General features: G+C 59.4%; 47 protein-coding genes (2 of these 47 running past the window's edge). 19 read left to right on the forward strand and 28 right to left on the reverse strand.

Annotated features, from left to right (window positions below; translation table 11 throughout):
• From JAO29_RS11565 to hpnI, 6 genes are all read right to left on the reverse strand, one after another.
• A protein-coding gene (locus JAO29_RS11565; protein WP_334268376.1) for a choice-of-anchor D domain-containing protein crosses the window boundary here: on the reverse strand, nt 1-3,438 show its 5' portion. Its footprint begins 942 nt before the window's first position; 3,438 of the gene's 4,380 nt are visible here — the first part of the coding sequence; it begins with the start codon at nt 3,436-3,438; its stop codon lies beyond the left edge, outside the window.
• Between the two features lie 211 nt (nt 3,439-3,649).
• Nucleotides 3,650-5,044, reverse strand: coding sequence for a nucleotide sugar dehydrogenase (locus tag JAO29_RS11570; protein WP_442886372.1), 1,395 nt, complete (start codon nt 5,042-5,044; stop codon nt 3,650-3,652).
• Nucleotides 5,041-5,997 (reverse strand): SDR family oxidoreductase, encoded by a 957-nt coding sequence (locus JAO29_RS11575; protein WP_334268378.1) that lies wholly within the window; start codon nt 5,995-5,997, stop codon nt 5,041-5,043. The genes JAO29_RS11570 and JAO29_RS11575 overlap by 4 nt, the downstream gene beginning before the upstream one ends.
• Before the next feature lie 12 nt (nt 5,998-6,009).
• Nucleotides 6,010-7,479 (reverse strand): deoxyribodipyrimidine photo-lyase, encoded by a 1,470-nt coding sequence (locus JAO29_RS11580; RefSeq protein WP_334268379.1) that lies wholly within the window; start codon nt 7,477-7,479, stop codon nt 6,010-6,012.
• Nucleotides 7,480-7,562: 83 nt separating this feature from the next.
• Complete coding sequence (locus JAO29_RS11585; RefSeq protein WP_334268380.1) at nt 7,563-8,546, reverse strand: tetratricopeptide repeat protein; 984 nt, start codon at nt 8,544-8,546, stop codon at nt 7,563-7,565.
• A gap of 130 nt (nt 8,547-8,676) precedes the next feature.
• Entirely contained in the window at nt 8,677-9,867 is a 1,191-nt protein-coding gene (gene hpnI, locus JAO29_RS11590; RefSeq protein ID WP_334268381.1) for a bacteriohopanetetrol glucosamine biosynthesis glycosyltransferase HpnI, read from the reverse strand.
• A 113-nt stretch (nt 9,868-9,980) separates the two neighbouring features.
• Here hpnI and JAO29_RS11595 point away from each other — a divergent pair, with 113 nt between their 5' ends.
• Entirely contained in the window at nt 9,981-10,448 is a 468-nt protein-coding gene (locus JAO29_RS11595; RefSeq protein ID WP_334268382.1) for a cupin domain-containing protein, read from the forward strand.
• Nucleotides 10,449-10,469: 21 nt separating this feature from the next.
• Here the strand turns inward: JAO29_RS11595 and JAO29_RS11600 are convergent, their stop codons facing one another.
• Together JAO29_RS11600 and JAO29_RS11605 are read right to left on the reverse strand one after the other, a co-directional pair.
• A complete protein-coding gene (locus tag JAO29_RS11600; RefSeq protein ID WP_334268383.1) occupies nt 10,470-11,717 on the reverse strand; it encodes an ABC transporter permease in 1,248 nt (415 codons plus the stop codon).
• Between the two features lie 16 nt (nt 11,718-11,733).
• Nucleotides 11,734-12,960, reverse strand: a complete 1,227-nt coding sequence (locus tag JAO29_RS11605; protein WP_334268384.1) for an ABC transporter permease — start codon at nt 12,958-12,960, stop codon at nt 11,734-11,736.
• 228 nt (nt 12,961-13,188) lie between these two features.
• Here JAO29_RS11605 and JAO29_RS11610 point away from each other — a divergent pair, with 228 nt between their 5' ends.
• Nucleotides 13,189-14,004 carry an ABC transporter ATP-binding protein gene (locus JAO29_RS11610; protein ID WP_334268385.1) on the forward strand — a complete coding sequence of 272 codons (816 nt, stop codon included), beginning with the start codon at nt 13,189-13,191 and terminating at the stop codon, nt 14,002-14,004.
• A gap of 52 nt (nt 14,005-14,056) precedes the next feature.
• Nucleotides 14,057-14,812, forward strand: coding sequence for a metallophosphoesterase family protein (locus tag JAO29_RS11615; protein WP_334268386.1), 756 nt, complete (start codon nt 14,057-14,059; stop codon nt 14,810-14,812).
• Nucleotides 14,813-14,893: 81 nt separating this feature from the next.
• Here JAO29_RS11615 and JAO29_RS11620 read toward each other — a convergent pair whose 3' ends face one another.
• On the reverse strand, nt 14,894-18,151 hold the full coding sequence (locus JAO29_RS11620; protein ID WP_334268387.1) for an EAL domain-containing protein: 3,258 nt from the start codon (nt 18,149-18,151) through the stop codon (nt 14,894-14,896).
• Between the two features lie 232 nt (nt 18,152-18,383).
• Complete coding sequence (abc-f, locus tag JAO29_RS11625) at nt 18,384-20,348, reverse strand: ribosomal protection-like ABC-F family protein (RefSeq protein ID WP_334268388.1); 1,965 nt, start codon at nt 20,346-20,348, stop codon at nt 18,384-18,386.
• Between the two features lie 206 nt (nt 20,349-20,554).
• Here abc-f and JAO29_RS11630 point away from each other — a divergent pair, with 206 nt between their 5' ends.
• The 3 genes from JAO29_RS11630 to JAO29_RS11640 all read left to right on the forward strand — a co-directional run bounded on the left by JAO29_RS11630 (nt 20,555) and on the right by JAO29_RS11640 (nt 23,352).
• Nucleotides 20,555-21,793 (forward strand): TIGR03118 family protein, encoded by a 1,239-nt coding sequence (locus JAO29_RS11630; protein ID WP_334268389.1) that lies wholly within the window; start codon nt 20,555-20,557, stop codon nt 21,791-21,793.
• Between the two features lie 153 nt (nt 21,794-21,946).
• Nucleotides 21,947-22,285: a hypothetical protein gene (locus tag JAO29_RS11635; protein ID WP_334268390.1), complete on the forward strand. Its 339-nt coding sequence runs from the start codon at nt 21,947-21,949 to the stop codon at nt 22,283-22,285.
• 29 nt (nt 22,286-22,314) lie between these two features.
• A complete protein-coding gene (locus JAO29_RS11640; RefSeq protein ID WP_334268391.1) occupies nt 22,315-23,352 on the forward strand; it encodes a TIGR00730 family Rossman fold protein in 1,038 nt (345 codons plus the stop codon).
• A 62-nt stretch (nt 23,353-23,414) separates the two neighbouring features.
• On the opposite strand, the gene JAO29_RS11645 is transcribed toward JAO29_RS11640, so the two are convergent.
• Nucleotides 23,415-25,103, reverse strand: coding sequence for a hypothetical protein (locus JAO29_RS11645; protein WP_334268392.1), 1,689 nt, complete (start codon nt 25,101-25,103; stop codon nt 23,415-23,417).
• Entirely contained in the window at nt 25,100-26,254 is a 1,155-nt protein-coding gene (locus JAO29_RS11650; RefSeq protein WP_334268393.1) for a c-type cytochrome, read from the reverse strand. Before JAO29_RS11650 ends, JAO29_RS11645 begins: the two co-directional genes overlap by 4 nt.
• Before the next feature lie 329 nt (nt 26,255-26,583).
• Here JAO29_RS11650 and JAO29_RS11655 point away from each other — a divergent pair, with 329 nt between their 5' ends.
• Complete coding sequence (locus JAO29_RS11655; RefSeq protein ID WP_334268394.1) at nt 26,584-27,762, forward strand: hypothetical protein; 1,179 nt, start codon at nt 26,584-26,586, stop codon at nt 27,760-27,762.
• Nucleotides 27,763-28,075: 313 nt separating this feature from the next.
• Here the strand turns inward: JAO29_RS11655 and JAO29_RS11660 are convergent, their stop codons facing one another.
• Nucleotides 28,076-29,680 carry a B12-binding domain-containing radical SAM protein gene (locus JAO29_RS11660; protein ID WP_334268395.1) on the reverse strand — a complete coding sequence of 535 codons (1,605 nt, stop codon included), beginning with the start codon at nt 29,678-29,680 and terminating at the stop codon, nt 28,076-28,078.
• 346 nt (nt 29,681-30,026) lie between these two features.
• Here JAO29_RS11660 and JAO29_RS11665 point away from each other — a divergent pair, with 346 nt between their 5' ends.
• From JAO29_RS11665 to rpmA, 4 genes are all read left to right on the forward strand, one after another.
• A complete protein-coding gene (locus JAO29_RS11665; RefSeq protein ID WP_334268396.1) occupies nt 30,027-31,277 on the forward strand; it encodes a glycoside hydrolase family 18 protein in 1,251 nt (416 codons plus the stop codon).
• A gap of 77 nt (nt 31,278-31,354) precedes the next feature.
• Nucleotides 31,355-32,278 (forward strand): formate/nitrite transporter family protein, encoded by a 924-nt coding sequence (locus JAO29_RS11670; RefSeq protein WP_334268398.1) that lies wholly within the window; start codon nt 31,355-31,357, stop codon nt 32,276-32,278.
• Nucleotides 32,279-32,596: 318 nt separating this feature from the next.
• A complete protein-coding gene (gene rplU, locus JAO29_RS11675) occupies nt 32,597-32,917 on the forward strand; it encodes a 50S ribosomal protein L21 (RefSeq protein ID WP_334268399.1) in 321 nt (106 codons plus the stop codon).
• 105 nt (nt 32,918-33,022) lie between these two features.
• Nucleotides 33,023-33,286, forward strand: a complete 264-nt coding sequence (rpmA, locus tag JAO29_RS11680; RefSeq protein ID WP_022842585.1) for a 50S ribosomal protein L27 — start codon at nt 33,023-33,025, stop codon at nt 33,284-33,286.
• Between the two features lie 62 nt (nt 33,287-33,348).
• On the opposite strand, the gene JAO29_RS11685 is transcribed toward rpmA, so the two are convergent.
• The 4 genes from JAO29_RS11685 to rpsU form a co-directional block, all read right to left on the reverse strand.
• Complete coding sequence (locus tag JAO29_RS11685) at nt 33,349-34,638, reverse strand: Gfo/Idh/MocA family oxidoreductase (RefSeq protein ID WP_334268400.1); 1,290 nt, start codon at nt 34,636-34,638, stop codon at nt 33,349-33,351.
• A gap of 35 nt (nt 34,639-34,673) precedes the next feature.
• Nucleotides 34,674-35,594 (reverse strand): MBL fold metallo-hydrolase, encoded by a 921-nt coding sequence (locus tag JAO29_RS11690; RefSeq protein WP_334268401.1) that lies wholly within the window; start codon nt 35,592-35,594, stop codon nt 34,674-34,676.
• 50 nt (nt 35,595-35,644) lie between these two features.
• Nucleotides 35,645-36,055 carry a zinc-ribbon domain containing protein gene (locus JAO29_RS11695; protein ID WP_334268402.1) on the reverse strand — a complete coding sequence of 137 codons (411 nt, stop codon included), beginning with the start codon at nt 36,053-36,055 and terminating at the stop codon, nt 35,645-35,647.
• A 245-nt stretch (nt 36,056-36,300) separates the two neighbouring features.
• Nucleotides 36,301-36,498: a 30S ribosomal protein S21 gene (rpsU, locus tag JAO29_RS11700; protein ID WP_014267628.1), complete on the reverse strand. Its 198-nt coding sequence runs from the start codon at nt 36,496-36,498 to the stop codon at nt 36,301-36,303.
• 274 nt (nt 36,499-36,772) lie between these two features.
• Between rpsU and JAO29_RS11705 the strand changes: the two genes are divergently transcribed.
• Both JAO29_RS11705 and JAO29_RS11710 read left to right on the forward strand, forming a co-directional pair.
• Nucleotides 36,773-37,291, forward strand: a complete 519-nt coding sequence (locus JAO29_RS11705) for a gamma carbonic anhydrase family protein (RefSeq protein WP_334268403.1) — start codon at nt 36,773-36,775, stop codon at nt 37,289-37,291.
• A 210-nt stretch (nt 37,292-37,501) separates the two neighbouring features.
• Nucleotides 37,502-38,614 carry a pyridoxal phosphate-dependent aminotransferase gene (locus tag JAO29_RS11710; protein ID WP_334268424.1) on the forward strand — a complete coding sequence of 371 codons (1,113 nt, stop codon included), beginning with the start codon at nt 37,502-37,504 and terminating at the stop codon, nt 38,612-38,614.
• On the opposite strand, the gene JAO29_RS11715 is transcribed toward JAO29_RS11710, so the two are convergent.
• The 3 genes from JAO29_RS11715 to JAO29_RS11725 all read right to left on the reverse strand — a co-directional run bounded on the left by JAO29_RS11715 (nt 38,597) and on the right by JAO29_RS11725 (nt 42,928).
• A complete protein-coding gene (locus tag JAO29_RS11715) occupies nt 38,597-39,796 on the reverse strand; it encodes a glycosyltransferase (protein ID WP_334268404.1) in 1,200 nt (399 codons plus the stop codon). The genes JAO29_RS11710 and JAO29_RS11715 overlap by 18 nt on opposite strands.
• 66 nt (nt 39,797-39,862) lie before the next feature.
• The gene (locus JAO29_RS11720; protein ID WP_334268405.1) at nt 39,863-42,589 is read right to left on the reverse strand and encodes an ABC transporter permease; all 2,727 of its coding nucleotides are present in this window, start codon (nt 42,587-42,589) and stop codon (nt 39,863-39,865) included.
• 9 nt (nt 42,590-42,598) lie between these two features.
• On the reverse strand, nt 42,599-42,928 hold the full coding sequence (locus JAO29_RS11725; RefSeq protein ID WP_334268406.1) for a PadR family transcriptional regulator: 330 nt from the start codon (nt 42,926-42,928) through the stop codon (nt 42,599-42,601).
• A gap of 229 nt (nt 42,929-43,157) precedes the next feature.
• On the opposite strand from JAO29_RS11725, the gene gatB reads away from it, so the two are divergent.
• Nucleotides 43,158-44,663 (forward strand): Asp-tRNA(Asn)/Glu-tRNA(Gln) amidotransferase subunit GatB, encoded by a 1,506-nt coding sequence (gatB, locus tag JAO29_RS11730; protein WP_334268407.1) that lies wholly within the window; start codon nt 43,158-43,160, stop codon nt 44,661-44,663.
• Nucleotides 44,664-44,677: 14 nt separating this feature from the next.
• On the opposite strand, the gene JAO29_RS11735 is transcribed toward gatB, so the two are convergent.
• Nucleotides 44,678-45,103: a VOC family protein gene (locus JAO29_RS11735; protein ID WP_334268408.1), complete on the reverse strand. Its 426-nt coding sequence runs from the start codon at nt 45,101-45,103 to the stop codon at nt 44,678-44,680.
• A 220-nt stretch (nt 45,104-45,323) separates the two neighbouring features.
• On the opposite strand from JAO29_RS11735, the gene JAO29_RS11740 reads away from it, so the two are divergent.
• The gene (locus JAO29_RS11740; protein ID WP_334268409.1) at nt 45,324-46,775 is read left to right on the forward strand and encodes a hypothetical protein; all 1,452 of its coding nucleotides are present in this window, start codon (nt 45,324-45,326) and stop codon (nt 46,773-46,775) included.
• Between the two features lie 66 nt (nt 46,776-46,841).
• Nucleotides 46,842-47,222 (forward strand): DUF6496 domain-containing protein, encoded by a 381-nt coding sequence (locus tag JAO29_RS11745; RefSeq protein ID WP_334268410.1) that lies wholly within the window; start codon nt 46,842-46,844, stop codon nt 47,220-47,222.
• Between the two features lie 196 nt (nt 47,223-47,418).
• Here JAO29_RS11745 and JAO29_RS11750 read toward each other — a convergent pair whose 3' ends face one another.
• The 6 genes from JAO29_RS11750 to JAO29_RS11775 form a co-directional block, all read right to left on the reverse strand.
• Nucleotides 47,419-47,757: an FmdB family zinc ribbon protein gene (locus JAO29_RS11750; protein ID WP_334268411.1), complete on the reverse strand. Its 339-nt coding sequence runs from the start codon at nt 47,755-47,757 to the stop codon at nt 47,419-47,421.
• A 139-nt stretch (nt 47,758-47,896) separates the two neighbouring features.
• Nucleotides 47,897-49,525, reverse strand: coding sequence for a phosphoglycerate dehydrogenase (gene serA / locus JAO29_RS11755; protein ID WP_334268412.1), 1,629 nt, complete (start codon nt 49,523-49,525; stop codon nt 47,897-47,899).
• A 134-nt stretch (nt 49,526-49,659) separates the two neighbouring features.
• Entirely contained in the window at nt 49,660-50,655 is a 996-nt protein-coding gene (locus tag JAO29_RS11760; RefSeq protein ID WP_334268413.1) for a phospholipase D-like domain-containing protein, read from the reverse strand.
• A gap of 58 nt (nt 50,656-50,713) precedes the next feature.
• Complete coding sequence (locus JAO29_RS11765) at nt 50,714-52,504, reverse strand: ABC transporter ATP-binding protein (protein ID WP_334268414.1); 1,791 nt, start codon at nt 52,502-52,504, stop codon at nt 50,714-50,716.
• A 130-nt stretch (nt 52,505-52,634) separates the two neighbouring features.
• Nucleotides 52,635-53,024 carry a hypothetical protein gene (locus tag JAO29_RS11770; RefSeq protein WP_334268415.1) on the reverse strand — a complete coding sequence of 130 codons (390 nt, stop codon included), beginning with the start codon at nt 53,022-53,024 and terminating at the stop codon, nt 52,635-52,637.
• A gap of 669 nt (nt 53,025-53,693) precedes the next feature.
• Nucleotides 53,694-54,875: a pyridoxal-phosphate-dependent aminotransferase family protein gene (locus JAO29_RS11775; protein WP_334268416.1), complete on the reverse strand. Its 1,182-nt coding sequence runs from the start codon at nt 54,873-54,875 to the stop codon at nt 53,694-53,696.
• Nucleotides 54,876-54,960: 85 nt separating this feature from the next.
• Between JAO29_RS11775 and JAO29_RS11780 the strand changes: the two genes are divergently transcribed.
• From JAO29_RS11780 to JAO29_RS11790, 3 genes are all read left to right on the forward strand, one after another.
• Nucleotides 54,961-55,428, forward strand: a complete 468-nt coding sequence (locus JAO29_RS11780) for a GatB/YqeY domain-containing protein (protein ID WP_334268417.1) — start codon at nt 54,961-54,963, stop codon at nt 55,426-55,428.
• Nucleotides 55,429-55,885: 457 nt separating this feature from the next.
• The gene (locus JAO29_RS11785; RefSeq protein WP_334268418.1) at nt 55,886-56,446 is read left to right on the forward strand and encodes a lysozyme; all 561 of its coding nucleotides are present in this window, start codon (nt 55,886-55,888) and stop codon (nt 56,444-56,446) included.
• 78 nt (nt 56,447-56,524) lie between these two features.
• A complete protein-coding gene (locus tag JAO29_RS11790; protein WP_334268419.1) occupies nt 56,525-56,881 on the forward strand; it encodes a VOC family protein in 357 nt (118 codons plus the stop codon).
• 35 nt (nt 56,882-56,916) lie between these two features.
• Here JAO29_RS11790 and JAO29_RS11795 read toward each other — a convergent pair whose 3' ends face one another.
• Nucleotides 56,917-57,671, reverse strand: partial view of a TonB-dependent receptor plug domain-containing protein gene (locus tag JAO29_RS11795; protein WP_334268420.1) — the final stretch only. 1,069 nt of this gene lie beyond the right edge of the window; 755 of the gene's 1,824 nt are visible here — the last part of the coding sequence; its start codon lies off the right edge, out of view; it ends in the stop codon at nt 56,917-56,919.

The following is a 57,671-nucleotide window of genomic DNA, read 5'->3' on the forward strand; positions in this document are numbered from 1 at the left end:
GCAGGTGGAGTGACCGGCGAGAGAGTTGCCGCAGGAATTAACTGCGATGAAGTCGCCGCTGGCGGAGGCTGTGATGAGGGTGAGAGCTTTGTCTCCGGCGTTGGTCATAACGACCCGCTGAACCGGGCTTGAGGTACCCAGAGGCTGTGCCGCGAAAGACAGTTGAACGGGAGCCAGCGCGTCGGTTGCGGGGAGAACGCCCTGACCGCTCAGTGAAGATGTCAGCGTTGCTCCATTGGAGGAAATGGTGAGGCTTCCCGAGTGAGCACCGGAGGAGGTTGGTGTAAATGTAACGGCGAGGGTGCATCCGCTGTTGGACTTGAGCGCCGCAGTACAGGTGTTCGCCGAGATGTGGAAGTCGCCCGAGACGGTCGGGGTTCCGAGGGGAACATCTGCTGTGCCGGTGTTTGAGACCGTGATGTTCCGGGCTGGAGTTGTGGCATTAACGTCGACTGCCCCGTAGTTGACGAAGAGTGGTGTGAGCACGACCGCGTTCCCGGGAGTCGCTCTTCCGGAGAGCGCAGCTGTAGCCTGGCCTCCTGCGACGTTCGCGAAGACGGTCAGGGCGGCGCTGCGGTCCCCCGTCGCGGCAGGAGCGAAGCTGACGTGGAGCGTGCATGTCTGCCCGGCTGCGATTGGGGCATTAACGCAGTCGTCGGTCTCGAAGAACTCTGCCTGCGGTCCGAGAGGAAGCTGGGCCGCGCTTATATCGACGCGGCTGACGCTCAGAGGCGCGTTACCGCTGTTGGTCACCGTGATGCTGCTGGATGGGCTTGCGGTACCGACGGCTTGATCGGGAAAGGCAAGCGCTGCAGGAGCCAGTGCGATGGCTGGCTGCGCAGGAGCAGCAGCGGTTAGCAGGGGAATCTGCCATACACCTCGGCCATAAGTCCCGACGCGTAGCTCGCCGGTTCGCCCGTCTACAGTGCTCATCGTGGCGGAAGCCAGCAGCTGCATGGCGGGAGCGTTGGGCAGACCTGAGCCATAGAGGCTCCAGCAGTTGCTGGTGGGGCATGTGGTCACCTGGGCGGTGGCGTAGACGCCGTTATCCATGGCGACATAGATGGTGTTGGCGTCGTTGGGATCCACGGCGATGCTGTTGGCCGGAGAGTCGGGAAGATTGCGAGAGATATTGGTCCAGTTCGCCCCGGCGTCGGTCGAGCGATAGACATGCGGGACGTGGAATCCGCGAATGGTCGCGTAGACGGTTCTTCCGGTTACATCGTGAGGGTCAACCGCAAGAGCGGAGACGTCGAAGGCGCCCGAGTTGAAGGCTGTGCCCAAGTCGTTTTGAACGGGCGAGCTCGTGACATCACTCCATGCGCTGACTCCTGTGCCGGTCTCCGCCGCCTGAGTCAAGAAGAGATGTCCACCGGCATTGCCGCCGCCGTCTCTGGCTCCAGCCATACCAGCGTAGATGACCTCGGAGCCCGAGCTTTGTGCCTCCGTGGCGTTGAAGGGAGGTCCGCCTGCGGCTAAGGAACGGATCATGCCGTTGGAAGCTGTGCAGGCTCCACTCTGCGGGCCCGCCAGCATTCTGCTGATGGTGTTGTTCCCGGACCAGAGAGAGCCGTCTGCGGCAGTCCCGCGCCAGCCCCGGCAGGTTCCGAGGATGAGATTGGAAGAGAGCGCTGGATCAAGAAGCCAAGGTGTATCGATAAGGGTCAGATCGTATGCGGTCTGGAGCGGCCCTATTGTAGGTGTTCCGCTGAAGTCGCCTGTAGTGCAGGCTCCGCCACGATCGCAACGCTTGACGCTCACGCCGGCAGCCGTCGAGATGTACCAGAGGTCCGGATTGGCAGGATCGATCGCGACGTTGCCGCCTTCTCCGGCTGCGATCTGGTTCCATACGCCGATTCCGGTCGGCACCGCTGATGTAGTAGCAGCCGTGCCGTTGGCTGCCAGACCCGCGAGCAGGGTCGCGGGATCGGTCGGGTGTTGTGCCAGACTCTCTACCTCCGCCAGCGAGCCCAGCGTAGCGTTGAGATTCTCAAAGTGCACAGCGTCATCAGGTGAGCAGGGCGTACTTTGCTGGTTGACCCCGTCGGTAGACCGCCACAGGCCGCCGTCATTGCCGACGAACAGTACCGGGGCTCCCGCCGTGGACTGGACAGCGAGCGCGTGCTGTGCAGGAGCTACTCTGGCAGGGGCACCGCATCCGTTCAGCACATTCGTGGTGTTGCGCAGGGTCGCGCATCCGGCCGCGAGCGAGCAGCGGTAGAGATCTACCGTGCCTGCAAACAGCAGCGTGTCGGCACCGGAGGCGACCGCCGCGAGAGACAGGTTGTAATCCGCCTGGGGGATGCTGTTACTGCCGTCGTTCTTTTCAAGCGAGGTTCCGCCGACCTTTTGCGAAAACGCTACCCCTGCGGTGCAGCCGCTGCCGGTGTTCGCGCAGATATCGCGCCAGAGCCCCTGATCCTGGTTGCTGGAGGCCACGGTAAGCGCGTACATATCTCCGCTGGAGGGCTCGACCGTGAGGACACCGCGAAAGACAGGACAGGTGGCACTTCCGGTCTGATTCGGGTTGGCAGGGCAGGCGGCAGTTGTAAGTCCCGCACCTGGCTGCTGAGCCAGGCGTGTCCAAGTGATGCCGTCCGCCGACTCGTAGTAGCCGTGAAAGCGTAGGGCAGCGTAAAAGCGCTTGCGTATCGGGTTCCAGGCCACCGAGGTCGCGGCGTTCCCACCGCTGGTAATGACGCCTGCCGCGAGCGGACGCTGCACAATCTGCCCGCCATCCATGATCGTGCTCATATGCCAGGTCACGCCCGCGTCGGTCGAGTAATAGAGTCCCATGACGCTGTCCGTCGGCTTTGCGGCTCCCGTAAGGTTTCCCTCCGCAGCATCGGAGACGGCGGCGACTACGGTGTCAGAACTAATTGTGCTCAAGGCGATTCCGGCGAAGCTGCGCCCGACGAAGGAATAGTTCTGGTTCGGGCTGTCCTGGGAGCTGTTGATGAGCGTCCACGTAAGTCCGCCGTCGGCAGAGCGCAGCAGCCCCCCTCCGTAGAAGGAGTCTGTCGCATCGTTGGGGTCACCTGTGCCTGCGAGCACAAGGGGGCCATGCACACTCAGAGCGCCGATACTGAGGGAGGGAACGGCAGGGCTTCCAGCATTGCCGCTGAAGACCGGGAGAGTGTCGGTCAATGGCGTGAAGCTGACAGCAGATGCTGGTCCGGCGGCATTGGTTGATTTCCAGACCCCACCGCCAGTGGTCCCGACGTAAACAGTATTGCCCGTCAGGTCTGCAGGGTCGATCGCAACCGCAGTCACGCGTCCTGTCACCTTGCCGTAGGCTTCAGTCGTCACCTGCGCTGGCCCCAGAGGCTGCCACGCGGGAGTGGAGGTTGTCTGCGCCTTCGATTGGGCCACGAAGAGCAGCAACACGCAGACCAGCGTCAGCCGGGATGAACCCGCAACTCTGATGCCACGACGCAACCGCACTTCGAGTTGTATGGATTTGGTTGACTCCATAGCTTGCTAACTGGCCGCCGCAGGCACCTGATTCTGATGCTGCAAGGCTGTCTCGATGGAGTCAACGCAGAATGCCGCATATTGGGCCCGCTGCGTTTCATAAGGGGATAAGAAAAACCTAATGTGGGTGAATTTGGATCGGCTCTGCAGATAGCAGATGGCTCGCGCCGTCCGATCAGCAGCGCACGATCTTCGCGGAGTCGATCGACCGCGTGGCATTTCTGGAATCTACGACCAGCTTGGCCTGGCTGACAATTTCACCATAGTTGTAGAGCGAGTGATCGGTGAGGATGAGCACGCAATCGAACCTACCGAGGTTTTCGACAGGCGTGGAGCGCATGTGCAGATCGTAATGGCGTCCGCGGCCGACCTCGGCGAAAAATGGATCGTTATATTCCACTTGAGCCCCAGCCTGCCGCAGCTTTTCGATCACGATCAGCGACGGGGACTCTCGCAGGTCGTCGACATCGCGTTTGTAAGCGACGCCGAGCACAAGCACTTTGGCTTCCTTAAGAGCGATGCCGTTGCGCTCAAGCGCGCGAGAGGTGCACTGCACCACATAGCCAGGCATCGCTTCGTTGACCTCGCCCGCAAGCTCGATGAATTTGGCCTGGATGCCGAACTGCTGCGCCTTCCAGTTCAGATAAAAGGGATCCACAGGAATGCAGTGACCGCCGACGCCAGGGCCGGGATAGAAGGCCTGGAAGCCGAAGGGCTTGGTCGCCGCGGCTTCAATCACCTCCCAGATATCGATCCCCATGGGACCGCAGAGCTGTTTGAGCTCGTTCACCAGCGCAATGTTGACGCAACGGTAGATGTTCTCAAGCAGCTTGGTCATCTCCGCGGCTGCCGGTGTGGACATCGGCACGGTTCGGCGAAAGACACTGCCGTAAAGCGCAGATGCCGCGGTGGTGGCGCGCACATCGACGCCCCCGATAACCTTTGGAATGTCGCGGCGGGGAGTAATGATGTTGCCGGGATCCTCGCGCTCCGGCGAGAAGGCGACCATCACGCCACCCAGATCCGCCGAAGCTTCACCGGAGGGCAAGTTGCGCAATACTTGCAGACCTTTGCCGCTGCCATGCCGATTGATGCTCTCGACAATGATCTCTTCTGTGGTTCCGGGATAGGTCGTGCTCTCGAGAACGACAAGCTGCCCGGCCCGCAGATACGGAGCGATCGATTCGATAGTGGAGACCACGTAGCTCATATCCGGTGTGTGGTCTTCGTTAAGCGGCGTGGGCACGCAGATCAGCACGGCATCCATGCCGGCGACCTCGGCGAAATCAGTTGCAGCGTGGAAGCCACTGCGCTGCGCCGCCTGAATATGATCCGGCTCGATGCGGTGGATATACGAGTTACCTGAATTGAGTGCAGAGACCTTGGCGGCGTCGATGTCAAAACCGGTTACGCAAAACCGTTCTTCGCTGAAGAGCAGCGTCAGCGGGAGTCCTACGTATCCCAGACCGATGATGCCAACCTTCGCTGTGCGCCGGTCGATTGCCGACAACCACTCTTCTAATCCCGTTCCCGTCGATACCGCAATATTCGTTGGTGTCACTCTGTTCATTTTCCTAAACCGGCAAATTCATCGCGATACCATGCGACGGTGCGGCGCAGACCCTCTTCGAAGCTGACTTCCGGCGCGTAGCCTAACGCCATGGAAGCCGCCGTGATATCAGCCAGCGAATCGCGAACATCTCCTTCGCGCTCGGGGCCATATAGAGGTGGATGCTTGAAGCCGACTAAAGTTGCGAGAAGCGCATACGTTTCGTTAAGCGTGTGGCGCTCGCCACAGGCGATGTTTAAGACCTGACCGGCAGCGTTCTCGCGAGAAGCCTTGATCGCAAGCAGGTTGGCCTGGACGACATTTTCCACGTGAGTGAAGTCGCGGCCCTGCTCGCCGTCGCCGAAGATGGTCGGCGTCTCGCCGCGCATCATCATCAGCGTGAAACGGGCCATCACACCGGAGTACGGAGAGTCCGGAACCTGGCGCGCGCCGAAGATGTTGAAGTAGCGCAGACACACGGTCTCAAGCCCGAAGACGCGCCAGTAGGCCTGCATGTACAGCTCGCCGGTAAGCTTCTGCACGGCGTAAGGAGAGAGCGGCTGGGGAGCCATCGTCTCCACGCGCGGAAAGCCCGGCTGATTGCCGTAGGCGGATGAGGAGGCTGCGTACACGACACGCTTCACTCCTGCCAGCCGTGCACCCTCCAGAACATTGAAGGTTCCACCGATGTTGATCTCGTGACTGGGACGCGGCTCTTTGACGCTGCGAGGAACGCTGGGCAGAGCACCTTCGTGGAAGATGTAATCGATGCCTTCACACGCTTCGCGGACGGCATCTGCATCCGTCAGGCTGACCTCGTGCAGTTCGATCTGATCCCGGATCGGATCAAGGTTTCGCCTGAGGCCGGTCTCGAAGTTGTCAAGAACCCTAACCCGGTCTCCGCGCTCGAGCAACGCCTGGGCCAGGTGCGAACCGATGAAGCCCGCTCCGCCGGTAATAAGATAGTTTGCCAAGCCTTAAGGATATCAGCCCGGAGAGCGCAGGCTCTCCTTGGAAGACAGCTCCTTCATCTGCTGGATATAGAGCTTCGAATTGAACTTACGCCCTGTGGACGCCCCTGACATGTAGCGAATTTTGCCGAAGATCGCCCGCTCGTTCCAGGCCCGGTCAAACTTGCCAACGATCGCCCAGGCCACACCGGCGTAGCCGTTGGGGTCGCGTCCGTCCAGGAAGTACTTGTCATTGAGGTGTATAGCGTATTTGGCGGCCGTCGCTACGTCGGGGGTCCATTCCAGGATCTTCTTCGCCCAATACATTCGCATGACATTGTGCATCCAGCCGTGATGCACCATCTGCTGCTGGGCGGCGTTCCAGAGAGGATCGTGTGTCTGTGCGCCTTCGAGTTCCTCGAGCTTATAAAGGAACTCGCGCTCATCGCGGGCATGCTCGGCAATCGTCTTGCTGGCCCAGGGCTCGGCGCACTCGTGCGAATCGTAGTTCGCGGTGTAGTGGACGAAGTTGATTGCGAGCTCCCGCCACACGATCAGCTCGTTGAAGAAGGCATCTCGGGCTGAACGGAGCTTCGGCTCCTGTTTGACTGCGGCTTCTATCGCAAGCGCGATTGTCAGCGGCCCTATATGCCCAAAGTGCAGATACGGAGAGAGGCCGGAGCTTCCATCCATCTCCGGCCGGTTCCGGGATGTCTCATACTCCGGCAGGATGGAGTCGATAAAGTGCCGCAGCCGTTTGTTCGCGGCGTGCGCTCCTCCGGTCCATGCCTCCACCGGAGCCACGCTGCGGTCGAGATTCTTCCAGCACTTTGTGATGTCCTCTTCCAGAGAGTCGCTATGGAATCCCTTTGGCCGCTTCCATTCGTGGTCGGCCGTCAGATTCTCATAGCTCTGCATATAGTCGGGCAGCAGACGATAGAGTCGCGGTCGAATGGTATAGGCGCCGTACTGTGCCTTCCCAATCAGCCTGGAGGGAACGACGACGTCGGTATCCACAGTCCAGAAAGGTATCTTCAACCGTGATGCGAGGTCTTGCCGCCACCGCTCTGGTTCGCGCATCGGATTCTCATCGCCGATGACAATCGCTGCTCCGACATCGGTGAACAGCCGCTCGTGCGACTCATGGGGAGCGCGCCGCATAAGGAAGGCGATGCCGCGCGATGCCAGGTCCTCCTCGATATCTTTGAGGCCCTGCTGCAGAAATACGTAGTGGCGCAGGTTGGCATGCGGGAAGTCGGAGATCGCTGCGAAGTAAACCACCACAGGCAGGCCAAGGGCATTCGCCACTTTTACCGCAAGGTCGATGGCATGGTTGTCTTTGCCGCGCTGAGCGCGTTGCATCCAGTAGACGACACATCTGCCTTCCGGGTCGGGGTCGCCGGATCGGCGGACGGTGACGCGTGCATCTTCGGTAAGCTCCTGCAACTCCGAGGAGCTGTCTTTCGCTCCTTGGCCCTCATGGGCTCCCTTTTTAACCGACCTCATCCAAACGTCCCCTCCGCCAGAATTACCAGAACGGGCGTGACCGAGATCCAGCCCTGCGGCGCGTCGCCCGAGGGCTGGTAATCCTACTGGCTATGTAATCCATAGATGCTTACAGAACAGGCCGCACATGCGTCGCGAGGGTGCTGCATGCTTTTTATCTCTTCCTCGGCAATCCTTCGCATCTGTTCCCGCTGATTTGTCTCGGATAAATACGTGCGATAGATCTCCAGCGCCTGCAGCAGAAGCGGATGCCCTGCGGGAAGGGTGAGCCGGAGGACACGCACTGCCTCGTCCAGATCGCCCTCCGCGGCATCGCGATTCCCCGTCTGCCACTCGGCATACCCAAGCGCGACGCGGATCTGCCCCAGGGCGAACGAGTCGGCGGCGTACATCTCTCGCGCCTGCGTCATGGCCTGCCGCGCCGCATCCAGGCCTGCCGCGCAATGCCCTGTCAGGCAGCTCGCGAAGCTGTATCCCACCAGCGCGGAGGCTTTATCTCCCGGGCTCGCCTCCGGGATCTTCTCCAGAGCACGGATCGCAATCTGCGAATGCTGTCTTGCCTCCTTGTTCCTGCCAAGAACGAGATAGGCATCGGCAAGGTGAGCTTCGCCGCGAGCAAGAAGAAGGGGACTCCCGGCCTTCTGCAAGATGCTGAGAGCCCGTCTTCGGCAGTTCAGCGAATCCTCAAAACGCTGCGTCATCGCGTAGAGCGTACCCAGGTTGTTGAGCGTCACTGCGTAGTCGGCCTGCAGCGATGGCTCCGGTTCGAACCGCCGCAGGGCGTGGTTATAAGCTTCCTGGGCCTTGCCGAACTGGCCCAGGTCCTGCTGATCGGAGGCAATCTCGGCCCAAAGGCGCCCGATCTGTGCGTTTGTAAGATGCTGCTGCTGTGCCTGGTCGATCATGTGACGATCGCGTTCGATTCGCGCTGCCGCAACCGCCGGTTGCAGCGTCTCGTAGGAGTGTGCGAAGGGAACAGACAGGAGAGAGATTGTGAGGGCAAGAAACGATGCCGCGGCCCGGGCCTGTTTCCGTCCGAAAAGGCGTAGATCGCTGGAGTACACCATGGATCACCTCGTCAAGCAACGGAGGAATGACTATGGTGTTCTACGACCCGGGTGCAGGGAAGTTCGCGTTTTGTGACGAGCAACGGCTTGAACACGCGGGAGATGAAGTAAACGTTCCCAGATAGATGACTTAGCCGCCATCATTCACCCGGCTGAGGCGGCCGTCGTGGAGATGGAACTCTTCACCCCGCCAGACGACCGTGTCTCCGGCGAAGCTCCAGATCCAGAAGCCGAAAGCGAAGAGATCGCGCACCGGCAGCAGCCAAAGGTCGCGCAGCACCTGGCCATCCCGAAGGATTCCTACGCCAACGGATAACGCGACCGCGACCCGCGCCAAAAGAGCAAGGCTCAGCAGCGTAAAGCTCCACAACGCAAAGCCGCTGGCGACGCAGGCAAATACCGCCCATGGCAGACAGAAGGTGATGCCCAGTCCAACATAGCCCAGCTTGCGCGAGTCGCGGGTGGAGCGTGCCCAGCGAAGCTGGTGATCGGCAAATCCCCGGAAGCTGTAGGCGGGGACTGAGGTCTCTACGACCTCGTCGGAGAGTTCAACCCGATATCCTGCCTTGGCGATCCGCACACCCATCTCGTAGTCATCGGCCAGGTACTCCACCAGCGATTCAAGGCCGCCCGCCTGAGCCAGCGCCGTCTTCGTCGTGGCAAGCGTCGACCCCAGACCGAAGCGTATTCCGCCCTCCAGCTTTCGTGCGGTGAGGACGCCGGGGAAGAAATCGGTCGAGATGCCCAGAGCTTCCAGCCTTGACCATAGATTCGCCCCGCGTGCCGGCGTATGTCCGACATACGGCGCTGTTACCAGTCCCACCCTGCTTCCGGAAGGCGCTACATCGTCAAAGCATCCCATGATGTGAGTGAGGTACTGAGGAGAGACGAGGATGTCGCTGTCATTGATGACAACATGGTCATAGCGCGCCTCCTCCAGCATCTGGACCAGGTTGCTGACCTTGCCGCTGGTCCCCAGCCGCCGCGTGCACTCGATCAGGCGGATGTCGATCGCGGAGAACTCGGCCTTCAGGCGGTCAATCTCTGCGACTGCCGGATCATCCAGGCTCGACACGCCAAAGAGGATCTCGAACCTGCCGCCGTACTGCAGCCGGCAGTGACTGACGAACCCGGCGTACATCCTCTGGTCGATCCCCTTGACCGGCTTCAGTATCGAAACATCCGGGGTAAACCCTCTGGCGCTGCTCCGCCTGCGGCAGGCCAGATAGAAGTCACGGGCACTCCACAACACGAGCGCCATGTAGACGATCCCGGCCAAAGCCAGCAGTGCAGTAAGGCCCTCGATGCAGTTGGCCAGCATGCCTTTAGTCTAACGGGTCGACTGGCCCGGTAAATCAACGGGAGTCGAATGTCAGGGGCGATCTTCGTCCTGCTATCCTTGAAAACCACGCAAACGGCAAGGGAGCAGGCAGCATGGAGACCACCGCCCTAAAGAGAGATGCGGCAGCGGGTGCGACGGATTGGCGTCACGACGGTATCCGCGTCGTTCGTGCAGGCGAGAAGAGTGGCGACACCCCGGAGACACTCGGGATGAATCGCGAGGTGGCCATCAGCGGCTCCCGCACCGGGTCGAGCCATCTCTGGGCTGGGACTAATCGGATTGAACCGGGAGCTTCGACCGGGCCGCATCATCACGGAGCGCTCGAGAGCATCATCTACATCGTTCGCGGCGAGGCCCTGATGCGCTGGGGCGATCGCCTGCAATGGATCACCCGGGCAGTAGAGGGAGACTTTCTCCTCGTGCCGCCTTATGTTCCGCATCAGGAGCTCAACGCCTCATCGACGGAAGAGCTGCATTGCGTGCTTGTTCGCAGTGGTGTGGAGGAGGTCGTCGTCAATCTCGACCATATAGACATCGTCGACCGGCCCGAGTGGGTCTAGCGTAGCTTTTGGCTAAACAACTTACTCGTAGCGGAGAGCGTCGATGGGATTGAGATTGGCAGCCTTCCATGCAGGATAGATTCCAAAGATTAGTCCGATCGCGCAGGAACAGAGGAACGCGGCGGCGACCCAGAGCAGTGACACGGACGAAGAGAGAATGTAGCTCAGTCCGATCGCAAGAGCACTTCCCAGAAGAATCCCGATAACTCCTCCGAGGGCACAAAGCGTAACCGCTTCGAGCGTGAACTGGGTGAGAATGATCTTCTTCGTCGCTCCGATCGCCTTCCTCACCCCGATCTCGCGGGTTCGTTCGGTAACGGAGACCAGCATAATGTTCATCACCCCGACTCCACCTACCATCAGGCCCACGGCCGAAAGGCCGAACATCAGCAGAAAGAGCGAGCCGGTAATCTGCGTCCACAGTCGGGTAATAGAGTCAGAACCAAAGATAGCGAAGTTGTCATCGGCCTCGTTGCGCACCTTTCGGCGGCGGCGCAGCATATCGGTGATGGAGTCGATGACAGCGGGCTTGTTCTTCTGGTCGTCAAACTTCACGCTGATCCAGTAGTCCAGCACCTCTGGATGAAGCTTATGGAAGGTAGTGATGGGGAAGTAGGCAAAGTTGTCCTGGGGATTTTTCCCGCCCCCGAACGCCGCCTTCTGCTTCTCCAGAGTGCCCACCACGGTGAAGGTCTGCCCTTCGATCTGGACCTCCTTGCCGATCGGGCTCTCCATTGCGAAGAGATCTTCTGCGGTGTCGTATCCCAGCACGACGACGTTTGCCGCACGTTCCTGATCTCCTTCGTTGAAGTACCGTCCCTCGTGCACATCCCAGTCGTAGACATCCTTCGAGGATGTGGTGTCCCCCTCAAGAGAGACGCTTTCGACCTTGTGAGTGCCATACTTCGCCGTTACCGAACCGGCATTGAACTGAAAGTTCTGATAGCGGAGCGAGGGCGAGACCGCCACCACGTGCGGAAGCTGCGCCATGGCCTCGGCATCCTCCATCGTGAGCTGCTTGCGGGTCAGCATCTCGGTGGTTGGACGGACCCCAATCACGGGGAAACGAAATACCCAGATCACGTTCGTTCCCATCGCCTCCACCATGCTCGAGACGCTCGAGTTAAGCCCGTTGATGACGGAAGAGATTGCAATGACAGTGACGACACCGATCACGATCCCCAGAATGGTCAGCGAAGAGCGCATCTTGTTGGCGCGCAGTTGATCGAACGCCATTTTGACCGCTTCTTTCTGATCCCCAACATTCATCGTTCGCTCCTGGCTCTTACATCTCGGATCGCAGCGCCACAATCGGGTCCAGATCGGCTGCTTTACGTGCAGGGTAGACACCGAAGAAGATGCCGACGCTGGCCGCCACGATCAGGCCGGCGAAGACACTCCAGATGGCTATGCTCGAGGGGAACCCGAGCAGGACAGTGACGATCTGGGCCACTCCCATTCCACCGATCACACCGATTGCGCCCCCCGCCAGCGCCATCGTTGCTGACTCAATCAGAAACTGGGTGAGGATATCAGCGCGCTTTGCCCCCAGGGCCTTGCGTACCCCGATCTCACGAGTCCGCTCTGTTACCGAGACCAGCATGATGTTCATGATGACGATTCCGCCTACGACAAGGGAGATCCCCGCAATGGCGACAGCGACGGCCTCGAAGCTCTGGCTGATGCTCTTCCACAGACCGACAAACGTATCGCTCGTCTCAAGCGTGAAGCTATCTTCTACCCCGGGCCTGTCGTGCCGGTCGGATCGCATCAGCTGGCGAGCCTGATCGGTAGCCGACTCAAGCGCCTGCTCGCCTCCGCCGGCCTTCGCGTAGATGGTCAGCGTCTTTGCCGTCCCGTAGGTCTTCTGGAAGCTCGAGAGCGGAACGGCGACCCAGTTGTCCTGGCTCTGACCGAGCGTCTTCCCCTGCTTCTCTCCCAATCCGATGACCGTATACGGAACCCCGTCCACACGAATCTCCTTGCCAATTGGATCGTCACCCTTCAGCAGGTTCTCCTGGATGTCTGACCCGACAAGCGCGACGTGCGAAGCATGTTCATCGTCGGTAGGAGTAAATCCGCGCCCCTGGACGATGTTCATATTCTGCATCTCCGGCATCGCGTAGGTCTGTCCGCGAATGATCGTATCGGTGGATGACTCGGTACCGAAGACGATCTTTCCGGTCGCGGTCTGTTGGGCTCCAATCTGTTCGCAATGGCTGCAGTTTTCGGCGAGGTACTGGTAGTCCTCCAGGAGGATATTTTTGCGTTTCTGGAACTGCCGATACTGCTCGTAACTTGTAATGATCTGCGGCTGCTTGCTAATCGTGAAGGTGTCAGCGCCATAACGGTTCACCTTGCTGGCGACATATACATTCGCACCGTTCACGAGCGTCACCACTGCAATCACGCTGGCTACGCCGATGACGACGCCGAGCAGCGTAAGAATGGATCGCAACTTGTTCGCCCAGAGAGACTGCAGGGCAATCTTGACGGCTTCTTTGAATTCCATAACCCGGGATCCGGAAGGTACCAGTCTACCCCGCTCTTCAAGCATCTACGCACGAAGTGTGACGAACGTTCCTGAGAACTGCCGGGAGCTCGGAACCGTCCGTGAGAGCAAGTGACAAGGATCTCCATGCACTGGGCCTCAAAAGGGTGCCCGAGAGATAAACGGCGGATAGGCAGGGCTCTGCAGCTTTCAGCCGTCTCACGCGGTGCCATGGGCTACATTCAAGACATGGCTTCTGACGCCCTTCTGCAAGTCTCTAATCTGACGATCGCCTTCGGCAGCCGTCCGGCCGTGGACGGGATCTCGTTCGAACTGGGCCAGGGTGAGACTTTGGGACTGGTTGGAGAGTCGGGCTCGGGCAAATCGGCTACGTCCCTCGCCATTTTGCGCCTGCTTCCGCCTTCGACGGCCGTAACCGGTAAGATCGCTTTTGGTGGTTATGACCTGCTGGCGCTCTCCGAGCCGGAGATGAGGCGCCGCCGCGGCCGCGAGATCGCCATGATCTTCCAGGAGCCCATGACGGCTCTCAATCCCGTGATGGCCGTCGGGGCGCAGATTGCCGAGGCGGTCCGGGCACACCATCCTGAGCTTTCCCGGACGCAGGTGCGGGACCGGGTTCTGGAGTCGATGCACGAGGTTGCGCTACCGGAGCCGGAGCGCAGGTTGCGAGATTACCCGCATCAGTTCTCCGGTGGGCAACGGCAGCGCATCCTGATTGCGATGGCATTGGTGAACCGGCCTCGGCTGCTGATTGCCGATGAGCCGACCACCGCGCTGGATGTCACGGTTCAGTCCCAGATCCTCGGCCTGCTGAACCGTCTGCGCAGGATGCACAACCTCTCCATGTTGTTTATCTCGCACGATCTTGCTGTGGTCAGCCAGGTCTCTGATCGAGTTGCGGTAATGCAACGCGGTCATATTGTGGAGCAGGCACCGATGGCGCAGCTCTTCCGCTCGCCACAGCACGCCTATACGCAGCGGCTGCTTGCCTCTGCGCCGACGATGCGGACTGACCGCAGTAGGCCACTGGCCACCCTCGCCTGAAATCGGCGCGGCGGTTACACTACTCCAAGGCCCGTGGGGCCACCTCGGACCCATGCGCGCCCTGATACTCTCGGACATCCACGGCAATCTCGAAGCTCTCAACGCTGTCCTTGAAGCCGCGGGCTCTTACGATGTGCTTTGGAATCTGGGAGATGTGGTGGGGTATGGAGCCAGTCCCAACGAGACCGTGGAACGGATCCGTTCGCTAGCCCAGATGAATGTACGCGGTAATCATGATCGCGTCTGCTGTGGATTAGCCTCTGCGGTTGGGTTCAATCCCGTGGCTCGCGCTGCGGCTATGTGGACCCAGAAGGAGATGAGTGAAGTCAACCGTGCCTGGCTGGCTGCCGTTCCGCAAGGGCCACTTCATCCTGAGGGATTCCCTGGAATCGTGCTCGCGCACGGATCTCCTCTGAACGAAGACCAGTACATCCTGACAATGCGCGATGCCTGGGGCCCTCTACAGCAGAGCGGAACCCTGATCACCTTTATCGGCCATACCCATCTGCAAGGCGGCTTTTGCCAGCACAGCGAAGAGTGGCACGAACTGCATCCCCGGTACGAAACGCCGAACGAGGTGGAGAGCTGGGTACTCGACCTCACACAGGGAACCCGCTATCTGATCAATCCCGGATCGGTCGGCCAGCCGCGCGACCATGACTGGCGGGCAGCATTCGCCATCTATGACAGCGAGGCTGAAAGCATCACGTTCCATCGCGTGCCCTACGATCTCACCGCCGCGCAGGGACGCATCCTGATGGCGGAACTCCCGGAGAAGCTTGCTCTACGGCTGCGCGAGGGGCGTTAGCGAAGCCGGATCTCAAGTTGGGATGGGGTCTCCCAGCGGGTTATTCAACCGCGACATGCCTGCCAGACAATGCGATCAGAATCAGGCGGAGGGTATTCGCAGGGAACGAGCGTGCGGACCTGCCGGAGTGCCGCTGATGGTCGGTGGATAGTGCCGGCTAACCTCGGGCGAGGTTCTCTGCATGAGGTGCTCGATCTCGTTGGCGGGCCGGGGCGATGACAGCAGAAACCCCTGAAAAAGGTCACATCCTAAGTGCACAAGCTCCTGATGTTGCTCGTTGGTTTCAACGCCCTCAGCAACCACGGTCAGGCCGAGATGCTTGCCAAGCTCGACGATTGCAGTCACGATCGGATCCGATTTTGTGCCGCGAATCTTCTGAACGAAAGAGCGATCGATCTTCAGGATATCGATCGGAAGGGTGTGCAGGTAACTCAGCGAGCTGTAGCCGGTCCCAAAGTCGTCCATGGAGATGCGAACGCCGATCTGCTTGAGAGTCCTGAGCTGCTGGCGAGCCTCTTCGGTGTTCTCCATCAGCAGGGATTCCGTCAGCTCAAGTTCGAGCATCTCCGGTTCGATACTGAAATCGTTGAGAGTCTGGCTGACGTCAGTTGCGAGATTGCCGCGCAGGAACTGGCTGGCAGAGACATTCACCGCGACCGGGAGAGGATCGAACCCTTGATCGCGCCATTGACGACTCTGCCGGCAGGCCTCTCGCAGAGCCCACAGTCCGATGGAGTGGATGAGCCCGCTCTCTTCGGCGATGGAGATGAAGCGGTTGGGCGAGAGTAGTCCGTGATGGGAGTCCACGAGACGGATGAGTGCCTCAAGCCCCTTGATCTCCCCGGTCGGCGAGAACATGGGCTGATAGTGGAGGACCAGGCGATCTTCTTTAACTGCACTGCGAAGGGATCGCTCTATCTGTCGCGCTTCCTCGATGTCGTAACCCTCGGAACGGTGGTAGCGTTTGCAGCAGTTGCGTCCCGCCCGCTTGGCTTCATAGAGGCCGTAGTCGGCAAGGCGCAGCAGATCGTCAAGATTGCTGCCGTCATCGGGATAGATGGCGAGTCCAAGCGAGATCGTGTGCTGGAGCTGAACATCCATGATCGTGAACGGATCCTGAAGCGCCTCCATGAGGTTCTGGGCTATCGTGGCACAGGATTCCAAAGAAGTTACTTCATCGGCAATCGCGATGAACTCGTCTCCTCCCAGCCGCGCGAGCGTGTCGGTGCTGCGGAGTCGGGCGCGAATTCGCTGGGTTGCAGCTTTGAGAAACTCGTCGCCGATCTGGTGCCCGAAGGTGTCGTTTACCTGCTTGAAGTGGTCGAAGTCGATGATCAGAAGCACGGCCTTGTGACGACTACGATCGGCGCGCCTGCGTGCCTGTTCGAACCGGTCTGCGAGAAGTCTGCGATTGGGCAGGCCGGTGAGCGGGTCATGATCCACTCTGTGCAAAAGCTCTTCGTTGAGGCGGACGCGTTCTGTAACATCCTGCGCAACCACCAGGCGAACGTTATCGCCTTCGTGACTGATATCGTGACCGGTCACCTCTGCCCAGAAGATGCTTCCGTCTTTTCTGAGATGCCGGAAGGGACCTACGATCTCGCCGGACTTCGGGTCGTGGAGCAGCGTGAGGACCTGCGGCAGATCTTCCTGAGGCCGTATGTCGGAGACGCGCATCGAGAGGAATTCTTCCCGGGAATACCCGTAGGAACGTACAGCCTTGTCGTTCACAGAGAGGAATCGTAACGTCTCGCAATCATAGGTCCACATTGGCAGCGGATTATCTTCGAAGAGGAGCCGATAGCGGCGTTCGCTCTGCCGGATTGCCTCTTCGGCGAGGGTCTGCTGGTGGACATCGGCTGTTACTCCCACCCACCTCAGGATCTCGCCGGCTTCATTGCGCTGGGGCAGGGCTCGCGCGAGATACCAGCGGTAGCTGCCGTCTCTCTGGCGAATGCGGTACTTCTCGTCGAACGAGATTCCGACGCTGAGCGCCTGCCGCCACTGCCCGATCGTGTCGGGCAGATCGTCAGGGTGAATGACCCGCGTCCAGTTTGATCCTTGGCCATCTTCGATGGTCAGCCCTGTTATCTCACGAAAGCGATCGCTCAGGTACTCCACCTCTCCCTCTGGGCTCGCTGTCCAGACGATAGAGGGGAGTGTCTCTGCCAGCGTGCGAAACCGCTCCTGGCTGGTAAACAGCTCCTCACGGGCGCGGCGCTGTTCGGTCATGTCGGTAGCCAGAACTACGAAGCCGCGCATGCGTCCTTCTTCGTCCAGGTCCGGAGCGTAGGAGAGTATCAGGCCGTGCGTCTGCCCGCCAAACTGATGGGTTGCTTCAAATGTCTGCGGAACGCCGGTCAATGCCGCTTCCACCCGGGGCCGCAACTGTTCTGCGTACTCTCTCCCTACGCGCTCAGCGAGAACACCATACCAGTGATGGCCGACCATGTCTGCAGCCGACAGTCCGTACCACGTCTGATAGCCGTGATTGATCCATTGATAGTGGCCGTTGGCATCCACGTAGGCGATGAGTGCGGGAACGAGGTTGACGATTATCTGCAGATGACGGGACTTCTGCATGACCTCGGCCTCTGCCAGCTTGCGATCTGTGATGTTGCGGGAGACCACGAGCAGCGCTTCCGGTTCCCCGGAGTTCGATTTGATAGGGCTTACCGAGACGTCCCACCACGTGTTTTCTCCACCTGTCGGATGAAGATTCCCTTCAAATCGGCCGTGCCCCCCGGCGCGAGCGACTTCGAGAGCCTCTTTCGCTGCAAGCCGACTCTCCCCATTCCAGAAGTCGATCCAGGTTGCGCCCAACAGCTCCTGGACAGTCTGAAAGCCCAGGCGCTGCTGACTGTGCGAATTCATCCATCGAATGGTTCCATCAAGCTCCAGGATTTTGAGACAGTCCCGTGTGCTGCCCATCATCTCGTGCAACAGTTGCTTGCGAACGTCTGTAGGGAACTGGTCGTCGGAGACAGTAAAGCTGACCTGCAGCAGCTGGATGGATTCGATTTCGATGAGGTGGGCAGTGGCTCCTACACCAATGAGATCGCCGTTGGCCCCCTTCAAGAGAAGCGAACCTACCCCTCCGGCCGAGATGCCAGAGGAAAGTTTATCTGCGAAGCCGGACGAAGAGAGGGCAGAGAAGGGCTGGCCTACGATCAGGCCTCTCTCGATGCCGAGCAGCCGCACGAGAGCAAGATTCACATACGAGACGGAACCGGCTTGCAAGAGGCAGATGGGGACTGGCATCGCATCTAAAACTGCTTCGATGCCCTTCCACGCCTCGGACAGGAAGATCCCTTGGGTTGCGCACAACTCGACTCTCACGACAGCCTCTAAGAATGCTGACAGCATCTGTCCGCCATGCGGCCGACTGCTGAAAGGCATTCACGATACCCATCTCGATTCCGGGTACTCTATCGTTCTAGAAGATCGAAGCTGTGCCTGTAATCCCCCGTAAGTTGCAACAGGTATGGCAGATGCGCCTGTGTGCCTCTGTCGGCCTGATGACTCAAGATGCGGTTGGTCGAGACGATCCGTTAGCGGGAAAGCAGCGATTTTATGCGCGCTGTTCTTCGAGGGCCATCGCGAGTTGCTCCCATTCTTCCAATAGAGCTGCCCGTTCGTCGCGGAGACGGTCGAGGTCTGCGGCGTCCTTTTGTGACTGCTCAGCGGAGACGAAATTGCCTAACTGCGCCTCAGCGGCTTCTATTTCGCTTTCGAGCTGAGGGATGCGGTCCTCGGCGAATTTGAGCCGGTCTTCCATCTGCTTCAGCTTGATGGGATTGAGGCGCTTGACCGGATCCGCGGCAGCCGCGGGAGTGGGCACGGAGGCGATTTCGACGACTGGCTCTGGCTTCGAAGGCTTCAGGTCAGCCGCGAGCGAGGCCTTCACCTGTTCCGGACCGCCCTGCTTGCGCCAGAGATAGTCCTCATAGTTGCCGGGGTAGATGTGGACGCGGCGATCTTCGACCTCGAAGACACGTGTGGCCAGACCGTCGATGAAGTAGCGATCGTGCGAGACAAAGAGCACGGTGCCGGTGAAGTTGCGGATAGCATCTAGAAGGACGTCCTTGGCACGCAGGTCGAGATGGTTGGTGGGCTCATCCAAGAGCAGCATGTTGGACGGCGAGACCAGCATCTTGGCCATGGCGTAGCGGTTGCGCTCTCCACCGGAGAGTACGCCCAGCTTCTTGAAGACGTCATCGCCCGAGAACATGAAGCAGCCGAGCAGCGAACGCAGCTCAACGACGGGAACTTTGGGGGATGAACCGGCGATGTCGTCGAGCATCTCGGCGTTGGGGTCGAGCACCTTGTACTGGTCCTGCGCGAAGAAATCGACCAGAGCGTTATGGCCGTAACGCACAGTTCCCGAGGTGGGGGCTTCCTGCTCGCTGAGCAGGCGGATGAGCGTCGATTTGCCTGCACCATTGGCTCCTACGAGAGCAATGCGGTCGCCGCGCTCGATGGTGAAGTTCAGATTCTCGAGGATGGTCTTCTGGCCTCCGTCGGGAGTGGGATAGACCTTGGTGAGGTTCTCGACCTCAATCACGGTGCGACCCGATGCAGGAGGCTGTGGAATGGTGAAGTGGATGGTCGCTTCTTCTTCCGGGACCTCGATGCGCTCGATCTTCTCAAGCTCCTTAATGCGCGACTGCACCTGCTTGGCCTTGGTGGCCTGGTAGCGGAACCGGTTGATGAAGGCCTCAAGAGCCTCGATTCGGTCGCGCTGGTTCTTATATGCCGCCATCAGCGTGGTGCGACGGTCTTCCTTCTGGGTCACGTACTTCTCGTAGTTGCCGTGATAGACCTGCATCCGCTTGTTCCAGACTTCGACGATCTTGCCGACGGTTACGTCGAGGAAGTAGCGATCGTGCGAGATGAGGATGAAGGCGTTGGGGTAGTCGTGCAGGTAGTTCTCAAGCCAGTTGCGGCTCTCAAGATCGAGATGATTGGTTGGCTCGTCCAGTAGCAGCAGCGAGGGTCTCTGGAGCAGAAGCTTTGCGAGTGCGATGCGCATCTGCCAGCCGCCGGAGAACTCCTCGGTCTTGCGCTCCCAGTCTTCCTTGCTGAAGCCGAGACCGCCCAGAACGGCGCCTACCTGGGAATCGAGGGTATAGATGTCGTGGACGTGAAGCTGATCGGCGATCTCGGAGTAGCGATCGGCAGCGGCGGCGTACTCCTTTGATTTGGGGTCCTTCTCTGACATCGTTGTCATCAGCTCGATGGATTCGGCTTCAAGAGCGTGCAGATGTTCGAAGACGGAGAGGCACTCCTCAAAGACAGTCTTGCCGCGCATCGCCAGCCCATCCTGCGGGAGATAACCGATGGTTGTGCCTTTGACCCGGGTGATCTGGCCGTAGTCGAGCGACTCGATGCCGCCAATGACCTTCAACAGCGTCGACTTGCCGGTGCCGTTGCCGCCGACGAGGCCGGTGCGCTCGTTTGGGGTAATCAGCCAGTTCACGTCTTCAAAAAGGAGTTTTTGGCCGAAGCGTTTGCCGGCCTGGATCAGTTGGAGCATGCACCTTCTATTTTCGCATCCTGCAGGGAGTTCCGTTTTTGACGAAGCGATGACAAGCCCATGACACCCTGCGGGGTGCCTGCACATAGGCTGACGAAAGATCAATCCCAGTCGCTCCCCGCCTGGGGTTGCCTCCGCTCTGTTGCCGGAAACGGAGCATGCTTCTCGGGCCCTGCGGGGCAATTCGTTAGAAGGAGCACGTCATCATGAAATTCATTCCGAGTCTGACAGCAGGAATAACACTCTCACTGTCTGTGTTATCCCCTGTCTTTGCACAGCACTACACGCAGACCAACCTCGACGCCAATACCTCAGGAGCCGCTGAAGCCGTGGATGCTCAGCTGATTAATGGGTGGGGCATCTCCCGAGGCCCTGGAAGCGTATGGTGGGTCTCCGATGAGGGCACCGGAGTCTCCACGCTTTATAACGGTCCCGGGACCAAGCAGGCTCTCGTCGTTACGATTCCGAAATCGAATCCGAGCGATCAGACGTTTCCCCATGGCACGCCCACGGGAACGATCTTCAACGGGAGCACCACGGACTTCCTGATCGCGCCGCAGAAACAGGCGGTCTTTCTGTTTGCTACGCTCGACGGCAGTATCGCGGCATGGAATCCAACCGTTGGAGTCGCACAGGGAGCGAATCCGCCCTCGACCAATGCGGTCACTGTGGCTCGCGGTACGGCCGGATCGGGATATACAGGGCTGACCGCTGCCACCATCGATGGCCAGCGCTATCTCTACGCTGCCAACTTTCTGAAGGGCCGCATCGACGTCTTCGACAGCAGCTTCAACCCTGTCCCGCTGCAGAACAGGGGACAGGGTCATCATGACCGCTACTTCGACGATGAAGGTATCTTCGACAACAACAAGCCTTTCACCGATGAGCGGCTTCCACGGAACTACGTTCCCTTCAATGTGCTGACGATCGGCAACGACATCGTCGTGACGTATGCGCTGCACTTCGCGGGTAATCCATTTGAGACTCCCGGTCCGGGGCTGGGATATGTGGATATCTATTCCTCGGATGGAAAGCTGCTGCGGCGGCTGGAGCATGGTGACTGGCTCAACGCGCCGTGGGGAATCGCCCTGGCCCCGCTTGATTTCGGCAAGTTCAGCCATCGCCTTCTGATAGCGAACTTCGCAGCGGGAGGGACGACGCAGTCGGCAGGTTTCATCTCAGCCTACGACCTTGCGACGGGCAAGTTCGAGGGCGTGCTGCAGGATGCAGCCGGTGCCCCGCTGACGATCCAGGGTGTCTGGGGTATCAGCTTTGCCAATGCTGCCGGGCCGAATGGCACCAACCCCGTCTCCGCGAGCTACGATCCGGACGAAGCGCCGGCGGCGGAGATGTACTTTGCTGCCGGTCCCAACCAGGGTACCGCTGGCCTCTTCGGGTATATCACTCCGGTCCCATCCGAGCAGATTCAGGGTAACGATCAGTAAACCGCTTCCGCAGGCAGGAGCCGTGACGTCCCAGGTTCACGGCTCCTCTTTTTATGGCTGGATTGCATCTCTTTCGAGCCCAGGCTCGAGCGGAGGGACCTCACGGAGAGACAACGGGAAAGCGGCTCCGATACACTCAATGATGAGAGCTTGATGCCGAGTCAGCCGCAGCTATTTCCGGATCACGAACCCACCGTGTTGCCCCCTCCTCCCGCCGAGTCCGGTGAGACGAGACGCGCCGCAGCGCCTGTATGGCTGCAGCGCCTGTCTTTGTTCGTGCTGGTGCTGTTCTGCGTCTATCTTGGCGTCCTGGTGATGCTGATTCCGTGGTGGACGAGGGTGTGGGACCACAACCTGTTTATCGAATCGCATCCTACACTTGCGGCGATTGTTCATAACGGAGCCGTACGTGGAATTATCTCCGGCCTCGGGTTGCTGGACATCTGGATTGGCATTTCAGAGGCCGTCCACTACCGCGACTACCGGGGTTGAATCGCTGAGGGCCAAGGAGCGAGAAGAAGATGGCGACCGAAGAAAAGGATCTGCAGCAGGGTGACAGTGCGATCGAGCCTGAATCACCGGAACCATTGGAAATTGCACCGCTGGCCTATGAGAATCCGGACTTTCTCAACTCGCCCGATGCCCGTATTGTTCGCATCATGGCGGAGTACCAGGAGCCGCTGAGCCGGTTCCGTCGCGAGCGAATTCAGGACACCATCGTCTTCTTCGGTTCAGCGCGCTTCCGCGCCCTCGATGTGGCCGCTGCAAATTTTGAGCTGCTGGCAAACACCGGATCGCGGGAGCCCGCGCGGGAGCAGCCGGCGCCGCTCGAAGAGGTTGAACACGGCAGGGCCACCGGGGCCCGGTTACGCTTGGCAGGAGCGGCTATCGAGATGGCGGCGTACTACGAGGACGCCCGCGCCCTGGCTGGAATGCTGGCGTCGTGGGCGAAGTCTTTGCCCGGACCGCGCCATCGATTCGTTGTCACGACAGGGGGCGGCCCCGGCATTATGGAGGCAGCGAACCGCGGAGCCTACGAGGCGGGCGCGAAGTCTATTGGACTCAATATCAAGCTTCCGTTTGAGCAGCAGCCGAATCCGTACATCACTCCGTCGCTCAACTTCGACTTCCACTACTTCTTCATGCGCAAGTATTGGCTGGTATACCTGGCGAAGGCGCTGGTCATCTTCCCCGGAGGTTTCGGCACCCTGGATGAGATGTTCGAGATCCTTACGCTGGCGCAGACGGAAAAACTGGCCAAGAAGATCAGCGTAGTCATCTACGGTACGGCGTACTGGAAGAGCGTGATGAATCTCGATGTACTTGCCGAAAAGGGAGCGATCGCGCATTCGGACCTGCGCCTGTTCCGCTTTGCGGATACGCCGGAGGAGGCGTTCGAGATTCTGAAGGATGAGTTGACAAAGAATCATCTCGAATCAGATTACGAGCGCGGTCTTCAGGAGCGAGCCCGCCGAGCCGCCGGGGCGCCCGATGTTCCCCACGATCCTATGCCGACCACACAGGAGATCATGGGGCCGGATATCGCTTCGACACGATAGCGAAGCGAGTTTGCCGGGTAGCTTGATCAGAGTAGAGCAATTTGCAATTGGCCTTGGACGAGTTACTGCGTGGCTTCGGTCTTCGCTAGAACCACTGCGCTTGATCGCGATGCGCTCTCGTAATAGCCCACGACTCGTTGAGGTTCAGCTGCCTTGTAGGGTGCGAGATTGTGTGCCCAGCGGAATCCGATGGGCTGGTACCAGAGCTCGACCTCGACGTGGAATGGCCCGCTGGCGTTGAGCGTAGGAACAACATAGCGTAGCTCACTGCCACCGCCGCCGAAGCTGGGGTCGCTCGCGGCGTCGCCAACTACGGCGATCTCTTTGCTGGCGGTTTGTTTATCGAAGCCGCTGGGCAGTAGTCGATTGTCCTTGAGGTAGCGCACGGTGTTGAGCAGCCCTGTCGTGACGTTGCCGTGCACGTCGCCGAGGATAGGTTCGTAGATCTCGACCTGATCGGGGCGGGTGATCTCGCGATAGTGTGGCTCGTAGAGTTGCGGGTTGTCGTCGTTTGCGTTGCCGACGATAGAGCCATCGGGCCGAAGTGCGCCGGACTCGAAGACGGTGTGTCCCTGGGCGTCGCGCACGACGACGTGCAGCCACGCGCGGCGCGAGGGATAGGCAGTGGGAAGCTTATGGCCGGTGAGGTTCTGGGTGAGTACGGTCATCGAGAGCTTGCCGGCGTTGAGGTCGAGGTGCTGGATGGTGACCTTCGCGGATTGCGTCTGGAGGAAATCGGTAGTTCGCCTGATAGCGGTCTCGAGGTTTTGTGGAGAGGCGCCGGCGGCGAGATCGTCGTGGTGATCTTTGAGGAAGCCAAGCAGGACGAAGTTGCCGCCGACGAAGACGTGGCGGTGCATTCCCTCACGTGGTTGCCCATAGAGAGCGGTAATGGGAACAGGCTCATTCACGACGGGCATGTGGCATTCCTGGCAGGTCTTCTTGCCGTTGTAGGAGCTGTGTTGCCACTCCTGAAAAGGGACCTGCTCGGGGAAGTTGCCTAGTTTGACCCCGCCCGGGCCGAGCGCCGTAGTGATGAGGGTATGGCAGGAGCCACAGAGCGCGGAGTCGCGGATGTGCGAGGCATCCTCAGGCAAAAAACCGCCGGTAGAGGAGTGCATGATGGTCTGATGGCCGTGGTCGACGTCGAAGGGGCCGTACTCGGGGCGCTGATCTTCGTGAACGGACTTTCCGATAACGACATTGCCGTTGTAGGTCTTCTCTGTGCCCAGGCCGTCGCTCTTGATCTGATGGCAGACTGCGCAAGTGACGCCGTCCTGTGCCGTGCGCTGCAGTTGCGAGGTCTTTCGCGTCAGGTTCTGGAAGGGGAAACGCGCGAAGACATGGGTATCGCGAGCGGCATCGCGATCTGCCAGGCGAACAGCGGGCATGTGGCAGGTAGAGCAGTCATTCTGGATGAAGGTGCTGGATTCGGGGTGGTCTATGGTTTCGCGTCGAATGCTGCCCTGCCAGTACGGATCGCGGGACGAGTTGGCCATGATGCTGGCCTCCCAGTCGAAGCCAATGGAGATGTCTTCGCCTTCGCGGGTCTTCATGCCGTTATGGCAGGCCACGCAGCGGTCAGAGGTATGAAACGCCGTGGCCTCATGTTTCTTGTAGGCGATGACAGGCTTTTCTGCGGTAGGTGGCCGCGGGGCCGGAGGCGGAGGCGGCGGAGTTCCGCGCTGCGCGGCTGCAACGCCGATCAGTGTGGTCCCGGCGAACAAAACGACGATGGGGAGGAATCTCATCTCCATCCTCTCCAAAACTTACCTTCTGCCCAGTCCCACAGGACATAGAAGACGACCTGCGGATGACGATCACTCGTGTCGGTGAAGGGTTCCCGAACACCAATATTCGCGCGGATATGTTGTCGGCGATTCACCGTGACCTGCATCTCGGGGAGGACATCCATATCAGTGCTGGCTCCGGGAGAGTAGTCGTGGCTCCCGAGGATCTCGACCATGGGAGAGAAGAGGCGGCCGAGCCCATGATCCGGCGCCATGGAGTGGCCAATCGCGGATCGGAAGTAGAGACTACGGGGAGATTTGCTGCTGTCGACGGTGATATTGCCGCCGACCTGAAACTGAAGAAACGTCGTATTGCGGATGAGTTGGTCGTAGGCAGCGAAGGGTTCGAAGGTGGTTGTACCGGCGCCGAAGCCGTGGTCGCTGGAGCCTGTGGGCAGGAGGATGCCCCCTTGCACGCTGAAGATGGAGCCGGTGCGAAGGCTCGAGAAGAGCTCACGCTTGTAGCCAACGGTAATGTCACCTACTCCGCTGGCTGCCTTATGGTCCTGGACGGCGTAGTTGACGGGGACGTCGATCTCGAGCTCGTTGCGGCCGGCGAAGGCCTGCTCACTGATGACATCCGTGGTCCAGCTTGGCGCGCCGGTAGCATTGGCTGCGGCGGAGAGCACAAGCTCATCTTCGGGGAAGGCTTTTTCGGTAACCAGAGCCCGGGGGATATTGAGCTCACCTGCCGGATAGTGATGGACATTCCTGCAGAAGCTGCGGAGATAGGCGATGACATCGTTGATCTGCTCGTCGTTGAGGAGATCGCCGAATGCGGGCATGATCTGCGAGAAGCCTAGACTGTGACCGCCATGAAGGATGACGGCTTTGTAGGCGACATCGGGCTCCGGCGTCGTCTGATCGCAGCGTGTGAAGTCGGGCCAGGTGTCGGGCCGAATGAATCTGGTGCTGGCCTCGGGTGCGCCACGGCCATCGGCGCCATGGCAGGCGATGCATCCGCCATCGTAGACCACCTTGCCGTTCGCAGCATCGGGTCTTCGGGTGTAATGGATCATCTGCTGCGCAAACAGAGGATGAGAAGCCCATCCGATGAGCGCAGCGGTGAAGAAAAAGAACATGAACATTCCACTACGGGTAATCCTCGTCAACGATTAAGTCTCCATGGTTTGCCCGATCGGTGTGAGCACCCCACCTCTCGCACTCGTCACAGCCTACACTTACATGGCTACTTGTATTGAAGACGCTGAGAGCGGTGGTTGTACATCCCCCCGCAAGTTGAACACTCAATCAGAACTTTCCCCGGATGGTGGTGCCGCGGCAGTAAGGCTGCCCGCTTGGCGGCGAAGTATGGGTGCCTGTAACCAGTTCAGTAAACGTAGCTTGTCAATATTGAAGCCCTGTTCTCAGTGCAGTCATCGCTCTTTCACATCGGGACCCCATACTGCCTCCGAGCGAGACAGAACGCTCGGAGGGCCCCATGAGCCAGTCATCTATCTCCTACCTCTGGCGTGAACCACAAGCTGCGCGTGGCTTCACGATGGGAGTTTCGTTGCACAGCCACACCAACCAGTCCCAGGAGACCCTGGACTTTATCGCGGAACTTTCCCGCGACTGGGGCTTTCTGCAGCCCGTTATGCGCTGGGCCGAGGATCGCAGTCACCGGCACTCCGGTATCCGCCCGGACTACGCACGCAGCTACTGGACTCCGCCGCTGACGCCTCGACTGGCCTTCGATCTGGAGAGCTCGCAGATTGAGAATCGGCTGCAGCTCCCGGCGCTGGTATCGCTCACAGATCACGACGACATCCAGGCTCCACTGTTGCTTCGTTCCGTCCCTTCGGCGCGTCACATCCCCATCTCGGTGGAATGGACTGTCCCGTTCTACGAGAGTGCCTTCCACATCGGGATCCACAACCTTCCATCGGCGACCGGGCAGCAGTGGATGAACCGGATGCGTGCCTTCACCGCCTTGCCTGTGGCAGGACGCAATCCGTCACTACTCCGCGAGATTCTGGCGGAACTGGATGAGATTCCTCAAGTCTTGATTGTGTTCAACCATCCCATCTGGGACCTCTATCGTGTTGGCAAAGAACGGCATGACGTTCTGGTCAACGAATTTCTTGCAGTCTATGGCCAGTACATCCATTCACTCGAGCTGAACGGCCTGCGCGACTGGAAAGAAAATCGCGAGGTAGCGCAGCTGGCGGGTAAGTGGAACCAGTTGACCATCTCGGGCGGCGACCGGCATGGAGTGGAGCCCAACGCCAACATCAACCTGACCCGCGCCACAAACTTTACCGAGTTCGTCCATGAGGTTCGGCGCGAGCGCCAGAGCCACATCCTTTACATGCCGCAGTACGCCGAACCCTGGAAGCACCGCATCCTGCAGTCCACCCTCGATGCCATTCGGGACTATCCACACTTTCCCGAAGGTGCACGACGCTGGGATCAGCGGGTGTATCACCCCAACAGCAAGGGAGATATGAGGCCGCTCGCGGAGCTCTGGACCTCCGACAGGCACCGCGCTCCTCTGTGGATCCGCACCATTCTTGCGACTGTCCGCCTGATGGGGCAAGCGCCACTCTCTGGCACTCTCCGCCTCGCCTGGGATGATTCTGCAAAGATGCGGGCCGCGCTATCCAAGCAGGAGGCTTAAACGGAAGCTGTCCGACTCCTGCGCCCCGAATTCTTCTCACGAGAAGATTTCGGGAACAATCTGTTCCAGTGAGTCATCAGCGAGAATCATCGTCCACTGATGCAGGTGTCGCCGCTGCAAGAACACGCGGCCACCTGGGGGTGATGACCGCGGTGCCGAATGAATTGGCGCTGGGATTTACGAGAGGAACGCTCATTGAATCATGAATTCATCATTCCTCGTGCGGGTATTGGGGCTTCCGTGAGCGACTTCACAATTGGGAATTTCGATCCCGGCAGATAAAACCGAGCCTCCCGAGCAACCGCCTGCAAGCTCAGTCCTCCGAAAGAACGACGAACGGCCCTCTTTTAGATTGTTGCTCGTTCGTCATGAAGGCGGGACGACGTACCGAAGGCGATGCAAATGCAAGTTCCCATGCCGGAGACTGCAGGTGTGGCATCGGCTTGGCCTGGAAGAGCTTCCGGCACTGCCTGGCGGTCCATCTCGCCCAGGTCTTCGACTTCTTGCGCCGCGCACTATCGGTGGAGATTCCAGTTCCCGCATACATCTGCCGGTACAGCTTGGAGAGGAACATAAACGCCACCCGCGCCCGCAGCGTTGGAGTGCAGGCAGACCTCTGCCAGATCGCGCTCCAGTTGTAGAACCGGTCCCAGACCCTCTGCGTCCGCTCTCGAATCTCATCCGAACTCATCGAAGGATGGGGTGTAAACATCTTCGGACGAACTTCGGTCGGAATCAGCCAATAACGGGTGATCGGCACATCGCCAACCAAGTTCGGAGATTTCGCCTGCTCCTTCTCCCATCGTCCAAAGTCCACAGTTCCGGGAAACGGTGTCATCATGACGAACTGAGCGAACGTCACGCCTGCCTTCAGCGCCATCTCTACCGTAGCGTCAAACGTTGCAGGTTTATCGGTCGGAAGTCCAAAGATAAACGATCCCAGTACATGGACACCGTGCTGTTTGAATGTCTGCAGCTGCTTTGCCAGTGCCTCGCCCGAGTAGTTGAAGTCCTTGTAGACCGCCTTGAGCCCTTCTGGTGTCACGGCTTCGACGCCCACCAGGGCACCCTTAATGTTGGCTTTTCGCATGGCGTCCAGGTACTCGCCGTCTTCGCCTGCCTCCATCGTGATCTGCGTAAAGAAGACCATGTCTTTTGGCAGTTTCGCGAGCTCTTCCATGAGTTGGAAGCGCTCCGAGCGCACCGCCATCAGCTCTTCAAGTCTGGCGAGATTATTCTGCTCCTTCGCCAGCCTCAGATCGGTCAGGGTGACCGGGTAGAAGTTGTCATCAGCCAGGGCGATGAACCGGAAACCGATTCGCCGCAGGTTCACGATCTCGTCAATCACACTCTGGAACCGGCGCTGCCGGGGCTTCTGTCCGTCTGTCCGCCAGACGCTGCAAAAAGAGCAGTGCTTGGGGCATCCTCGGATGGTCTGCACCGATGCCCACATGTATTTATCGCGCGGCATCAGGTCCCATCGCGCGGCCAGGAACTGGCTGCCTTCTATCCGTCCGCCTTCGTAGATCCTGCCTGGGCTACCTGCAAGGCAGTCGGAGACGACGTTGGCCCATGCGAGATCGCCATCGCCTTTCACCACGGCATGGGCATTGCCGAGCTCGAGCGCCTCTTCGGGAAATAGCGTAGCGTGAATGCCACCATAGATCACCCAGGCTCCCCGCTCGCGGGCCATCCTGCCAACCTTGTACCCACGAAGGGCATTGCCTGTATGCACGCTGATGCCGACAATATCTCCCGGCATAATGGTTTCCGGAACAATCTGTTCCAGTGACTCATCCACGAGAATCGGATCGCCCGCTGATGCAGGTGTCGCTGCTGCAAGAACAAACAGCCACCTGGGAGTGATGACGGCCGTGCCAAATGAATTGTCGCTGGGATTTACGAGATGAACGCTCATTAAATACTGAAGCCAACCTTTCCTCGTGCGAGTAATGGTGGATTCAGTGAGCGACTTCACAATTGGGAATCATCGGCAGAACGTGCATGGGCCTGATTTTCCGATCACGAATCTTCTGCCGAACTACCACGCGTAATCATACAGGCCGCCAGTCCTTGCGAGCGGAGATGCGTGCCGAATCGATCGAACATCTGCATTCTGGCGGCTTGTCGCCCATTCCGAAGTCACTGTAGCGACGATGTTCGTCCGATCGGAAGTTCGTAACAGTTTGTGACGCACCCGCAAATTTCGATCCTGGGCAGATAAACCGAGCATCCAATCTCGTTCCCATACGTCTCTTGAAGGTATGCGGCGCGCTCTTTTGCTTATCCCCACCCTCTACCTGGCTCTTGGTGCTGTGGGGCTGGCGCTCGGGCAATCCAAACCACTGGCCGTTGCTCGCCCCACGCTCGTGGGCTACTTCCCTCAGTGGGGGCTTTATGACGACCAGCCGTACGTGGTCAAAGACCTCATCTCTCCCGGCGGCAAAGCTCCGCTGGTGGACCAGATCAACTACGCCCAGGGCTTCGTCACCAATGGTCACTGTTCCGTCGCCGATCCAAATGCCGATCTGAACTTTGCCTTCACCGCGCTGCAGAGCGTCAACGGAGTTGCCGATTCTTCCTCGCAACCCTTTCGCGGCCACCTGCACCAGCTTCAGCTTCTCAAGCGCCGCTTCCCGCACATCCGCATCCTTATCTCGCTCGAAGGCCGCGGCTCGGACTTCGCCTTCGACGCCCAGCCGGAGAATCGCGAGGCCTTCGTCGCGTCCTGCGTCGATATCTTCGTGAAGGGCCACCTCGCCCCGGGAATCGACGCGCCGGGTCTCTTCGACGGTATCGACGTTGACTGGGAGTTTCCCCACGAACCTGACGCCGCCAACTTCCAGGCCCTTCTGCGCGAGTTTCGCCGGCAGATGGACGCAGTTCGTCCCGGTCTCAAGCTCACCATTGCCGTCGGCCATACTCCCCACATGTATCCCGGCACCGATGCGGCCGCCGTCGCCTCTTTAGTGGATCAGGTTGGAGTGATGACCTACGACTTCATCGGCCCCTGGAGCGATACCACCGGCCTGCTCGCCCCGCTCTCCGCCTCTGCTGAGTTTCGCGGTGGAACCGTCGAGCGATCCATCGCTGCCTGGCAGGCTGCTGGTATCCCCACTCTCAAGCTGTTGATGGGAGTCCCCTTCTATGCCTACGGCTGGCATCAGGTCCCCGAAGAGGCGAATGGGCTCTTCCAGGAGGGAACCGGCATTCATGGGGACCGGCCCTACCGCTACATCCAGACTCTCCTGGATCACTCCACCGTCTATCGGGATCCGGTTTCCAGGGCGCCTTGGCTCTTCGACGGCGATACCTTCTGGACCTATGAGGATCCCGTTTCGGTCGCCTATAAAGCCGATTTCGCCCGGGACCAGGGACTCGGCGGCTTGATGATCTGGGAGCTTGGTGAGGATGACGGATCCGCCACGCTGCTGCGCTCGGCTCATCGCGCCCTGAACGGCCTCTCGCTGCAGAATTCCTCCTCTCCCCTCAAGACCGTCTCGGTTCCCCAATAGATCCCTTCGCCCGTAGCCCTTGAAAATCCTTCCGTTTACACCACACCTGGTGTGATTCCCGCATCTCACTCTCCACAATGGCATTTCAATTACGACGCCGTAAGCCTGCGCCGCCACCTACCCCACCAGCGCAGATGAACCTCGAGCGCCCCAGCGCCCAGGACATCTACGAACAGGTCGCCAATAATGCACGCCAGGAGCTTGGCCGCTCCGGAATTTCGCTCTTCTTCTCCGGCATTGCGGGCGGCATCTTCATGGGGCTCTCCGGGATGGGCAATGCCATCGCCGTCGCACTGTTGACACCAGCGGGCGCCACCCCTACAGCGGCAACCCTCTTTATCGGTAAGATGTTCTACCCATTGGGATTTATCGCAGTCATCCTCGGCCGATCCCAACTATTTACAGAGAACACTCTTTATCCGGTTGCCCTGGTCCTGGCGGAAAAACAGCACTTCTTCAAAACATTGAAGCTATGGGCGATCGTTCTCGGCGCAAACATTTTAGGAGCAGGTACCTTCGCGACCCTGGCCTCGTTCACCGGCGCCCTCCGGCCTGAGTTCGTAAGCACCCTCTCCTGGCTGGGTGTGGAGGCGGCCTCGCGTCCGTTCGGGACTATATTCTGGAGCGGTGTCGTTGGGGGCTGGATCATTGCCAGCGTCGCCTGGCTCGTCTCCGGCTCGCACTCCATCACCGGATCCGTAATGATTATCTGGATGCTGGCCTTTGTGGTCGGCCTGGGAGGCTTCGCCCACTGCATCGCCGGCAGCGGAGAGGTCCTGACAGCCGTCTTTCTGGGCCACGCAACCCCCATGGCCTTCCCCCGCTGGCTCCTCGCGGCCGTCGCCGGCAATATATCGGGCGGTGTGGGCATGGTCACCCTGATTGAATATGGGCAGGTGGTTTACGGCGGCGATGCCGAGGCCGAAGCCCTACCCGTGGCGTCCGGTTCCGTTTCCATCAAAATCGAGAGCCATCAACCGGATGACGAATCGTCCCGCTGACTGGGAATCAGCCACCCTCCCGGAGCGCTTCCTCTGACTGCTTCGGGAGGTGCTCTCGGTCCCCTATCCGTCGCAAGATGGAGAAATCGCTCCAGACCCGGGCGGATTCATTGACCTTGCCCGCGGAAACGAGGTACACTCATTAAGTTTGGCGCTGCAGCCAGAGTGTCTCAACTTCAGGAACGGCATGTCTGGACCGGAAAACACTCAGGTTCAGGCGGGCTCACTGGATACACCTCCTCTGCAGATGCCCCATGCAGCACAATTCATCAAGGAAGCGGTCAGCGCTCCCACAGCGCGCGCTAGAGGTTTCAAGTCATGTATGCAGTCATCCGCACCGGCGGCAAGCAGTATCGGGTAGCTCCCGGCGACACCCTGAAGATCGAAACCACCGCCCATCAGGACGGAACAGTCGAGTTTTCCGACATCCTTGCCGTCTCCGGCGAGGCAGGCAAGTTCGAGGGAGATCTGAACGGAGCCAAGGTGACCGCATCGGTCGTAGGTGAAGGCCGTGGCGACAAGATTCTCGTCTTCAAGCTGAAGCGCAAGAAGCAGTACAAGAAGATGCAGGGTCATCGCCAGAACTACGTCGAGGTCAAGATCAACGACATCTTCGTCAACGGCAAGTCGCTCAAGTAACCTGCTAACCGCCTTCCGCGGTTTCAGTGGTTACGCAAAATTTTAGATTTTTATGCGCCGGATCTCCTGGGAAGTTCATGGAACGGCGCGAAAGAGGCAATCGAAATGGCACATAAAAAGGGTCTAGGTTCTTCTAAAAACGGTCGCGACTCCAACGCGCAGCGTCTCGGCGTAAAGCGCTTCGGCGGCCAGACGGTCACCGGTGGCTCCATCCTGGTTCGCCAGCGCGGAACCCCGCTCAAGCCAGGCCTGAACGTCGGCCGCGGCAAGGACGACACCTTGTTCGCCAAGATAGACGGCGTGGTTCGCTTCCAGGACCGTGGCCAGCATGGCCGCTTCGTCTCGATCGACCCTATCGCCACCGCTTAGCCTTATTCTTCATTAGGTTACGAATGAGCCCTGCCTTGGCAGGGCTTTTCGTGTGTCCCGATTCACGCCTCCTCTGAAGGCTCGGGGCCGCGCGTGGGCTTGGGAGGGGGGGTGACCGAAACCACCCGCCCAGTGCGGGCGGCCTCATAGATCGCCTCAATGATCCGATGATCCTGCAAGCCCTCTTCTCCCGGGGTATGTGGTTCGCGATTCTGTACGATGCACTGAGCGAAGTGGTCCATCTCCAGCGCAAACTGATCCTTGTCCTCGATCTGCGGCTCGACCTGGACTTCCTTGCCTTCCTCCAGCCTGGAGTACCTCAGTTTGCTGCCGTGGTAGGCATACGCCGGTGAAAGCTCAGCCCAGCTCTCGGTGCCTTCGAGCCGGAAGCTCTGGCTCTTGTGGACGTCATAGCTGGTGGTACAGGTTGCGAGGTATCCAGACGGAAATTGCATGCTGAAGCTGACGCTCGCCTCCACCTCTGCAAATAGCGGGTTGTCCTTTGGCTGCCAGAGCTGCGCCGAAACCGAGACTGGCTCTTCTCCGGAGAGAAAGCGCGACGCGTTGATGCAGTAAATTCCCACATCGGGGAGGCAGCCGCCGCCAGCGAGAGACTTCTTCAACCTCCAATGGGAAGGGTCCCCCATCTGCTGCGAATTGGTGGAGAGAAAGCCGCGAAGTTTTCCGATCTTTCCGCTGGTTACAAGCTTGCGAATGGCGCGATTTTTGGGTTCGTACTGCTGACGGTAGGCGATCATCAGCTTAACCCCGGCCTTCGAGCAGGCAGCAATCATCCGCTCCGCTTCGGCGCTCGAGTTCGCCATGGGCTTCTCGCAAAGGATGTGTTTGCCAGTCTTCGCGCCTCGGACGACATACTCCTCATGCATACCGTTGGGCAGAACGATGTAGATCGCCTGCACTTCAGGATTTGAGGCGATCTGCTCGTAGTTCCTGTAGTCGTAGATGGAAGATTCTTTGATTCCATACTGCGCAGCGATCTTCAGCGCCTTCTCCCTATCTCCGCTAACGAGAGCGACGGGCCTGCAGTACTTCGAGGAGCCAAAGGCGGGAAGAATCTGGTTGATAGACAGTCGTCCCACACCAACGATGGCGTAGCCGATCCGCTTGTCGTCCGGGAGGAAAGATCCGGGAGCCTTCTCGTCCTGTTCCGACGGACCGTGGATCTGCGAGAGCTGCACCTTGTCCTGGTCTCCGGGCAGCTGCTTGCTTTCTGCCGATTGAGCGGGGAAGGGAGCACCGGAGAGTGAGGGTGAGCCGAGCGTCGCGGCGGCTGCCGAGGTGGAGGCATTGAGGAGGAAACTTCGACGGGACAGCAGGCCGGCAGAAAACATAGTGCTGTGGATGCCGGCACTGGAGCGCTTCGTTGTCAGGCGGAAGTGAAATCGCCTTCAGCCGCCCGCGCGATGGGTTTTCCCTTTTCACCAAGCTCGATCGTCGCCATAGGGGTCTGATGATCGTGGGTGAAGAGGACAAGCCACTTCTCCGGAATGGCACGCCGATAGAAGCGTTTCTTCTGCTCGATCGACTCCAACGGGTCAAGGTCATATCCCATAACCCAGGTTGGATCGAGATGGGCGGAGGTCGGAATGAGGTCGGAGATATAGCAGGCACGCTGCCCCTCCGACTCAATATGGATCCCCATCAACTGCCGCGTGTGTCCGGGAAAGAGTTCGACGGAGACGCCGGGGACGATCATGGGATCGATCTGAATGCTCTGATTTGTGAGCAGGGTCATCTGCCCGGATTCGATCAGAGGATCGTAGTTTGGCGACAGATAACTGACGCCGTCGCGCTCGAACTGACGATGCCCGTGTTCCACCTCATCGAAGTGGGCGAAGTAACGAGCATTCGGAAAAGTTGGGGTGACCGTGCCATCAGGCTGCAGGGTTGTATTCCAGCCGCAGTGATCGAAGTGAAGATGGGAGTTGATGACGATGTCCACCTCATCGGGCCGGACTCCGGCAGCTGACAGGGAATCAGGGAGTAACTCCTGATTCAGGAGGATCTCCTTCATCTTCGCGCTCTGCTTATTTCCGATGCCGGTCTCGATCAGGACCGTGTGTCGTCCTGTCCGGACGACGACCGAGTTGAGGCCCAGCAGAATACGATTCTGCTCGTCCGCCTGCTGCCGCTTCTGCCACAGCGTCTTGGGTACAACGCCAAACATGGCGCCGCCGTCGAGACGATAGGTTCCATCCGTGCAGACAGTCAACTCAAACTGTCCGAGATGCGTGCGTGCCCGCACCAGTTCCTGCAGTCCTGCGGCATGGTAAGACGGTTCCATCATCTGACCATGGTACCCGGTCAGGATGATGGAACGCGAACAGTTGCTGCCTGCTAGAGCCTGGGTGCGTGATTCGCCACAGGAATCATCCCGGAAGCGATCGGCACATTCTCCATCGAAGATGGAAGCCCATCCACCGATGCAACCAGAGGAATGGGGGAGTCTCGCTTGTTCTGAAAGCATTGACGGCAAAGTACAGGACGTCCCTGAGTCGGTTTGAAGGGAACGGTTGTCTCGACGCCACAGTCTGAACAGGTTGTCCTGGTTTCCGTGCGTGAGATTCCAGCCGCCGCAGGACCACCACCTGGACGTGCTGAAGCTCCAGCCCTCTTGGACTTACAGGGCTTGCATCGCTTTGGGTCATTTTTGAACTGTTTATCGAAGAAAAACAGTTGCTCGCCGGCGGTGAAGATAAACTCTCCGCCACAATCTGCACATGTCAGTAACCGATCTACAAATTCCATAGCCGCGTCTCCCGATCTGCGGGACAGGTGACGACTCAATGGAACGAGCTGCAGGCTCCCTGAGCAATCATCCTGCCGTAATGCATGGTAAGTAGTCCTGGGTCGCCAAGCGGCGAAATGGCGTGCTAGCACAGTGGATGCCCTTAGGCTCACTGTTGCCGGTCGACAGCGGGAGTCCGTCGCCAGCTATTTATCTGATGGCCACCCCCTCACCGGGAGGTGGCCACTCGAACGGGAGCGTTTGTTTAGTCCTGCTCCTTGCGGACCTTCTTACGATTTCGTTTGCGAGCGAGCGCTTCTTTGACGCGCTTCTTTTCGCCGGGCTTCAGGTAGAAGGAATGACGCTTGACTTCTTTAATAATGTCTTCAGTCTGCACCTTGCGCTTAAAACGTCGCAGGGCATTTTCAAGCGGTTCGCCTTCTTGAACTCGAACCTCTGCCAAGAACAACACCTCCAAACCGTTCCCAGACAGGGACGCGAAGTTAAGAATACTCCTTTTCACGTCAGATAGATGACATTTCGGATAATTATTGACATTCGGAACCTCAGTTGCATGCCGAATCGATCGAGTCGTCCTGCACGTGCTCCAGCAAGCGCGGGAGCACCTTCACTTACAGAGAACTGGCCGGGATCGTCACGGAGTGGCTGGTTTCCAACCTCAGCGAGCGGAAAGTCTGCATGAGCCGTAAAATCTCCCTTGGGTGGAGGCCCGATCCATGATCAGAAGCTATCAGGGCAAGACGCCCCATATTCCTGAGAGCTGCTATATAGATGCGTCGGCACAGGTGATCGGCGATGTGGAGCTCGGGGAACAGGCCAGCATCTGGATGAATGCGGTCGTGCGTGGAGACGTCAACTCCATCCGTATCGGCGCCAGGAGCAACGTGCAGGACTGTGCGGTGCTGCACGGGATGCGATACGTCTACGCGGTCACTGTGGGAGAGATGGTTACCATCGGCCATAACGCCACAGTGCATGGCTGCACGCTTGAAGATAATGTGCTGGTCGGAATTGGAGCGGTCATCCTGAACAATGCGCGCATCGGCGAGGGCTCCATCATCGCCGCCGGAGCTGTCATCCCGGAGCAGGCGGTGATTCCTCCGCGCTCGCTGGTCGTGGGGGTTCCAGGAAAGGTGAAGAAGACTCTGGGCGATGATGACCAGAAGATGATCGCCAAATACGCGCAGAACTACCTCGACTACACCGCGATCTACCTTGCAGAGCTGAAGAAGTAAGTTCGCCCGTGGCGGCGGTGCATGTTGTTGAAATTGTTCCAGGGCACAAGCGAACCCAGACGCGCGCCGCCGGGGCAAAGATAAGATAGAAGGCACTCTTTTGTACCATGAAAACCGGAGGACGCCGTGGCGCACACTGAGATCGCAAAGGAACGTGGGCTGGGTCTGAGTGAACTGGCTCCGCGGCTGGTGCAGTCGGAGATTCGCGCCATGACGGTGGAGAGCGACCGTGTCGGCGGAGTCAACCTGGCGCAGGGCGTCTGCGATACCGAGGTTCCGCAGGTGGTCGCAGAGGGAGCGATCTCGGCCATCCATGAAGGTCACAACATTTACACCCGGCTGGACGGAATCGCCCGGCTGCGCCGCGCCATAGCCGAGAAGACGGAACGCATGCAGGGCATGGTCGTTGATCCGGAGCGCGAGGTCCTGGTGACCAGCGGCGCTACCGGAGCGTTCCACGCGGTCGTCATGGCCCTGTTCGATCCGGGCGATGAGGTTCTTCTGTTCGAGCCCTTCTACGGCTACCACCTGGGGACACTTCGTTCCATGCGCGTCGTCCCGGTCGCGGTGGAACTGGAGGCGCCCGACTGGAGCCTCGATCTGGACAGGGTACGCGCGGCCATCACGTCGAAGACCCGGGCCGTTGTCGTCAACACGCCGTCCAACCCGGCCGGAAAGGTCTTCACCCGGCAGGAGCTGGAGGGGCTTGCAGAGATCGCCCGCGAGTTCGACCTCTTCGTGCTGACTGACGAGATCTACGAACATTTCATCTACGGGGACGCGACGCACCTGTCCCCGGCGGCGATCGAGGGCATGCGTGAGCGGACCATCGTGATGTCGGGCTTCTCAAAGACATTTTCAGTGACCGGCTGGCGCATCGGGTATGTCATCGCCGATGCGAAGTGGATTGGCGCAATTGGATACTTCCATGACCTGCTCTACGTCTGTGCGCCCTCGCCGTTCCAGCATGGCGTGGCCGCGGGAGTGGAGCAGCTGGGGAGAAGCTTCTACGCAGGTCTTGCTCTTGAGCATGAGAGCAAGCGCGAGATGCTGGTGACCGCTCTGCGCGATGCCGGAATGAAGCCGCATGTTCCCGACGGAGCGTACTACATCCTGGCTTCGACGGCTGGATTAGAGGGTGTGCTGACTGGAGCGACGGCGGCGCTGCGAGCCCGGTCATTGCTTGCGAAGACCGGTGTTGCAGCGGTTGCAGGATCGGCGTTCTTCCGGGCGGGAAAGGGAGAGGATCTGCTGCGGTTCTGTTTTGCCAAGAAGGACGGGGATCTGGCGGATGCCTGCCGTCGGCTACGAGGTCTCCGATAGCGGCAAGCCGTCGGCAGCAGACAGAGCCTCACGATAGCCTTCGTAGACACTGTTGAAGACAGCATCCCAGCTGCAGGTCAGCGCGTACGCTCTCGCGGCAGTGCGCATCTGCGCCAGACGGGCTCGATCCTGTGCAAGCGCGGCGATCGCAGAAACGAACTCCGGCTCCGTGGCCACAAACCCTGTCTGTTGATCCCGCACGATGTACTTCGGGCCGCCACCTTGCGTGACCACGGCTGGAACTCCACTCGAAAGTGCCTCGAGGACAACGTTCCCAAAGGTGTCGGTGTGTGATGGAAAAGCAAACACGTCCATGTTGGCATAGGCGCGAGCGAGATCGGCACCGCGAAGTACACCTGCGAAGTCGGCTTGACGGAGCGATGCACGCAGATGAGCCTCTTCGTGGCCGTGACCGACGATGAGAAAACGAAAGTTCGTAATCCCCTGATCGATCAGTCCACGCTCGATACTCGCAAACATGGCGACGTTCTTTTCAACTGAGAGTCGGCCGACGTAACCGATGACCAGCGTAGAGTCATCGAGCGCTCGGGTGCGGTGGTCAGGAGAGAACTGGGCGGTATCGACGCCACGCTGCATCAGGTGGCAGGGACGGGCTGTAGCCCGCTCAAGCAGGCCGCATAACTCCTGATTAGGGGCATACAGAACCCGGGCGAGCGAATAGAAACGTGTGGTCGCCCACAAGGATGCAGCCTCGACTCGCTTTTCCAGCCCGGCGGCGGTGCGGCGGGAGAGATGGCGTGTCAGCCAGTCCAGCCGCCGGGAGGCATATTCATGCACGTTGGTGTGCCAGGATGCGGCGAGCGGAATTCCCTGCTCCCAGGCAATGTAAGCGCCAAGGATTCCAAGCTCGCTCGGGCCGGTGATGTGAATCAGGTCGGGACGGAAGCGAAGCAGTTCGCGCCGGATGGAGCGGGTGTGCCGAAAGAACAGAGGATCGAACTGCAGATCCTTTTCGATACGGATGGACACCCGAGAGCGGCGCAGTTCCAGAGTGCGGAGCTCTGTCTCATGCTCGAAGTGCGGAATGCGCGTTCCTGCACGAATACAGAGGAACGGAAGCGCATGCCGTTGTGCGTAAGCTACGAAGTTGCGACTGGTATGGGCGACACCGTTGACCTCGTGAAAAGAATCGGGAAGATAGGCTACCCGCGGCACACGCATGGCACTACTTTACTTGAGGATCACCGCGTCTTCAGCAACTCGCCATGAAACATCTGCCGAGACATCTCACTCGTAACGAAGTGCGACGACAGGATCGACGCTCGCGGCTCTTCTGGCGGGCAGGTACGCGGCCAGCAGCGCAACCGCCAGCAAGGCTACAACCGAGGTGAGCAGACTGACGACATCGGCACCCCGGAGCCCAAACAGCATCGTGCCGACGATTCGGCTGCCGGCTATCGTAATAGGAATCCCCACTGCGATTCCGATAGCCGTAAGCAGAGCGATCTCACGCAGCACCAGCCATCGCACACTGGCCCGGCTCGCCCCGATGGCGATACGGATCCCAATCTCGTTGGTTCGCTTTCCCACCGTGTACGACATCAGGCCATAGATGCCGATGCAGGAGAGAAATACCGCGAGCAGCCCAAAAAACGCGGACAACTGGGCAACCACGCGTTGGTTCGTGAGGGTGCTTGAAACCTGCTCGTCAAGCGTGCCTACATGACTGATGGGAAGCCTGGGATTCACACTGTGGATGGTCTGCTGAACAGCGCGTGAGGTAGCGTCAAAGTCGCCGTTATAACGTACAGCCAGCGTTCCATACCCCCACGGATGCTGCGGGTTCGGAATGTAGTCGATGTATTGCGGAGACTCCTGCAGGTCGCCGAACTTCACATCTTTGGCGATGCCGATCACCTCCACCTCCGTGTCCGGTTTGGGGTCAAAGCCGGCGTAGTAGTGATGCCCGATCGGATTGACGCCGGAGGGAAACAGATCTTTCGCCATGCGCTCACTTATGACCGCCACCTTGTGCGATGTCGTTGTATCCTGCGGGCCGAAGGTGCGTCCCGCGAGCAACGGAATCTGCATTGCGGCGAAGTATTCGTTGCCGACGACATTGTGCTTGATGTTGACACGGTCGTCGAGATTTTGACCGACGACGCGGATTCCCGTGTTCCAGCTTCCCTGGCTGAAGAGGAAAGAGGCAAAGCTTGCGGCTTTGACTCCGGGCAGCGCGCTGACGCGCTGCTCAATCTCCTGAAACATCGCGATCATGCGCGGATCCTCAGACTTCAACCCGATGACGTCGGAGTCGATATCCAGCCGCAGAACACCTTCCCGATTGAATCCGGTGTCCACGTTATTGAGATTCACGAGCGATCGAATAAACAGAATTGCTCCGACCATCAGAACAAGAGACAGCGCGATCTGAGAGACGATGAGGATCTTCCCCAGCGGACTTCTGGAGCTTGCCTTCGAGGAGCTTCCACGGCCGTCCTTCAAAGCGTCGGTCAGTTCAAGCCGCGTGCTGCGGAAAGCAGGGATGATGCCAAAGAGGATTGCTGTCGCGACGGTTACCGCAAAAGTGAACAGCAGGAGATTGGTGTTGATCGAGACTTCGAGAGGCACAAGGTCCGATCCGCCGGAGATCATCCGAAGCAGCAACCTGTCAGCGATGCGCGACAGACCTATCCCAAGCAGACCTCCCGTGAGCGCGAGCACCAGGCTCTCGGTCAGCAACTGACGCACGATACGCAGACGGCCTGCACCCAGTGCCTGCCGCACGGCGAGTTCGCGAGCACGCGCCGTCGAACGCGCCAGCAGAAGATTGGCGATGTTCGCACATGCGATCAGGAGCACCAGCGTCGTGATGCCCATCAGAATCTTCAACGGTTCGGAGAACCTGTGGCGCAGTGAAGAGAGACCCTTCGCCATAGGCGTAAGAATGACATGCGCATGATTGAGATATCCTGCGTTCCGCGCATCCAAATCTGCATCGGGAAAGGAGCGGATGATCTGCTGATAGAGGACGTTGACGTTCGAGGTCGCCTGCTCCTGTGAGACTCCAGGCTTTAGCCGGCCGATCAGATGCATGCCTTCCCAGAAGTTATCCTTGCGGGCGTCATAAGCCGGAGGAACGAAGCCCATCTCCGACATTGGCACCCACATATCGGGAGCCTCACCAACGCTGGTTCCAAAGAACTCCGGAGGAGCAATCCCCACGATATCGAAGGTGGTTTTACCGAGGGTGATCTTCCGGTTCAGGGCAGCAGGATCGCTCGCGAGCGCACGCTTCCACCATGCATAGCTGACGACGAGGATGGGATGCGCACCCTCGATTGTGTCGTCTGCTTCCGACAACACTCTACCCTGAACGGCCTGAACGCCGAGTGTCGGGAAGTACGAGCCCGAGACGAGCTGGACGCGCATGGGCTGCATCGAGTCCTGCCCCTGGATCGTCCCATGCACGGTATTCAGCTCGCTGAAGATCGCGGCGACATCGGAGAAGACGCCGTTTCTCTTCTGCATCTCGCGGAAGAATGGGTACGAGTAGAGGGTAGTCGAACCAATGCGGTCGGTAACACCGGCCTCGCCCTCCTTCCCGAAGAACATCAGTTGCGAGGGGTCCTTTACCGGAAGCGAGCGGAGCATGAGGGTATCGATGAAGCTGAAGATTGCAGTATTGGCACCTATACCGAGCGCGAGCGAAAGCAATGCCACGATGGTCAGCGCTGGGCTGCGGAGCATGGAGCGAGTACCGTAACGCAGATCCTGAAAGAGGCTCTCAAGCCAGCTCCATCCCCAACTTTGATAGCTCGTTTCCCCCAGAGAGGTCACGTTTCCAAAGCGCAGATTCGCCTCGCGCCGTGCCGATTCGGGACTCTGGCCCAGATCCAGGAGCTCCTGTTCGCGCAGCTCGCGGTGCAGGCGCATCTCCTCGTTCAGCTCTTCCTGGAAGCGGCTGCCCCGAAACAACATCCTTAAACGCCGTAGTGACTCAGAGGGGAACATGGCAGCTCCTTATGCAATCTGCGTAATCCGATGGATGGCTCCGAAGACGCGCTCGAACTGAGAGAGCTCGGCGTCAAGTTGCTTGCGACCCGCAGGCGTGAGCCGGTAGTAACGCGCCCGGCGATTGCCCGCGGTAACGCCCCACTCCGCCGTAACCCAGCCCTTCACCAGCATCCGCTGCAGCGCCGGATAGAGAGAGCCTTCCTCCACCTGCAGCACATTGTCTGAGGTCCGCTGGATGAAGTTGGCCATCTCGTAGCCGTGCAGCGGGCCATGCAGGGAGAGTGCCTTCAAGATGAGCAGGTACAGCGTTCCAGGAGGAATCTCATCACGCTTCAATCCAGCACCTCACAAAGGTCTCTGGCATAGGTTGCCTATGCCAGAGAACAACCTATCTTCCATAGGCTACCTATGTCAATAGCGTGCCGTATGTGTGCGAACCCTCTCGGCTGGACGGTGCTTTCGGTCAGTCGCCATCGCGGAAGCAGCGTCAGCGGTCGACCTTGCTTGATCGAGGGGTTCCCGACGGCTTGAGAGTAGCGGTGGGCTTGTTAGAATCAGGGTGACTATGTCCACTGCAACTGCGCTCTCTCCCGAGATTCTTGCCAAATACCAGCCCGTGATCGGGCTTGAGGTTCATGTCCAGCTGCTGACTGAGTCCAAGGCCTTCTGCGGCTGTGTGAACCAGTACGGCGGCGAACCGAATACGCATACGTGCCCGACCTGCCTGGGGCTGCCGGGCGCTCTGCCGGTGCTGAACCGCAAGGCGGTGGAGTATGCAGTACTGGCGGCGAAGGCGATCAACTGCGAGATCCGGGAGACCAGCATCTTTGCGCGCAAGAACTACTTCTATCCGGATTCTCCAAAGGGCTACCAGATCTCGCAGTTCGACAAGCCCTTGGCAGAGAACGGATGGATCGAGATTCCTGCCTTCGATGAGAGCGGCGCCGCGATCACGAAGCGGATCGGCGTGACGCGGCTGCATATGGAAGAGGACGCGGGCAAGAGCGTTCACGATGGATTCGCCGACTCGATCAGCCGCACCTACATCGACCTGAATCGCTGTGGCACCCCGCTGGTGGAGATTGTGAGCGAGCCTGACCTGCGTACGGCTGACGAGGTCTTCGAATACCTGACGCGGCTTAAGGAGATCCTGCTGTACACGGGAGTGAGCGACTGCAACATGGAAGAAGGCTCGCTGCGCTGCGACGCAAACGTCAGCGTGATGCTGAAAGGCGCAAAGCAGTTCGGAACCAAGGCCGAGGTAAAGAACGTCAATAGCTTCCGCTTCATAAGGTCTGCCGTGGAGTACGAGATCGAGCGGCAGATCGGTGTGCTGGAAGAGGGCGGCCGCGTGGTACAGGAGTCGCGCCTCTGGAATTCAGGCGAGGGTCGTACTTACGCCATGCGCTCGAAGGAACAGGCGCACGACTACCGGTATTTTCCGGAGCCGGATCTTCCGCCGCTGGTGGTTGGCGCGGAGTGGCAGGCAGAGATCTTCAGCATGTTGCCGGAGCTTCCCGAAGCACGGCGCGCGCGCATGATCGCGGAGTATGGCCTCAATGAGCAGGATGCCGCGACCATTACGGCGACGCGGGACTTTGCCGATCGCTTTGAGGTTGCTGCGAAGAAGGCAAAATCTCCCAAGCGCGTTGCGTCGATTCTGCTCTCCGAAATCACGATGCGTCTGCGTGCGGCTGAGTTGAACGATACGCAGTCTCCGGTCTCCTTGGACGGTCTGGTTCAGGCTGCCGATCTTGTGGAGGCGGGGACGATCAGTTCCAAGCAGCTGAAGCAGCTTCTGGACAGCAGCTTTGCGGAGAGCAAGGACTTTACAGAGATCTATGAGCGCGATAAGCCGCAACAGATCTCAGACTCCGGCGCGATCGAGACGATGATCGACGAGGTGATCGCAGCGAACCCGAAGCAGGTGGAACAGTACCGCGGAGGGAAGAAGACGGTGTCGGCCTTCTTCGTCGGTCAGGTGATGCGGCTGTCGAAGGGACAGGCGAATCCGGCGCTGCTGAACGAACTGGTGGTGAAGAAGCTGGATGCCTTGGGCCCGTTGGGCTGAATCGTACCGCTCGCCTAGGCGCGGCTCTCTTCATTTTCCTTTCGCCCAATGCGCTCGATCCAGACGTCGTGCTCCGCGTCGCCCCAGTGACCGATAAAGATCTTCGCGCCGTCGGGATCATGCAGCGTGATCTCACCGCTGAGCATGTAATGCGGATACTTGATAGGAGCGACCTTGATGCCGGCCGCGATAAGTTGCTCGCGCAACGCGGTCAGATCCGGCGTGTACATGTAGAGCAGGGTGGGTTCTGCCAGATCGGCAGGATGGTCGGTCCGGAGGAACATGATGGCTCCTCCCTCGCAGTGCATGCGCGCCCAGCCCAGCGGTTCGCAATGGTCGGTGTCGATCAGCTCGAAACCGAGAAGTTGATAGAAGCGGATGGAGTCTTCCACCGAACGGGCGTGGAGCAGGGGCGTGGAGTATCCGGCTTTCACAGGCATGGGAGAGTTCCTCAGTGTGTCGATTTGTACGTCGCTGCGCGTCAAGGTAAACCAAGCCGTGGACGGAAGAAAAGTACCTTCTGCGTGTCTTGGTGAGTTTTAATGGCGCATGATGCAAAACGCTGCAGTGTGTCTGCGAATGATTGCAGGAGCCACCGTAGTATCGTTGGCGCTGATGGGATGCAGGGGAGACGCAAGTTACCGGGCGCCGGAGGAGCCGATGCCTCCGAATACGATTCTGCTGTCCGGAATGATGCGTGAACTGTCAGCGACGCCGGGATTTACCGATGCGTTACTCAGTCAGCTGAACGGAGATAAGCAGGGCCCGGCGTTGATGTCTCCATCGCTCATCAAGCGGCTGCGCGAGCTGATTTTAGGAAAAGACTGGAGCGGGCTGGACCGCTTTCCGGGATGGACCCTCAGAGGGATCAATCCGACGGTGAAGATCGCCGGAACATATTTTGTGAAGAAGGACGATGGCACCGCTTCACAGAACGAGAGCGCGAGCGAGCATGCTCCTCTTGAAACGGGACGGGTGACGAAGGACCTGGTTCGACGCTTTATCGACCTCGGACCCTACACGTTTGAGCAGGAAGAGACCATCGATCTGAACAAGCCCTCGACGCTGCCTGGATTCGCGACGGATGGGATCGTCTTTGACATGGGAGCCGGAGTGACGCGCGGCGATGGCCCAAATCCGCGTCTGGCGCCGATGCATGCAGACAGCCAGCGCATGGCGGATGTTCTAAATCGTCTGAGTGTGAACGGGCTGACCGGCGCGGCCTCCACATCGGTTGCGATTGGCGAAGAGACTGCTTCCACCCCGGAGGAACTCATCGCGTCCCTCATGAAGACGGGACACACGGTCACGGTCTTCGATGCGCGCTACTTCGCAAACTTCGGGCACTTCCATTACAAGCAGCCAAAGGCAGAGCAGGCGCTTGAGGTGATGATGCCCTTCTGGATCGATTCGCAGATTCAGATTCCGGGCGAGAAGCGCTCATTGCTGGTGCCGGTGAGTCACGCGGAGTACGAGTGGGAGATTCGTGGACCGAAGATTAACGCGAATGTGAGCTGGTACTTCGGGATCGACGGCAAGAGCGAGTTTCGCACGATGGACACGCTGGACCAGGCGTGGGTGCTGGGACGTCATGCGCACACGTATCGCGATAAGGATGCGATCGAAGTGACGCGTCTGGTTGGAGAGATGGTGGTTGCCTTTATGCGCCAGCATCTTCGCCGGCCCGATCTCCCCTTCGGTGGCTATTATCCTCTGGGCGTCTGCCAGGATGGTGTGGCGGCAATTGAAAAGAAGATGACTGGGGCCGCGACGCTGTTTCCAAACACGGCGGATGTCTCGCTCTTCGACGATCCGCGCGACGCCGAGGTCAACGCGATGATGGCTGCGATTCCGAAGGACACCAACTTCGGCCTGCCATCTCCGGAACGAATCTTCGGTTCGCTTCCAACCGATGACCTGAACGCAATTACGATCCCCGGGCTTGCAGATGATCTTGCGCGGGTGAAGAGCGCGTGGCAGTCAGGCTCGCTTGAGCGAACATCGTCATGGTGGCATCGCATGATGGTGCAGCTGATGGCGGCTGCAGCGGCGTTGTTCGTGGGTGGCATTGCGTTGTTGCGGCGGCGAAGAAGAGCTCACCGAGATACGTGAAAGTCAATGTGAGGATGCAACTCACGGAATGACTTATGCCTTCTCAAATAAATTGGGAGGATAGTCATGGCAACTAAAAAGGCAAGTAAAAAATCTTCGAAGAAAACATCGAGCAAGAAGAGCACGAGTAGAAAGAGTCCCAGCAAAAAGGCAACGAAGAAGACAGCATCGAAGTCGACCGCTCGCAAGACATCTGCAAAGAAGTCCCCAGCGAAGAGGTCGTCTTCGAAGAAGAGCTCGGCGAAGAAGTCAAGTAAGAAATCCAGCTCCAGAAAGTACAGCCCGTCAGCAAGCAAGAACGTCGAGCGCGAGATGCACGAGATGAAAGAAGGAAAGCTGAAGATGGGTCGCAGCGGTAAGAAAGTGACCAATCCCAAGCAGGCCATCGCGATTGGATTGTCTGAGGCGCGACGGGAGGGCAAGAAGGTTCCCAAGAAGAAGAGCTAGCTGACCTGAGGCGCGGCTCCTGTTTCACCGTTCGCGTCGATGGATCTCAACTCATCTCTCACAAGTGCAAGGTGAACGAGGAATTTACCGATTCATTCACCATTCGCAGAAACAACGTAAGAGTGACGTTCTCCACAAGCCGGGCCAGAGACATCGCATCTGCCTCTGGCCCGTTTCTACAAAACTCAACGACAACTTACTTTGCAGGAGTAGACGGCGCTGCAGCCGCTGGTGCCGGAGTAGAGGCTGCGGGAGCGGCGGCAGACTTTCCTGAGTCACTCGTCGATGCGCTGGAGCCGTTGGATTCAGAGCCGCCCTTGGTCTCAGACGACTTGGAATCAGCAGACTTGGGTTTCGAGTTCCCGTAGCCGTCCGCGTACCACCCTCCACCTTTAAACGTTACGGCGGGCGCCGAAAGGACACGCTCGAGATGGCCGCTGCAGTGCGGACAGACCGTAATCTCCGGATCGGAGAACTTCTGGATCTTCTCTGTGCGCTGGTGACATTCCGTGCATTCGTATTCGTAGAGAGGCATGGCTGCGATTGTTCCTGTGAGTGATGGTTTGCGATCCCTGCCGGGGGGCTGGGACCGATATCTTCTCTGATTCTAATTGAGCCTGAAAAAGAAAGGCCCCGCACAATGATGTGCAGGGCCGGTGGGGGGTGTCTGGTGCCTACAGCTTACCCAGCTCGATCAGGCGAACGCTCGCGATAGCCTCCACCTTGCGCAGCGCCTCGACGGCGGCGTTGGCGGTGGCAGCGTTAGGTACGTCGATCTGCACGACGGCCAGAGCCTGTCCCTGGGGAACGCGCTGCGAGCGGGTTGAGCGGCCAAGGGCAAAGTTGGCGATGTTGACCGAGTGCTCGCCCAGGATGGTTCCGATGCGCCCGATGACTCCGGGTACGTCGTGGTTGCGGATGGCGACGAGGGTGCCGGTCAGCGGAGCCTCAATGTCAATGCCATCGTAGGTCAGCAGGCGGGGCGAGCTGCCATGCAGGACGGTCGCGGAAGCGGACGCATCTCCCTCAGACGAGTGCAGGGTGAGCTTGAGAACGGATCCTGCTCCGCCGGTCGTAAACTCCTTCTTATCTTCCTGAACCCGCACACCACGCTCTTCTGCAACCGCGGCTGCGTTGATGCGATTGGCAGTGTTTTGCGCCTCGCCATTGCCTTCAGATCCGGCGAAGATCCCGGCCAGCGCAGCATTGCGAACCAGTTCGGTCTTGCCCGACGCGAGCCGCCCGGTGTAGCTGATCTGGATATTCTCCAGATTGCCCGGGGTCGCGTGCGAGAGGAACTTGCCCAGACGCTCGGACATGTCGATGTACGGAGCGATCTCGGTGTACTCCTCGTGAGTCAGCGAAGGCACGTTGACGGCGTTCTGAACGACGCCAAGCTTCAGATAATCGCGGACCTGGCGTGCCAGCTGGATTCCAATGGCCTCCTGCGCTTCGTCGGTCGATCCGGCGACATGAGGCGAGAGGATGACGTTGTCGAGCGAAAAGAATGGGGAGTTCTTCAACGGCTCCTGATGGAAGACGTCGAGTGCGGCTCCGGCGACCTGCCCGGACTTCAAGGCATCGGCGAGCGCCTGCTCAACGATCAGCTCGCCGCGGGCGCAGTTGATGATGCGAACGCCCTTCTTCATGATGGCCAGAGAGGTTGTGTTGATCAGGCCCTCGGTCTGCGGGGTTAGGCCGACGTGCAGCGTCAGGTAGTCGGAGCGGCGGAAGATCTCGTCGATCGGCACCAGGGTAACGTCGTTCTCGCGTGCGATGACGGGCGCGATAAAGGGATCGTATCCGATCAGCTCCATCCCGAAGGCGCGGGCGCGGCGGGCGACCTCAAGACCGATCCGGCCCAGGCCGACGATGCCGAGGGTCTTTCCGCGCAGCTCGCGACCCTGAAGCGTCTTCTTCTCCCACTTGCCATCGTGCATCGTCGAGTTTGCGCGGGGAATGGATCGCGCCAGCGAGACCATGAAACCGATAGTCAGCTCGGCGACCGCAATGGCATTTGCGCCAGGGGTATTCATGACGACGATGCCGCGGCGGGTAGCAGCATCGGTATCGATATTGTCCACGCCTACACCGGCACGGCCGATGACGCGAAGCTTCGGTGCGGACTCGAGCAGCTTGGAGTCTGCCTGAACGGCAGAGCGAACGACCAGCCCGTCGGCGTCAGCCAACTCGGACGGAAGTCCGTTCTTGATTTGATCGGAGGTGATGATCTGCCAGCCAGGCTCCTGCTGGAAGACGGCGAGGGTTGCAGGGGAGACTTTTTCAGCGATGACGATCTTCATGTAGCTTCTATTCTAACCGCGAAGGGAGCGACTCCGGTTCGGCCGGGTCAGCTTCAGCCAGACCCCGTGAGAGACCGCCATCCCGGGTGAGGCTCGTCAGGTGACGTTCCGGGTCGCATGGACGGGTACGAAGCTCATTTGCCCTTCCCGTGGGCGATTCCCAGATCCTCCACCACATTTGGGTCGCTTTCTTTCAGCTCTTCGAGAAGCCCTTCATCGGAGAGGTCGAGGGGGTGAGCCTTATCCCAATCCTCATGCAAGGTTTTGCGGAGGCGTTTGAGGATAGGTTCGTCATCTACCTCGATGGCCAGCTCCCGTCTGCTGTCGAAGCTGCCGGGGGCGAAGTTGATGGAGCCGATGATGGCCCGGGCATCGTCGGCGAACAGAAGCTTCGCATGCAGCTTGATGTGCTTCAGCTTCCGGATCGGAATTTCAAGGTCCTGAAAGATGCGAAGGCCGCTGACTCCCTCGACCAGCTTTTCTTTCTTGAGCTTGTGCGGGGGGCGCGCCATGACGTGAATTTTGACGCCGCGCCGGAAGGCCCGAACCAGGTGCTCGATGATGACGGGGTCCTGGTATCGCTCGTTCTGGAGCCAGAGCGTATGTTTTGCGCTGTCGATCAGCTCGCAGAGGCGCTGGCGGCCGTTTCCGATACACCAGATCAGGTGAGAATGCTCGCCTGAGGTGAACTCCGTGCGATTCCAGTCAGCGTCGAAACACTCTATGACCTCCTCAACCTCATGTTTGTGCAAGGTGACGATCGCGTAGTCGCGTGTCTCGGTAAGGTTCCGCGTCTCCCAGTTGAGCGATTCGATCAACGCTGTAGCATCGTCTACTACCATCGACTTCTCATGAGTCAGGTCAAAGCGGGGGTTGGCGTCCTTTACATCGACTCCCGCCTCCTCCAGCAGCTTCCTGGTCTCGTCATTCTCCTTTTCGCCGTCGCGGCGTTCCGGATTCAGCATCACGCGCACCTTCACGCCGCGCTTGTGCGCGGCTATGACTGCTTCCAGCAGTGAGGGATCGGAGAAGACGAACATTTTGACACGCAATGAGGACTGGGCGCCTGCGATGGCGTTGAGCAGCGGCTCGGCCGAGTCATCGGGCAGGATAATGATGGAGCGGGACATCGGTTTCCTTCGCTTTAGCCGGAGAGTGCCTTGGAGATAGCCCGAAAACTATACCATTCTACAAAACGGCAGGTTGTGTGCCTGTGTCGAACTGGGTGCGATAGAGATCGGCATAGATTCCGCTCCGTTCGAGAAGCTGCTGGTGCGTGCCGGCCTCGGCCACGACGCCATCAGAGATGACCAGGATCTGGGTGGCATCGCGAATGGTGGTCAGGCGATGGGCGATCGCGATGACGGTCCGTCCTTTCATCAGCGTCTCGAGGGCATCAATAACCAGCTTTTCCGATTCGCTGTCGAGCGCGGCAGTCGGCTCGTCCAGCAGCAGAATAGGGCTATCGCGCACCATCACGCGAGCGATTCCGATGCGCTGCCGCTGGCCTCCGGAGAGTGTAGAGCCGCGCTCGCCGACGATGGTGTCGTAGCCCTGCGGCATGCGTGAGATGAACTCATCCGCGTTGGCAAGCTTTGACGCTGCAATACTCTCTTCGCGTGTCGCCTTGGGGTTGCCGAAGGCGATGTTCTCGAGGATGGTCCCGTGGAAGAGGATCGTATCCTGCAGAACGTATCCAATGTGATCGCGCAGGTCTTTGATGTTGTAGTCGCGGACATCGACCCCATCCATCAGTGCCATCCCTGCGGTTACGTCGTAGAAGCGAGGGATGAGGCTGACCAGAGTGGACTTTCCGCTGCCCGTTGGACCGACGATGCCGACGAACTCGCCGGGCTGTATGTGGAACGAGACATCCTTCAGGATGAGGTCGGCCGGATCGTAACCGAAGGCAACGTTGCGGAATTCGATATCGCCGCGGATGGTCTCCGGCTCGATCGCGTCCGGCTTCTCAGGGAGGATGGAGTCGGTGTCGAGGATTCCGCGGACTCTCTCTACTCCGACGGTGACCTGAGCGATGGCATTGGTGGTTGTTGCCAGATCCTTTACCGGTTTGAAGAAGCGACTCAAATAAGCGAGATAGACAGTGAGCGACCCGACCGTCATGGCTCCAGAGAGTATCAGCGCAGCCCCGCGCCACAGAACGATGGCCGTGCAGACGGAGACGACAATGGTGACAACCGGGGACAGCAGGGCCTTGACGCTGCGGGCCTTGAGAGCGGCGCTGACGGTGGCCTGACTGACGGTCTGAAGCATCTGCTCCTCCGCCGGCTCCTGACCGAAGGCCTGGACCACCTGCATGGATTCCAGCCCCTGCTGGACGACCGCCATAATCTCGCTCTGCTCCTTGCGCACCTCGTGAGTGGCAGCTTTGACAGCCTTCTTGAAGCGCGAGACGAAGAAGAGAAGAAACGGTGTGACCGCGACTGCGATCAGCGTGAAGTCCCAGTTGAGCCAGAACATCAGCACCAGCATGCTCAGAATGGTGAGCATGTCGACCACGATGTTCAGCGTGGAGGAAGAGGCGAATCCCTGGATGGTCTGGATGTCCGTCGTCAGAGTGCTGATGATAGGACCGGTCTGGTGCGTGTTGTAGTAGTCCAGCGAGAGGCGCTGCAGGTGGTTGTACATGCGCATTCGCAGGTCGTGGGCCACCCATTGTCCTGCGCTCTCGGTGTAGTAGTTGTCGATGTACGAGGCGAGCGCGCCAAGAGACGCGATCGAAACGTACAGGCAAGCTGCGACGAACGCGATGTGCATCCGGCTGCCGTGTTCCAGCAGCGGCCCCAGAAGGCGGTGCATCCATGGAGCCATGTGGTGATCGCCGACGACATTATCGAGGATGATCTTGAGCGGCCAGGGCGCGGCGAGACTCATCAGAGTCTCGACCATCATCGCCATCAGGATGATGACCAGAGTGCCGCGGTAGGGTCGGACCAGACCACCGATGAAGCGCAACATACAGACTCCTCGAGTGTCCGAATCGTAGCGGAAGATCGGAGCAGGGAGAAGAGATTTCTGCGGATTACGGTCGCTTCAGTGCAGACGAGATCGGGAAGCGGGCAGCTGCGCCGGACTCTCGTTCAGCCTCTTACGTCCGCGTGCGCCGGCCCTCCCAGGCGAAGAGAAGGAGGACGACAAGCGCGGCGATTCCCACATAGGGCCAGACGTTCTTCAGGTGTTGGTGCCGTCGGCCGGCGACGGCATAGGTCTGGTCGCTCATCCGCAGATAGCTTCCGCCGGTCGCAAGCGTGCCCGCCTCCGTGCTTCCTGTGCCGCCGTAGTAGTAGCGATAGGACGCACTCTGTTCCGGCTTTCTGCCCAGAACGCGTTGTTCGCCGTTGCTGTGACAAAAATCATCGTCCACGACGATATGGTGCTCGTCGACGCAGCGCTGCATCTGCGGCTTGCGGCAGCCGGTCGCGGCGGCGAGGGAGACGACGGCGAAGAGGGTTGCAGTGATCCTGGGGGAGCGTTTCATGGTGTAGACACAGATCCATTTCAGGTCGTGACTGTTCAGGTCGTGATTGCGATTCTACGAGAGGGTTTTTATCGCGACGTCTGCAGGGTACCCCCCCGTACATTATTGTGCAAAATCTTCACAACAAATGAGTTAGGCTTGGACCTCTGTTTTTACGACTTGTGCGTGAACGACTCTGCGGTCTCGGCGCATATTGTCCTTACTTCTATTTTAGAGAAGGGAGGGAAATTGCCCGGCATTTTACCGGCGAGGAATTTAACCCGCGAAGTGGCTTCATTTGTGCCGGTTGGCGTTTGATAGAGAGGTGCGCAGGAGTTGACAACTTCTGGGTGGGGTCAGGGAAGAAGACCTCAGGGCTCCGCTTCTTCATGACGTCGCCTTCGGCAGCTGTTCGACTGCGTGTGGGCGGGTGTTGAAGCCGTTCCTTGGCTGGGCAGATCAGAAGTAACCGCAGATCCTTCGACTCCGCGCTGACGCGCTCGGCTCAGGATGACACTCCAAGTGGGTTGGCGCTGGTCAGTACCTCAGTAAGTTGGTCGGTGCCTGAGTAATGTTGGCGGTGCTGAGTAAAGTTGACGGTGCCGAGTAAAATTGGCGGTGCCTGAGTAAAAGAGAATGCCCACACCCATCGAATCAGGGTGTGGGCATTCTCTCAGTTCGATACAGGTGTTACTTCGCGCCTTCGGCGTAGACCTTTTGCGCGGCGATGAGGCCCTTGCCGAACTCGAAGCCGGGGAGCGGCGTCTTCACCTTTGCGATGACCTGCTCGAGTGCGCCGATGATGGCGATGGTGTCCATGTAGTCGAAGAAGCCGATGTGGGCGATGCGGAAGAGTGAGCCCTTCATGTCGCCTTGGCCGTCGGTGACGATGGCTGCGAACTGCGACTTGAGGCCTTTGACCAGCGTTCCGGAGTCGGTGCCTTCGGGAGCCATGATGGCGGTGGCTGCTGCGGCTTCGGAGCCTTCGGGAGCGAAGAGTTTGAATCCCAGCGCCCTGGCAGCAGCGCGAGTCATGGCGGCGCAGGTCTCGGCGTTATCGACGAGCTTCCTGCGGCCCTCGGCGAGATTTCCTTCGGCCTGTCCGGCGATGTAGTCCAGCGAGGCTCCGAGAGCAGCGATCAGCGCGACTGACGGCGTATAGGCGCTCTCGCCCTTCAGTGCGTTCTTGCGCTCCTTGCGGAGATCGAAGTAGTAGCGGGGATTGTAGGTGGACTCCATGCGATCCCACGCGCGCGAGCTGACTGCGAGATAGCTGAGGCCGGGAGGAATCATGACGGCCTTCTGCGAGCCGCCGATGAGAACGTCGACTCCCCAGCCGTCCATGTCGAGGTGGGTGGTGCCGAGACCGGTGATGGCGTCGACGATCAGAAGGGCCTCGGACTTCTCGGACTTCAGCAGCTCGGCGATGCCCTTGATGTCGTGACGGACGCCGGTGGAGGACTCGGTGGCCTGAACGAACACGGCTCGGGTCTCAAGCTTCAGGCCAGCCTTGACCTCGTCCATCGTGAAGGTCTGTCCATAGGGCTTCTCAACGACGTCGACGTGGCAGCCGAAGGCCTTGGTCAGAGCGGTCCAGCGCTCGCCGAACTTTCCGGCTGTGAGGACAAGAACGCGGTCTCCGGGGGAGGTCAGGTTGGAGACTGACGCCTCCATGGCTCCGGTGCCGCCGCTCGAAAGGATGATGACGTCGTTGGTGGTTCCGACGAAGTCCTTGAGCTGGGCAAGAACACGGGTGTAAAGGGCGCGGAACTCAGGCGTACGGTGGTGAATATCGGCGGCTGCCATGGCGAACTGTGCCGCGGGAAGCAGGGGCGTGGGCCCCGGAGTGAAGAGGCGCGTTTTCCGGATCATGCCTCTATTGTAGCGACGCACGCGCAGGGCAGGAGGCGTTCTATGATGAAGAGTCAGTCTCAAGGGACCGAAGGAGAGGTACGAAATGACGATCGGAAAGAGGATCGACGCCGACATTATCTCGGCGATGAGGGCGAAGGAGGAGCACAGGCTGACGACCCTGCGTATGGTGAAGTCGGCGCTGAAGAACAAGGAGATCGATAAACGCGCAGAGCTGACCGATGCCGAGCAGTCGCAGATTCTTTCTACGCTGATCAAGCAGCGCCGGGAGTCCGTCGAAAGCTTTACCAAAGGCAACCGCCCTGAGCTGGCCGAGAAGGAACGTGCCGAGATCACGATGATCGAAACTTACCTTCCGCAGGAGGCTGGAGAAGACGAGATTCGGAAGGTGGTTGAGGGCGCGATCGGACACCTCGCGGAGGGCGGGAACAAGCCCGGCCCCAGGGATATGGGAGCCGTCATGAAGGTGGTGCAGCAGCGGATTATGGCCAATGGGCTGCGAGCGGACGGCAAGCTGGTCAGCGAGATCGTTAAGACGGAGCTGGCGAAGTAAGAGGCTCGGAATTGTGAGCGGGTCTCTTTCCGCAGAGGGCGCGGAATGGTCGGTTGAAACGCAGATCCTTCGACTGCGCCCTTTGGGCTTCGCTCAGGATGACACTTTATCCAGGATGACAATGCTGACGCGCTCCGCTCAGGATGACACTTTTATCCAAAGGTGACATTTGTGTTCAGCCACCCTTTCTACATACCTTCAGGTGAGGGTGTCATCTCGAGTGGAGCGATGAAGCCCAGCCTCTGCAATGCCGGTTACAGAACACACCCTTGTCAAGCCCAGCAGACTCGTTCATCCAGCCCAACTCGCTGACTCAAAACGTGAAACGCCAGTCTATAAATCTGCCGATTCGATCGATTCCGATTGTTATTCTTAAAGAGTCGGATTAGATTGTGAACGAAATGGGAAAGGGCCCTTGTTTGGCTCTTTCCCATTTTCTGTTTACGAGGAGGGGTGAATGGCGAACTTCAAGTACGGTGCAAGCGGTCTGGCCCTCACGGAGAGATCGGAGAGCCTGCGACTGGATGCCTACCAGGACAGTGTCGGAGTCTGGACTATAGGGTACGGACATACCGGCACCGACGTGCGAGAGGGACTGACGATCACGGAGGAGCAGGGAGCGGTCCTGCTGTCGGCGGATGTGGCCTGGGCGGTGACTTGTGTCAACAAGTTCGTAACCGCGGCGATCAACCAGAATCAATTCGATGCGCTGGTGGACTTTACCTTCAATCTCGGAGGAGCCAGCCTGGCGCAGTCGACGTTGCTGCGGCTGTTGAACGCCGGAGACTTTGCAGGTGCTGCAGCGCAGTTTCTGCGGTGGAACAAAGCCGGAGGCAAGGTGCTGCGAGGTCTCACGATCCGGCGCCAGGCGGAGATGGATCTCTTCAACACACCTGTCGCGCAAGCAAAGGTAGGTGCTCCGCTCCAGGCTGTTGCCTCGCCGTTGCGCCTGCTGCGTCCTGCCGCAACTGCTCGAAGGCCACCTGCGAAAAAGGCCGCGAGTCCCTCTGCTACGTAGGGTGATGAACGGTCTGAGCAGCAGATCTGTGGCTGGTCTCGCGGACACAATCATCACCACCGAATGAGGAGATTGGCGATGGATAAGGACGGAAAGATCTGCTACATCGAGATGCCCGCGACGGATGCTGCGCGCTCGGCAGATTTCTACAGCCGGATCTTCGGATGGAAGATTCGGAAGAGGGGCGACGGAGCTACGGCGTTCGATGACACCACCGGGCAGGTCAGCGGTGCGTTCATCCCAGGCAGGCCACCCCAGGAGGCTGGCCTTGTGGTCTACATCATGGTCGATGATGCCGAAGCGACTTTGGAGAAGTTGAAGGCGAATGACGCCGCTATCGTCCAGCCGATCGGTGGCGATCCGGGTGAGATTACGGCACGTTTTCGCGACCCGGCAGGGAATCTTATGGCGATCTACCAGACGCCGAAGCCATAGCTCCCCAGCAAGTGGGCCGATATTTTCTTCCGACTTCAGTGTCGCTTCGCCCAGTTGACCTCGGCTCCGGCCATGATGGTGCGGCCCTGCAGGGGGACGCCGGGAACCTCCTGGTAGGTCGTATTGGTGATGTTGAGGAGGCGAACGTAGGGCCGGATATGTCCTCGGTTTCGCGCGAGTGAGAGGTCCCACAGAGGGTACGGCGACTGCATCGTCTTCTGGATGACAGCAAGCTGCGAGCGGGCAACGATCTGCGCGGGAAGCTGTCCGCTCCACGCGATCAGGGCAGATTGTGCAGCGTAGTTGAAGGCGTACTCAGAGATGAGTCCCGGTGGAGGCGAGGTCGCCTGAACAGCGGTGTAGCCAAGTTGAAGCTGCTGGGCGCGGGGAAGGCGGACCCGCATGTTGGCTTCGCCGCCGTTGTACGCAAAGTTGGCGACGTTGACTGCCTGCCAGGGGTGCGAGAGATCGTATTTCGAGTAGTCGATACCGTTCTTCTGGTGAAGGCTGAAGCCGGTGGCGCTCAGGGTGAGCGCGCCGCTGGAGGGAGTCCAGGCGAGGCCTCCTTCGTAGCTCCAGGAAGACTCGGGTTTGAGGTTCGGGTTGCCGATCGTCGCGGGGTCGGCATAGTAGAGGTCGAGGTAGGTCGGCAGGCGGTAGCCATGTCCTACGGAGGCTCGCAGCCTGAGTGTGCGGGTCAGAGTGTAGGCTGCGGCAATGTTTGGGGAGAACACCGAATCGCCGCCGGAGAAGACCTGTTCGCGGGCTCCGAGCGAGAGAGAGAAGCGGC

Source organism: Edaphobacter sp. HDX4, assembly GCF_036877565.1.
GTDB lineage: Bacteria > Acidobacteriota > Terriglobia > Terriglobales > Acidobacteriaceae > Edaphobacter.

Coding starts and splice junctions, on each gene's coding strand:
- JAO29_RS11600 (WP_334268383.1), bottom strand. CDS start 11,717: ATGAATGTTGGGGATCAGAAAGAAGCGGTCAAAATGGCGTTCGATCAA.
- JAO29_RS11635 (WP_334268390.1), top strand. CDS start 21,947: ATGCCGAGTCAGCCGCAGCTATTTCCGGATCACGAACCCACCGTGTTG.
- JAO29_RS11780 (WP_334268417.1), top strand. CDS start 54,961: ATGACGATCGGAAAGAGGATCGACGCCGACATTATCTCGGCGATGAGG.
- JAO29_RS11570 (WP_442886372.1), bottom strand. CDS start 5,044: ATGAACAGAGTGACACCAACGAATATTGCGGTATCGACGGGAACGGGA.
- JAO29_RS11745 (WP_334268410.1), top strand. CDS start 46,842: ATGGCAACTAAAAAGGCAAGTAAAAAATCTTCGAAGAAAACATCGAGC.
- JAO29_RS11580 (WP_334268379.1), bottom strand. CDS start 7,479: ATGAGGTCGGTTAAAAAGGGAGCCCATGAGGGCCAAGGAGCGAAAGAC.
- JAO29_RS11710 (WP_334268424.1), top strand. CDS start 37,502: ATGACGGTGGAGAGCGACCGTGTCGGCGGAGTCAACCTGGCGCAGGGC.
- JAO29_RS11615 (WP_334268386.1), top strand. CDS start 14,057: ATGCGCGCCCTGATACTCTCGGACATCCACGGCAATCTCGAAGCTCTC.
- JAO29_RS11695 (WP_334268402.1), bottom strand. CDS start 36,055: ATGGAATTTGTAGATCGGTTACTGACATGTGCAGATTGTGGCGGAGAG.
- JAO29_RS11630 (WP_334268389.1), top strand. CDS start 20,555: ATGAAATTCATTCCGAGTCTGACAGCAGGAATAACACTCTCACTGTCT.
- JAO29_RS11685 (WP_334268400.1), bottom strand. CDS start 34,638: ATGTTTTCTGCCGGCCTGCTGTCCCGTCGAAGTTTCCTCCTCAATGCC.
- JAO29_RS11605 (WP_334268384.1), bottom strand. CDS start 12,960: ATGGAATTCAAAGAAGCCGTCAAGATTGCCCTGCAGTCTCTCTGGGCG.
- rplU (WP_334268399.1), top strand. CDS start 32,597: ATGTATGCAGTCATCCGCACCGGCGGCAAGCAGTATCGGGTAGCTCCC.
- gatB (WP_334268407.1), top strand. CDS start 43,158: ATGTCCACTGCAACTGCGCTCTCTCCCGAGATTCTTGCCAAATACCAG.
- JAO29_RS11655 (WP_334268394.1), top strand. CDS start 26,584: ATGAGCCAGTCATCTATCTCCTACCTCTGGCGTGAACCACAAGCTGCG.
- abc-f (WP_334268388.1), bottom strand. CDS start 20,348: ATGCTCCAACTGATCCAGGCCGGCAAACGCTTCGGCCAAAAACTCCTT.
- serA (WP_334268412.1), bottom strand. CDS start 49,525: ATGAAGATCGTCATCGCTGAAAAAGTCTCCCCTGCAACCCTCGCCGTC.
- JAO29_RS11640 (WP_334268391.1), top strand. CDS start 22,315: ATGGCGACCGAAGAAAAGGATCTGCAGCAGGGTGACAGTGCGATCGAG.
- JAO29_RS11765 (WP_334268414.1), bottom strand. CDS start 52,504: ATGTTGCGCTTCATCGGTGGTCTGGTCCGACCCTACCGCGGCACTCTG.
- JAO29_RS11735 (WP_334268408.1), bottom strand. CDS start 45,103: ATGCCTGTGAAAGCCGGATACTCCACGCCCCTGCTCCACGCCCGTTCG.
- JAO29_RS11660 (WP_334268395.1), bottom strand. CDS start 29,680: ATGAGCGTTCATCTCGTAAATCCCAGCGACAATTCATTTGGCACGGCC.
- JAO29_RS11760 (WP_334268413.1), bottom strand. CDS start 50,655: ATGTCCCGCTCCATCATTATCCTGCCCGATGACTCGGCCGAGCCGCTG.
- JAO29_RS11720 (WP_334268405.1), bottom strand. CDS start 42,589: ATGTTCCCCTCTGAGTCACTACGGCGTTTAAGGATGTTGTTTCGGGGC.
- JAO29_RS11665 (WP_334268396.1), top strand. CDS start 30,027: ATGCGGCGCGCTCTTTTGCTTATCCCCACCCTCTACCTGGCTCTTGGT.
- JAO29_RS11790 (WP_334268419.1), top strand. CDS start 56,525: ATGGATAAGGACGGAAAGATCTGCTACATCGAGATGCCCGCGACGGAT.
- JAO29_RS11645 (WP_334268392.1), bottom strand. CDS start 25,103: ATGAGATTCCTCCCCATCGTCGTTTTGTTCGCCGGGACCACACTGATC.
- JAO29_RS11610 (WP_334268385.1), top strand. CDS start 13,189: ATGGCTTCTGACGCCCTTCTGCAAGTCTCTAATCTGACGATCGCCTTC.
- JAO29_RS11750 (WP_334268411.1), bottom strand. CDS start 47,757: ATGCCTCTCTACGAATACGAATGCACGGAATGTCACCAGCGCACAGAG.
- JAO29_RS11775 (WP_334268416.1), bottom strand. CDS start 54,875: ATGATCCGGAAAACGCGCCTCTTCACTCCGGGGCCCACGCCCCTGCTT.
- JAO29_RS11740 (WP_334268409.1), top strand. CDS start 45,324: ATGCCTCCGAATACGATTCTGCTGTCCGGAATGATGCGTGAACTGTCA.
- JAO29_RS11770 (WP_334268415.1), bottom strand. CDS start 53,024: ATGAAACGCTCCCCCAGGATCACTGCAACCCTCTTCGCCGTCGTCTCC.
- rpmA (WP_022842585.1), top strand. CDS start 33,023: ATGGCACATAAAAAGGGTCTAGGTTCTTCTAAAAACGGTCGCGACTCC.
- JAO29_RS11595 (WP_334268382.1), top strand. CDS start 9,981: ATGGAGACCACCGCCCTAAAGAGAGATGCGGCAGCGGGTGCGACGGAT.
- JAO29_RS11690 (WP_334268401.1), bottom strand. CDS start 35,594: ATGATGGAACCGTCTTACCATGCCGCAGGACTGCAGGAACTGGTGCGG.
- JAO29_RS11670 (WP_334268398.1), top strand. CDS start 31,355: ATGGCATTTCAATTACGACGCCGTAAGCCTGCGCCGCCACCTACCCCA.
- hpnI (WP_334268381.1), bottom strand. CDS start 9,867: ATGCTGGCCAACTGCATCGAGGGCCTTACTGCACTGCTGGCTTTGGCC.
- JAO29_RS11585 (WP_334268380.1), bottom strand. CDS start 8,546: ATGGTGTACTCCAGCGATCTACGCCTTTTCGGACGGAAACAGGCCCGG.
- JAO29_RS11705 (WP_334268403.1), top strand. CDS start 36,773: ATGATCAGAAGCTATCAGGGCAAGACGCCCCATATTCCTGAGAGCTGC.
- JAO29_RS11785 (WP_334268418.1), top strand. CDS start 55,886: ATGGCGAACTTCAAGTACGGTGCAAGCGGTCTGGCCCTCACGGAGAGA.
- JAO29_RS11715 (WP_334268404.1), bottom strand. CDS start 39,796: ATGCGTGTGCCGCGGGTAGCCTATCTTCCCGATTCTTTTCACGAGGTC.